Origin of the sequence: Sphingobium limneticum (assembly GCF_008710165.1) — a bacterium.
Classification (GTDB): domain Bacteria; phylum Pseudomonadota; class Alphaproteobacteria; order Sphingomonadales; family Sphingomonadaceae; genus Sphingobium; species Sphingobium limneticum.
This window is the reverse complement of record NZ_VYQA01000001.1, coordinates 288,357-346,027: the sequence shown is the minus strand read 5'-3', so window position 1 is coordinate 346,027 and position 57,671 is coordinate 288,357. Positions and strand designations below refer to the sequence as shown.

Sequence of the window (57,671 nt, the reverse complement as noted above, 5' to 3'; positions counted from 1 at the left end):
TATCCAGGCCGGGCGTCTGCTCGCCGACCCGGCAACCGGCCGCGTCGATCGCGACAAGACGATCGTGGTGGAAGGCGGCAAGGTCGTCGAGATACGCGATGGCTTCGTCGGTGAGGGCCGAGTGATCGATCTGCGCGACGGCTTCGTCCTGCCCGGCTTCATCGACAGCCATGTGCATATCACCTCTCAATCCGGTCCCGACAGCCGGCTGGACGGCGTCACCAAATCGACCACGGCGCAGGCGTTCGACGGCATCGTCTACGCTAAACGCACCGTGCGGGCCGGCTTCACCACCGTCGCCGATCTCGGCTCCGATCCCGAAGCGATCAACGCGCTGCGCGACGCGATCGCGCAGAAGAAGGTGGTCGGCCCGCGCATCCTGGCCGCCGGTATCGTCGCGGCGCATGGCGGGCATGGCGACGTCCATGGCTATCGACAGGAAATACTCGACCTGTTTCGCCCGACGACTCTCTGTTCAGGCGCCGACGATTGCGCCCGCGCGGTGCGGCAGGCGGTGCAGCAGGGCGCGGACGTCATCAAGACCGCCTCGACCGGCGGCGTCATGTCGGACACGGCTGCCGGCCTTGGCCAGCAGATGAGCGACGCCGAACTTCTCTCCATCGTCGAAACGGCGCACCGGCTGGGGCGCAAGGTCGCGGCCCATGCCCATGGGACGGACGGGGTCAACGCCGCCCTGCGCGCCGGCGTGGATTCGGTCGAACATGGTACCTATCTCGACGCTGAATCCATCCGCCTGTTCAAGGCTAAGGGCAGCTATCTGGTCCCGACCCTGCTGGCCGGCGACACGGTGACGCGGCAGGCGGAAACCGCCGAATGGATGCCCGCAACCGTGCGGGCCAAGGCGCGGATCGTCGGCCCGCTGATGATCGACGCGGTGCGCCGCGCGCGTGCCGCCGGCATCAACATGGCGTTCGGTACCGACTCCGGCGTTTCCGCCCATGGCGACAATGCCCGCGAATTCGCGCTGATGGTACAGGCCGGCCTGCCGCCGATCGACGCGATCCGCGCCGCCACGGTCTGGGCCGCCACCCATGTCGGGCTGGACAAGGAGGTCGGCTCGATCGTCCCCGGCAAGGCGGCGGATATCGTGGCGGTGAAGGCCGATCCGCTGACCGATATCCGCGCGCTCGAAACCATGGCTTTCGTCATGAAGGAAGGGAATGTCGTCCGCGCCGTGGGCGACTGACCCTCTCCTGATCCTTTGCTGACCGACCTGCCCGGACCGGCTTCGCATGGCGATGCCGGACGGTGCTTTTCATGCCCGAAATATGGAGTCTCTCATGCCGCGTCTCACGCTAGACGTTACGGTCGAAACGCTTCGGCTGGCCGAAACCTTCCGCATATCCGGCCGGGCGATCGATAGCGCGGACGTGATCGTCGTCACGTTGGACGATGGCACGCATCGCGGCCGGGGGGAGGCCGCCGGCGTCTATTATATGGGTGACGATATCCCGCATATGCTGGCGATGCTCGACCTCACTCGCCCGGCGATCGAAGCACATCCGACGCGTACGGAATTGCGCGCTATCCTGCCGGCCGGCGGCGCGCGCAATGCGGTCGATGCGGCGCTATGGGATATTGAGGCGCAGCGTTCGGGCAAGCCCGTCTGGCAGTTGGCGAGCCTTGAGGAACCCAGTCCGCTTCGCACCACCTTTACCATCGGTGCCGACGATCCAAAGCGCATGGCCGCCAAGGCGACGGCCCATGCGCAGGCCCGATCGATCAAGATCAAGCTGACCGGCGACCTCGACCTCGATGTCGCACGCGTCACGGCGATCCGCGCCGCGCGGCCCGATATGTGGCTCGGCGTGGACGCCAATCAGGGTTTCGCGATCAACGAGTTGGACAGTCTATTGGCGGCGATGGTGGACGCGAAAGTGTCCCTGATCGAACAGCCCTTGCCACGCGGTCAGGAGGCGGCGCTGGAGGGGCTGGACTCGCCCATCCCTTTGGCGGCCGACGAAAGCGCCCTGACGCTGGACGATGTTGCGGGACTGGTCGGTCGGTTCGACGTCTTCAACATCAAGCTCGATAAATGCGGCGGCCTGACTGAAGGGCTGATGATCGCCGACGCCGCGCGGCAGGCCGGCCTTGGCGTGATGGTCGGCTGCATGGTGGGCAGCAGTCTGGCGATGGCACCGGCTTTCCTGCTGGGACAGGTCTGTGATCTGGTCGATCTCGACGCGCCGCTGTTCCTGGCGCGGGACCATGTGCCTGCCGTCGCCTATAATGGCGGGCTGCTCCATTGCGATAGGGCCGTCTGGGGCGGCTGATCCGTCAGATTTGGCGTGAAAGGGCAGCGCCTTTGGGCGGCTGCCCTTTTTTATGTCTCAATCGGTCGAATATGCATAAGATATTTAGTATACGGTATTTGACTTTTAAATATTTCCGTCGCAGCATCCCGCCTGCAAAAAAGTCAGGGAGACAATCAATGCGGCAATACCGTGTGAAATTATGCTGTGCGGTGGCGGCCGCCGCGCTGCTGCCGGGGGCGGCAATGGCGCAGGCGCCTCAGGCAAGCGAAGCGTCCGGTGCGACGGACATCGTCGTGACGGGGACGCGCATCAAACGCCCCGATCTGGAAAGCAACAGCCCGCAGACCGTCGTGAGTTCCGAAGAATTCCGATATCAGGGCGCAACGACCGTGGAAGGCGTGCTGAACCGCCTGCCCCAATTCACCGCCGACGCGAACGAAAATGTGTCCAACGGATCCGACGGCACATCCAATATCAACCTGCGCAACCTGGGTTCCAACCGCGTACTGGTGCTGGTCAACGGCCAGCGCATGCTGCCGCAACAGGCGATCGATCTCAATTTCGTGCCCAGCAGCCTAGTCGAGCGAGTCGATATTTTGAGCGGCGGCGCATCGGCGGTCTATGGTTCGGACGCGCTGTCGGGTGTCGTCAATTTCGTGCTCAAGGATAATCTGGACGGCATCCGTATCGACGCCCAGACCGGTTTCTACCAGCATGACAATAATAATAGCGCCGTGCGCAGCCTGCTCGACGACAAGGGATATCAGAAGGCCAAGGGCTCCGTCCTGGACGGCGGCAAGCAGGATATCACCATATCGGCGGGCAAGAATTTCGCCGACGGCCGGGGCAACATCACGGCCTATGCCGGCTATCGCCATTATAACCCGGTGCGCCAGTCGACCCGCGACGTGTCTTCCTGCGCCCTGCAACAGGCCGATGATGCCGGCACCGCGCTCTTCTGCGGCGGATCGAGCAATACCCCCTATGGCACCTTCGTACCTTTGGAAGGCGCCTTTCAGGGACAGACGCTGACCAATAACAAGAATGGCACGCAGACTTTCGTGCCTTATGACAACAGCTACGCCTATAATTATGCGCCCGACAATTATTTCCAGCGATCGGAAGAACGCATTACGGCGGGTGCTTTCGCCAAGTTCGAACTGAGCAAGGCGGCCGAAGTCTATGGCAGCTTCATGTTCATGCGCGACCATACCTTCTCGCAGGTCGCGCCTTCGGCCATCTTCCTTGGCTCGCCTTTCGCCATTACGTGCAACAACCCGCTCGCCAGCGCGAGCCAATTGAACACTCTGTGCGGCAGCAAGGCGGGCACGGGCCAGACCGCCGACGCGCTCGTGGGCTATCGCATGTCGATCGCCCCGCGGCGCGACGACCTCAAACATACCGATTATCGCTACACCGCCGGCGTGCGCGGCGATCTGGGCAGCGGTTTCAGCTATGACGTGAACTATCTCTATTCGCTGGTCCGCTTCAAGGAACGCTATCTCAACAATGTCGACGCGATCAAGGCGCAGCGCGCGCTGGATGTCGTGACCGTCAACGGTACGCCGACCTGTCGTTCGGTGGTCGATGGCACCGATCCCAACTGCGTCCCCGTCAATGTCTTTGCAGCGGGCGGCGTGACCGCCGAGCAGGGCGCCTATCTCTTCACCCCCAGCAACACCTCGTCACGCAATGCGCAACAGGTCTTTTCCGGTACGCTGAGCGGCGACCTGGGCCAGATGGGCATTACCAGCCCCTGGGCCAGCCGCGGTGTGGGCATTGCACTGGGCGCCGAACATCGGCGCGAGACGCTGAACTATTTCGCCGATGAGATCGCGCAGCAGGGCGGCGCCACCAATGCGGACGGCATCATCAGCGTGACCGAAGGCTATGGCGAAATCGAAATTCCGTTGATTTCGGACATGCCCTTCATCCGTTCGCTGACGATCAATGGCGGCTTGCGCTATTCGTCCTACAGCAACGAACAGAAATCGACCGGCTTCCAGTCGAAGTTCAATGTCTGGACGTACAAGGGCGAACTCAGCTGGCAACCGGTCGATGACCTGCGCCTGCGCGCCAGTTACAATCATGCCATTCGCGCGCCCAATATCGGCGAACTCTTCGCGTCGCAATCGGTCGGTAATGTCGCGGGGCAGGATCCCTGTTCGGGGGCCAATCCGGTCGCGTCACGGGAAACCTGCGCCCTTACCGGCGTCACCGCCGCCCAATATGGCAATATCATCGAATGCCCGGCGGACACCTGCTCGGCGCTGGGTGGCGGCAACCGTAATTTGCGGCCCGAAACCGCCGATACCATCACGGCAGGCTTCGTCCTGACGCCGCGATCGCTCCGCAACTTCTCGCTGTCGGTCGATTATTACAAGATCAAGGTGAAGGACTATATCGGCGCGCTCGATGCGTCGCTCATCATCAGTCAGTGCGCGGAAACGGGCGATGCCTATTATTGCGGCCTCTTCAACCGCGATCCGCGTTCGGGCGCGATCTTCGGCCAGAATGGCTATATCGTCTCGACCACGCTCAACACCGGCTATCTCAAGACGTCGGGCATCGACATTACGGCTGACTATACTTTTGGCATCGGCAAGATGGGCCGGTTCAACGTCAACATGGTCGGTACCTGGCTGGACAAGCAGGTGGCGCAACCGCTGCCGGGCCTGGGCAGCTACGACTGCAAGGGCCTGTTCGGCTATACCTGCGGTCAGCCCTCTCCAGAATGGCGCCATGTCGCCCGCTTCACCTGGATGGCGCCGAGCGACACCGTCCTCTCGCTGTCCTGGCGCCATATCGGCGGCACCAAGCTGTCGAGCCTGTCGGATAATGCGGCGCTCAGCGGCACGCCGAGCGTGATCAACCGCAAAATCGACGATTATAATTATTTCGATCTTTCGCTGACCCAGTCGATCGGCAAGCAACTGACGCTGCGGGCGGGCATGAACAACATGTTCGACAAGGATCCGCCGGCGATCGCCGCTGGCATCCTGTCGTCGTTCGGCAACGGCAACACCTATCCGGGTGTCTATGACTCGCTGGGCCGCAACATCTTCATCGGTGCGACGGTGAATTTCTAGAAAGGTCCGCCGGCCGGGGTTTCGCCCCGGCCGGCACATATGAAAAGGCCCGCCTGCATCATCGTGCAGGCGGGCCTTTTCATGAGCGGCGTATGAGGGTCAGCGCACCGGAGCGATGGTGAAGCTGTAAGTCAGAGAGCGTAGCGGGATGCGGAAGTTCATATGCGCGCGTCCGTCCAGATTCCATCCGGTGTCGCCGCCCACCCCTGCCTGCGCCGCATCGATCAGCAGCGTGCCGTGGGCGTGCGGGCGGATGTCCGCGCTATGCGCCTGCCCCGGCGGCTTCATCGCCAGGTCCGCATAAGGGAAGGCCAGCGCATTGACCGACAACGGCTGCGCCCCGGTGATGCGCAGACCCGCGCCGGCACCGGTCAGCGCGATCCAGCGGACGTCGCTCTTGTTTCCCGATTCCTGCGGTCGCGCATAGTCGTGATACTGGTCCGCGACATCGCCGCTCCACCGTGCGATCAGCGCGCCGGTCTTGCGGTCCGCATAGCTTTCCTGCGGGCCGCGACCATACCATTGCACCTTGTCCAGCGCCGATGGGGTGTCGAACGCCAGTCCCACGCGCAACGGGTCGGGCAGCGTGTCGCGGATCGGATCGAAGCGCATCGTCACGCCCACCCGGCCGTCGGCGGACATGGTCCATCGCGTTTCGACCTTCACCGATCCCACGCCCATATCATGCCGGACGATGATCGCGTTGCCCGAACGCTCCACCGTTTCGACCCGGCGATGGTCGGAAAAATATTGCCACATGGCGTGGCTTTTGGGGATGCCTGCGCCGATATCATTGTCGGTCGGCGCGCGCCAGAAATTGGGCGCTCCCCCGCTCAGCAGCACTGCGCCTGCGCGCGCATAGCGTCGCAGCAGCCCGGTCGTGCGGTCAATCTCCAGCACGATATCGCCGGCGGTCAGGCGCAACATGTCGCCCGCCTCGACCGGTGCCACATCGCCGGCAGGCGGCGCAGGCAGGGCGGGGGCAGCAAGGGCGAACTGTTCCCAGCCTACGACATGTCCCGCTGGCAGCATCGGCACGGCGCCCGCCTTTGCCCGCGCGCGCAGGACCAACATGCGCTCCGCCGTCGCATTTTTGGACGCCGGCAGGGTGAGGGGGAGTGGCGCGCTGGCACCCGGTGCGACCGACGGCATGGGCAGGCTGCCGTGCGCGGCCGCGACGCCATCCTCCATCACCGTCCAGTCCAGCGTAAAGCGTGACAGGTCGATATGGTCGTGCCGGTTGACGATATGATAGCCATCGCCTTCATGCAGGAAGGCGATCGGCGCCTGCACCTTGGCCAGTTCATAATATTCCGGGTCGGGCGTCCGGTCGGATTGGATCACCCCGTCGCCGACCGGGCTATCGTCGCCATGGACGCCGGGTGCCTTGGGATCGGGATCATAATCCAGTCCTTGACCCCAATAGGGGCGCCCATCCTTGTCATGCAGCAGCATCGTCTGGTCGACCCAGTCCCAGACGAAACCGCCCTGCAACTTGGGATGCGCCCGCATCGCCTGCCAATAGCCTTCCAGATCGCCCAGGCTATTGCCCATGGCATGGGCATATTCGCACAGGATCAGCGGCTTTTTGAACGCCGGATCGCGCGCATAGTCGATCATCTTGGGCACGTCGTCATACATGGGCGCGAAGATATCGACATAAGCGTTCACCGGATGACGCCAGTTGCTCATGCTCCAGCCCAGGAAACTGACGAGGCGCGTCGGATCTTGTGCCTTCACCCATTTCGCCGCCGCTTCGAAACTGTCGCCGATCCCCGTTTCATTGCCCAGCGACCAGAAGATGACGGACGGATGATTGCGGTCGCGCTGCACCATGCGCTGCACCCGGTCCAGATGCGCCGCGCGCCATTTGGGATCGTTGCCCAACAGCGCCGACGGGTCGTTGTTGCGCTCCTGCGACAAGCTCAGATAGCCATGGCTCTCGATATTGGCCTCATCCATGATGTAGAGGCCATATTCGTCGGCCAGATCATACCATCGCGGGTCGTTGGGATAATGGGACGTCCGCACCGCGTTGATGTTCGCGGCCTTCATCAACTCTATGTCCTTGCGCATCGTCGCTTCGGACAGGATGCGGAAGGTCTTTGGATCATGTTCGTGCCGGTTGACGCCGCGGATCATGATCCGCTTGCCATTTACCCGTACTTCGCCATCGGCGATCTCGACCGTGCGGAAACCGATCCGCCGGCTCGTCGCTTCGACCAGCCGGCCCTTTTCGTCCAGCAGTTCGACCAGCAGCGTGTAGAGGTTGGGCGTCTCCGCCGTCCAGGTCTTCACGCCCGGCACGCCGGCCTCTATCCTGACCGCGCCACTGCCCGTCGCCTCCCGCACCAGCAGGCTTTTAGCGCCGTCCATCAACGTTGCGCGCACGCGCATGGCGCCCGGTGCGCCGCCGGTCGCGACCGTCAGGCCCAGCCGTCCGTCGCGATAATCATGCTCCAACTCGGCATCGACGGTCAGGTCGCTAATATGGGTAGGGGGCGCGGCATAGAGGCTGATGCTGCGCTCTATGCCGTTGACCCGCCAGAAATCCTGATCCTCCAGATAGCTGCCGTCGGCAAAGCGATAGAGTTCGATCGCCACGACGTTGCGACCCGCCTTGGCATATCGGCTGATATCGAATTCGGCGGGCAGCTTGCTATCTTCGCTATAGCCGACCCGCTCGCCATTGACCCAGAGATAATAGGCAGCCCCTGCGGCGCCCACGGTCAGCAGCAAGCGGCGCCCGGCAAAATGGGCCGGGATCATCACGTCGCGCCGGTAGGATCCGACCTCGTTCAGGCTGTGGTCGATCTTCGGCTGGTCGCGCGGGAAGGGATAGCCGCTGCCGACGAAAACCGGACGGCCATGGCCTTCCGCCTGCCAGATGCCCGGTACCTTGATCGTGCCCCAGGCGCTCGTATCGAAATCGGGGCGGTAGAAATCGACCGGCCGGCTTTCGGGATTGGGCGAGAAATGGAACTGCCATGCCCCGTCGAGCGAGAGATGATAGCGCGACCGCGCGACGTCACCAGATAGCGCAGCGGCGCGCGTTTCGAACCCGTCGAACGTCGCGTGCATCGGTTCGGCGCCCTGCCGGATAACCTCCGGCTGCTCCCATTCGGGCGGACTGGTCTGCGCCAGGGCGGGGGAGAGAAGAAGTCCGGCGATCAGCGCGCCTGTCGCGCTGGAGTGCATCCATGTCCGCATCATTCTCTCCCCCTTTGCCTGTTACCGGCCCTTCACCACGACCATCACCGCGCCATGCGCCGGCACGCTGTAGCTGCCGGGCAAAGCAGCCGTCGTCGCGCCCGACCATTGATCCTCGACCTGCGCGATTCCGGAAAGCCCGGCATCTGCCGGCGTCAGCGCCATCGTGGCGCCTTGCGTACCGCGGTTGAACAGCGCCAGCGCCACTCGCCCGTCAGCAAGCGGCTTGGCCCATATTTCCAGAGCGCCCTGCTTGCGCACGGCCTTCCCCTGTACGCCGCGCGCATCCTGGTCGATCGCGATGATGCGGCGGTTGGTCAGCATCGCCAGCGTCGCCGCATCCGTCTCACGCAGATCATGCCCCATCATCAGCGGCGCGGCGGACATGGCCCACAGCGTCATATGGGTGCGATATTCGTCCGCACTCATCCCGCCATTGCCGATTTCCAGCATGTCTGGGTCGTTCCAGCCATGCGGGCCGGCATGGGCGGCGTCGCCATTCTTGTCGAAACCGATCTTGGCCATCGTCTCATAATCGTCGGTGATGTCGCCGGTCGTGCGCCACAATTGTCCACCGACATCGCGGCCCCAACTGCCGACGTCGAAGCGGCCATATTCGCACAGGGAAAAGATCATCTCTCGCCCGGTCGCCTGCAAGGCTGCACCCATTTCATGATAGCTGCGCTTGACCGTATCGGCGTCGGCATAGAACCATTCGCCCGAACACAGATCATATTTCAGATAGTCGAAACCCCAGTCGGCAAAGCTTTTCGCATCCTGCGCGACATGGCCATAGCTGCCTTCATAGCCGGCGCAGGTGCGCGGCCCTTGCGAGCTGTAGATGCCGATCTTCAGCCCCTTGGCATGGACATAATCGGTCAGCGCCTTCATGTCCGGAAACTTCTCATTGGGTTGCAACACGCCATTGGCGTCACGTTTGCCCTGCCAGCCATCGTCGATATTGATGTAGGTATAGCCCGCATCGCGCAGCCCGCTCGATACCATCGCGTCCGCCATGGCGCGCACCGTCTTGTCGTCGATATGTTCGGCGAACTTGTTCCAACTGCTCCAGCCCATGGGCGGCGTGGCGGCCAGCTTGCTGGGGATGGCCTGACCAAGCGGCGGCAGCGCGGCAAATTTGAAGGCGCGCACCTTGGCATCCTTGGCCGTGCCACGATAGCCGTCGATCGCGATCGCGCTTTCCCATATCTGCCCTTCCAGATGCGGCTTGCCGTCTTTCAGGCTGACGCTCCAGTTGCGGGTCGGATGATCGCGATCGTTGATGTTGCGCGCCTCGAACAGCAGCTTGCCGTCCTCGACCCGCGGGTTCATCATCTCGACCGGGCCGTACCATAGGGTGGTGACGCGGCCCTCTATCTTCGCGTCCTTGCTCTTGACCTCCATCATGGTGACGCCCGGCGTGGGCGGGGCCTTGTCGAACAGCCATATGCCATCAAACGGGGTTTTGGCGGAAGCGGGACTGGCGATGCAAAGGGTGGCGGTGGCAAGGGCAGTGGCAGCAAAAAGGGCGCGCGTCATCGCGATCTCCTCGTTGGATCAATGAAAAACGACAATGGAAAAGAGGATGTGGCCGTCAGGCGGCAGCCGCATCCTGTCGAGCGCCGCTCCGGCTGCGGCTGTAGAGATAATAGAAGAGCAGACCGATGACATTCCACGCGCCGAAGCGGATCAGCGTGGATTCTGGCAGGCTGAACAGCAGATAGGCGCAGCCCAGGATCGTCAGCGTGCCGACGACATAGGGTTGCGGGCAACGGAACAGGCGCGGCAGTTCGGGCGACCGGCGGCGCAGGATCATCAGGCAGGCGCCCACCGCCATGAAGGCGATCAGCGTGCCGGCATTGGCCAGTTCGGCAATCTCGTCCAGGCGGAATATGCCGGCGACCAATGCGATCGACACGCCGGTAATCAGCGTGATGCGGGTCGGCGCGCCGGTGCGCGGGCTGATCTTCGCCAGGCTGCGCGGCAGAAGGCCGTCGCGGGCCATCACGAAGAAGACGCGGCTCTGGCCATACATCATCACCAGGATGACCGAAGGCAAAGCGATGACGGCGGCGAGCGCGATCAGATGTGCGGCGACCGGCTGACCCAGCTGGCGCAGCACCAGCGCCAGCGGTTCGGGCGAATTGGCCAGCTGCTGGAAGGGGAGGGCGCCTACGGCGGCAACCGCCACGCCCATATAGATGACGGTGCACACCAGCATCGACCCGATGATGCCGATGGTCAGGTCACGGCCCGGATTCTTCGCTTCCTCCGCCGACGTGGCGACCGCGTCGAAACCGTAGAAGGCGAAGAAGACGATCGCCGCCGCCGCCATCACGCCGCGCTTCTCGCCGCCGATTTCCGTGCTGGCAAAGCCATAGGGCATGAAGGGTTCGAGGTTGGTGGAATGGAAGGCGGGCAGGGCCATGGCGACGAAGATAGACAGCGCCACCAGTTTGATGATGACCAGGATGATGTTGAGCGTCGCGCTTTCACGGGTGCCGGCGATCAGCATCCCCATTACCGCCAGCGCCACCATCACGGCGGGCAGGTTGATGATGCCGCCGCCATGCGGTCCCACCAGCAGCATCGCGGGTAGATGGATGCCCGCCGATTGCAGCCAGCCGACCAGATAGCCGGACCAGCCGACCGCCACGGTCGAACAGGCCAGCGAATATTCCAGGATCAGGCTCCAGCCCACGACCCAGGCGATCGTTTCGCCCATCGCGGCATAGCTGAACGTATAGGCGCTGCCCGCCGCCGGGATCAGGGTCGCCATTTCGGCATAGGCGAGCGCCGCGCAGGCGCAGACCGCGCCGGCGATGGCGAAGGCCAGGATGACGGCGGGGCCGGCACGTTCGGCACCCACGCCGGTCAGCGTATAGATGCCCGTGCCCACGATCGCGCCGACGCCCAGTGCGATCAGGTGCGGCCAGCTTAACGTCTTGGCCAGACTATGCCCGGACTCGCGCCTGGCGAGTGACTCGATGGATTTGCGTGGTCCGAGCATGAAGTCCCCTTTTATACGATCATTGCGTGTGACTGGCGGCGAATTGCCCGCGCAGGTCATCCAGTGTGCTGGAGATATGGCTGGTCAGCAGCGCCTGCACTTCGTCGGCATTGCCGGCGAGCCAGGCGTCAAGCAGCGCCTGATGCTCCAGATGGGCGCGGTCGCCACGGCCGGCCGGCGCCAGATGCGCCAACACATAGCGTTCCGCCAGAACCTCGAGCCGTTCGACCAGTTGCGTCGTCAACAGCCGCCCGCCCGGACGCACCAGCGCGACATGAAACTCCCGGTTTCGCACGGCAACGGCGTTCAGATCGTCGTTGGCGGCCGCGTCCAGCAGCTTGAAGGCATTGATCGCCGCCTGCTTGTCGTCATCGGTCGATCGCGTGCAGGAAAAGGCGGCGGCAACGGGTTCGGTCGCCAGGCGCAGCAGATAGATTTCCTCCGCCTGATCGGCCGACATGGGGCGCACGAACCAGCCGCGATTGGCCTGGCTGGTCAGCAATCCTTCATGCTCCAACCGCGCCAACGCTTCGCGCAGCGGGATCTTGCTGACACCGAGTTCGGCCGCAAGGGCATCCTGCCGCACCGGCTCGCGGTCGGGCAGCTTCCCTTCGATGATCCGTTCCCGGATCACTTCGAAAATACGTTCGGAAAGCGTGCGGACGACGATGGTCACCTGTCTGTCTCCATATAGGTCGCTGCGACGCAAGAAAATCGCGTCGCGACTAGACCGTATATGGTAGATAATTGCCTATTGCACTGCAAAAGCGCGCTTGTTGTCGGTCTGTCCAATAATGTCACAACTTCCCCATGCGACGCGGACTGAGCCGGCCAGATGTTGGAGGGATGACGAAATCGGGTCATGATCGGCTTGGGCCTTGTGCGCTATCTGCTCTGTCGATATACCGTATACGATATTGAAGAGGCGATGCAATGGAGTTTTTGTGGGGCGCATAGCGATAGTCGGCGGCGGCGCGGTGGGATTGTCCACGGGCCTGGCCCTGCTGGACGCCGGACAGTCGGTGCTGTTGGTCGATGACGATGTGGACGGGCAGGCTGCGTCCTGGGGCAATGCCGGTCATATTGCCGTGGAACAGGTCGAGCCGCTGGCCTCGCTCGCGCTGTTGCGCAGCGTCCCGCGCCGCCTGTTCTGGCGCGGTGGCGCGCTGGACTTTCCGTTGTCGGCCATCGGCGCCTGGTTGCCTTTCGGCCTGCGGCTGATGGCCGCGGCACAACCGGTGCGCTTTCGCCACGGGCGCGATGCGCTGCGCGGGCTGCTGGCCCAGGCGATGCCGGCCTGGGACGCGCTGGTGCATCGGATCGGCCAACCCGACCTGCTGCGGCAGGATGGGCATTATGTGCTGTGGCATAGCGCGCAATCCGCCAGGGCCGGGCGCGCCGGCTGGGCCGCCGCCGATACCGGCACGGCGCAGGTGCATGACGCCACTTTAGGGGAACTGGCGCAGCTCTCTCGTCTGACCAGTGAACCGATGGCGGGCGCGATCCGCTTTTCGGGCAGCGGCCAGATTGCGGACCTCTCTGCCCTTCGCCTCGCCCTGCGCGCCGCATTCGTTGCGCAGGGCGGCGAGGTCGTCGGGCGCAGTGCGACTTTGCAGCGCGTCGGCAACCGGATCGAAGTGCCGGGCATCGTAGCGGATAGCGTCATCCTCTGCGCCGGCGTCCGCTCCCGCCCGCTGATGGAGGCGTTGGGGCACAAGGTACCGATGATCGCGGAGCGCGGCTATCATATCCGCGCCGATGCGGCCGACTGGCCCGCCGACTTGCCGCCGGTCGTGTTCGAGGATCGCTCGATGATCGTCACCCGCTATCGCGACTGCGTGCAGGCAGCGAGCTTCGTCGAACTGGGTCGCGTCGATGCGCCCGCCGATCCGCGCAAATGGGATCGGCTGGAACGGCATGTGGCGGAACTGGGCCTGCCGATCCGTGGCCCTTTCACCCGCTGGATGGGGTGCCGCCCGACCCTGCCGGACTATCTGCCCGCCATCGGTCGTTCGGACCGGGCGAACAATCTCTTTTATGCCTTTGGGCATCAGCATCTGGGGCTTACACTGGCGCCCATCACGGCACAGATCATGGCGGGGCTGGTTACGGACAAGGCGTCAAAGCTGTCCAACTCGTTGTTCGACATTCGGCGTTTCGCATAAGGATATGATATGATTGGTGGATCAACCGCGCAGGTCGAACTGGATCGCTTGCACCCCTGGGCCGAGAGCGCGGCCCCCATCGCGGCCGACGAACGTCTGGCCCGCATCGCCAAGGCGCAGGCGCTGGCCGATGGCATCGGCGCGCAGGCGTTGCTGGTCAATGCCGGCGCATCGCTGCGCTATTTCTCGGCCGTGCCCTGGGGACAAAGCGAGCGGCTGGTGGCGATGTTGCTGTTGCCAGGCCGTGAACCGATCATCATCTGCCCCCATTTCGAGATCGGCACGCTGGAGGCGGACTTGGCCATCGCGGCCGACATCCGATCCTGGCAGGAGGATGAAGACCCGGTCGCACTGGTGGTCGATGCACTGGCGGAAGCTGGCGTGCGGACCGTGGCGGTCGACCCCGAATTGCCCTTCCATTTTGCCGAGCGGCTCCGTGCTGCGACGTCGGCCGTTCTGGTCGATGCGACGCCGATCATCAGCGGATGCCGCATGGTCAAGTCCGCCGCCGAACTGGCGCTGATGCAGCAGGCCAAGGCGATGACGCTTTCCGTCCATGCGGCCGCTGCGCGCATCCTGCGCCCGGGCATCCGCGCCAGCGAAGTGACGCGTTTTATCGACGAAGCGCACCGCCGGCAGGGCGCGAAGGGTTCCAGCTTCTGCATCGTCCAGTTCGGCGAGGCGACCGCCTATCCCCACGGCTTGCCCGGCGACCGCGCGCTGGAGGAGGGGCAGTTGGTGCTGATCGACACCGGCTGCACGATCCAGGGCTATCATTCCGACATCACCCGCACCTATGCGTTTGGCGCGGTGGACGATCAGGCGCGCGATATCTGGGCACTGGAAAAGGCAGCGCAGCAGGCGGCGTTCGACGCGGTCGTGCCCGGCGCACCGTGCGAAAGCGTGGACGCGGCGGCGCGCGCCGTGTTGGAGAAAGCAGGGCTTGGGCCGGACTATCGCCTGCCCGGCCTGCCGCACCGCACCGGTCATGGCATCGGCCTGTCGATCCATGAACCCGCCTATCTGGTGCGCGGCGACAAGACGCCGCTGGCGCCGGGCATGTGCTTTTCCAACGAGCCGATGATCGTCGTGCCGCAGCGTTTCGGCATAAGGCTGGAGGATCATTTCCATGTCACCGAAAGCGGTGCGCAGTGGTTCACCCAGCCGCAGGTGGCGATTGATCGGCCTTTTGCCGAATGATTATCGGGTGGTGGGGCGCAGCCATCGCTGCGCCCCGACATTGACCACCAGCACCGCCACGCCGATCGCCGCGGCGACCAGGCCGATCCGCAGATAGGCGTCCAGGATGATAGTGCGGTCGCCACCATTGGCGCCGCCGCCCATCGCCTCGATCACCGATGCGATCACGCCGGCGCTGAAATTGCCTGCTGCGGTCGCGAGGAACCATGTGCCCATCAGGAAGCTGAGCATATGGCGCGGGGCGAAGCGCGACATGGCGGAGAGGCCGACGGGGGAGAGGCACATTTCCCCGATCGCGTGGCAGAGGAAGAGCAGGAAGATGAAGGCCAGCGGCACCTTCTGGTCCGCCGGCACCCATTGCGCCAGCGCCATCAGCACGAAGCCGCCGCCGACCATGATGATGCCGAAGGCGAAGCTGCTGATCGGCGTAGGCATCCGGCCGGCCTTGGCAAGGCGCAACCACAGCGCGGCGAAGGGCAGGGCGATCAGGCAGACGAAGAAGGGCGGCAGTGCCTGGAATACGGATGCCGGCACTTCATGGCCCAAGATCATGCGGTTCACATGATGGTCGATGAAGAGGCTGAGTGACGAGCCGCTTTGTTCATACAGGCCCCAGAAAACCGGCTGGATCACGATCAGCGCCAGCGCGTAGAGCAGCTTGCGCCGTTCTTCGCCCACCAGTCGGGCGAGCGCGATCCAGACCAGCAGCAGGCCGACAAGTAAGCCGCCGACCGCCAGCAGCGTGCCGGTCAGCTTGGGCGATATCAGCAGCAGCCAACTAAGCAGGGTCAGTGGCAGCGTGAGGCCATAGATCAGCCATTCGCGCTTGATGCCAAGGATGGGTTGCGCCAGCGCGGCCGGATCGGGCGCTTCGCCGCCGCCCAGAAGATGGCGCTTCCCGCGCGCGAAGACGACGACGCCCGCGATCATGCCGATCGCTGCTGCGCCAAAGCCATAGCCCCACCCCTAAAGTCTCGCCCAGCAGGCCGCAGATGACCGGGCCGATCGCACCGCCCAGATTGATGCCCATGTAGAAGAGCGTGTAGGCGCTGTCCCGGCGCGGATCATGGGCGGCGTAGAGCTTGCCCACCAGCGCCGAAATATTGGCCTTGAGGAAGCCGGTGCCGACCACAATCAGCGACAGGCCGATCCAGAAGACCGCCTGTGCCGAGGCGCCCAGCGAATCCTCCAGCCCGAGGGTGATGTGGCCGCTGGCGATCACCAGCCCGCCGAACAGCACCGCCTTGCGCTGGCCCAGCCAGCGGTCGGCGAGATAACCGCCGATCATGGGGGAGAGGAAAACCAGCGCCAGATAGGAGCCGTAGAGCAGGCCCGATTGCTCACCCGAATAGAGGAAATGGCGCGTGAGGTAGAAGATCAGCAGCGCGCGCATGCCGTAGAAGGAAAAGCGTTCCCATAATTCGGTGAAGAAGAGGACGTAGAGGCCCTTGGGATGGCCCCAGAGCATTTCGGCTTCCGGCTGGGTGGTCGTCATGCGTCAGGGGATCCAGCGATAATCGGGTTTGGCGGTGACTTCGGGCACGGGGGCGGTCAGGTCCGCGCCACGTTTGGGGTCTTTGGCCGCGTCCTGATCGACGAAGCCGTAGGAGACGCCCTTGTCGAACTGGCCGCCGCGATGTTCGACATCGCCGATCGTTTGCGCGGCGCCGGACAGAATGATCCCTTTCTCATATTCGCCGATGCCCAGCATGGACGTCGCCGCGCGGGCATGGCCGCGCACTATGGTGTCGCCGCGCAGGACGGTGAGGCCAGCGATGACAGCGTCATCGCGTAGCTGCGCCTGTCCTGAAACGACGGCATGATCCTCGACCCGCGCCCGGTCGGCGACGGTGCCGGACAGGACGCGGGCATAGGGGCCGGCATAGGCGGTGGCGGCGACCTTTGCGTCCGGACCGACCCAGCCGCCGCCATTGGGATGCCGATGGCCGCCGGTTATGGGGGCGGGGGCATCGGGTCGGGCGCCGTCCAGTTCGACCATCCAGGGATAGCGGTAGATGGAATAATAGGGCTGGTCCCAGCGGATTTTCTGCATCTGGGACGGGGTGCCCATGACGACGAGATAGAGGCCCTTGTCATCGGGGCGGATGGCGATGGCCGTCTGCGCGCGGGCGCCGCGTTGGAGTGGGCTGTAGCGGCTCTTGCCGTCCGTGCCGACCGCGACCACGCCCCAGCGCCAGTCGGAGGCGGGCGGCGGGATGGTGTCGGGTTCGTCGGCGAGGCCGGGGAGCTTCGTCACAGCCGACGCCTGTTGCACGATGCCGCGAAAGGTGACGCTGACGCGGCTTTGTCCGGCGTCGGGGTTCAACTTGACGATATTATAGCCCCAGCGCTGTGGCGCCCACATTTCCGGCACGGCATAGCGGCGCTTGTCCGTGTCGATCGGGTCCAGCACGGTCGCGGCCAATATGTTCGGGCCGGTAGTCTGGTCGTAACCACCATAGCTTTTGCGATAGGCGGCGCCATTGGTATAGTCCCAGTTGGCGTTGTGCAGCGCCCAGTCGCCGAAGGCGTCGTTCAGTTGGTCCTGCGTCCAGCCCATGTTCGACCGGAGGACGGTGAAGGGATCGGCGGTCAGGCGGGCGGGGTCGTCCTTGCCCGGCGCATTGCGCCACAGGGCGTTGACGGCATCATAGCCGTGCCGGTCTTTCAGATATTCGAACCATTGCCAGTTGCAGTAGCGCGAGCGGGTGGAGCCATAATAGAGGTGCGGATATTGTTTGAGCAGCACCGAACAATGGGTGTTGTCGCGAAATTCGGGCAACTGAGTTGTCATCCAGTTGGCATGACTTTCGAACATCCAGCCGGTATAAGGCGAGTCCATCAGCCGGCCGGTCGCGGCCTGCAAGGCGTGGGTCAGTTCATGGGCGAGGCCGAACCGATCCTTCAGCGCGCCCGGCCCGATCCACATGCCCATATGGCCGAGTGAATCCGTGCCGCCGGTCAGGCCATAATCGACGCCGATATAGGCATTGACCTTCAGCTTGGCAGCGTCGCCGCAATGGGGCTGGGGAAAGCCCAAAGTATCGATGAAATAGGACCAGACATATTCCAGATGGGCGGCCGCCGCCTTGGCATCGGCGGGATCGACCGTGCCGGGCTTCCAGTGGAAGGCGACATGGGCGCTTTCCATCTGGAGCGGCAGCGCGCCGTTGATTGCGTCGCCCGGATCGGTCGCAGCGACGGCCCAATTGCTAGCGGCGCAAGTAGGATTGGCTGCGCTTAACTTCGCATGTTTGTCGCTGATCTTGGCATTGTGTTGCGCCGGGTTGATCCTATCGGAAAGTGCCGCGCCACAATTGGCATGTGCGAGTATAGCAGCGGGACCGCCGATAGGACAGCGATCCACAGCCGGCCGGGGCAGGGCAGTCAGCGCCGCGCCCCCCAACGTCAGACCTGCGGCCGAAGCGAGGAGGGCGGTGCGGCGCAGCAGCATCAGCGCGGCGTCAGCGTGACGCGGGTGGTGGTGGCGCTGAGCGGGATGGCATAGCCGCCGCGATCAGCCGTTGCGCCGCCCAACGCATAAGGCTTGCCGTCCTTGGTCGTCGTTTCGAACAGCAGGCGCGCCTTGCTCGTCGCCGCGTCGGCGGGGTCGAGCGTCAGCACGACCTGACCCGACATGCCGTCATAATCGGCGCTGGCGATACGGCCTGCTTCCAGCGTGATCCACAGGCCCGCCGGAGCAATGAACAGGCGGCGGCGCGCACCATCCTGCGGCACGATATGGACCTTGCCGGCATCATCCGTCACCTTGCCGCCGAAGCCGAGCCAACCCAGATCCTTGTCCTTCACCGCATAGGTGGCCGACGCGATCGCATGGCCGTAAAAGCCCATGCCATAATCGCCGCTGATCGCATCCCACTTCATCATGTCGGGCCAGCTGTGGAAGGCGGCGGATCCAAAGCCCTGCTGGTCGATATTGGTGATGCCGCCCATCATGCCGCCATAGGCGACGCGCAACAGGTGCAGGTCGTCCGGGTTCTGGCGATAGGCGTCGAACAAAGGTACGGCGTTGAGCGCAGACCCATAATGGTGAATTTGCCGCTCGATCCGCGACACCTTTCCGCCATAGAGGAAGTCCCAATAACGGCGGGCATTGCCGTTATAGCCCCAGCTGGGGATGGTCGGATCATAGCCAAGGATTACCTCCTTGGTTACATCGGCCTGCGGCTGATAGCCGAAATAGCGCATCCAGGCATAGACTTCGGGCTGGCCGGTCGAATCCCACGCCATTTCGCTGCCGAACGGATATTTGAGCGTGCGCCAATGATCGGCGCGGCCTTTCATCAGTTGCTCCATTTCGGTGGCTTGCGCGGTCAGGCCCTCGCGCTTCAGATCCTTGAGGATGTCGAGGAAAATGTCGCCTTCCATCTGACCGAACTGCGCGTAATAGGGTGCGTCGCGCATCATAGCGACGGACGTGCGATAGGCCCAGTCGAGATAGAAGCGCCAGTCATGCTGCTTCACCAGACCCTGATTGTCGCGCGCGAGGCGATAGAGCACCCAATGGCCGATCGCGACATGGGGGTAGTTGTAGGAGCGGCCGAGATCGTCCGAATCCTTTTTCGACCAAGCGGTCCAATTCTTCCAGTTGATCGCCGGGTCATAATAGTCCGGGAACTCCTTGGGGTCGTAATAGAAGAGGCTCTTCTTGACCGCGCCGGCCTGTGCCCCTTCCGCGACCTGGAGATGGCCGATCACCGTTTCGTTGACCAGTCGCTCCAGCTTGGCGACTTCCTCTGCGTTCGGATTGTCGAGCTGCTTGATCGCGGCGGCGACCCAGCTGCCCGCGCCGCCCTCGTCGCTCATCCCCGACACCCAGACGCGGCCGTCCTGCGTCAGGATCTTATTCTCTTCCCGGTCATAGGAGAGGATAGCGGGCGAGCGGTGGAAGGGATCGTCCTTGCCCTCGAACCACTGATTGGTGGTGGTGAAATGGCCGATATCGGCCATCACCTGCTCCAGCGGCTTGGTGATATAATAGCTGACGGTCTGAGCCTGCCCGTCGGCATAGGTGACGGTCAGGCGCGCCTGACCCCAGCCGGAAGCCTTCAAATCATAGCGCGCCGATCCGGCGCTGCTTTCGACCGGGGTGGCGGTCAGGGCGCCGACCGGGAAGCTCTCGATCTTTGCGACCGGGCTGGCGGATTTGAGGTAGAGGCTGGCCGACTGGTCGGTGGGCACGACATAGCCGGGTATGCCGACCGCGACCGGGCGCTTGTTGGCGACCAGCGTATCCTCGATCGCGCGGATCGAAGGCGCGGTGACGAAGCGCAGGCCGATGGTGCGGCTCTGGCCGGGCGCAAGTATGATGCTGGTCGCGTCATTCCATTGGGGGCCGGCCTTGGCCCATTCCTTGTTTACGAAGCCCTTGCTGGCGACGGTCCAGTCGTAAAAGCCTTCCGATACCTGCGTGCGCGGGCTGCGGTCGGTGAAGATATCGTCCTTGGGCGCGGCGCGGGCTTCGAGGACCGGGCGATAGGCCTCCAGCGGGGTGTTCTTCTCGGGCAGGACGAGCAGCGCCGGACCCTGACCATTGAGGCGCGTCACCTGTAAATAGCCGGCGTCGCGGCCGATATAGGGATCGACGAAGCTGGCCTGCGCATGCGCCTGATCCAGATCCCGGTCGAGAATGATATTGTCGAACACCATCGGCATGCCGAGCGCGCCGATTTCGACCGGAGCATTGCTGCTGTTGACCAAAGTGAAGCGCAGGGCCAGCACGCCATCGTCATTGACCCATTGGCGTTCGACACGCAGCGGGATGCCCGCGCCCATCGACGCGCTGATGTCGGCGGCGGCCAGCACATCGCCGCGGGCGACCAGCTTGACGATGGGCTTGCGGGCATGGGCGGAGGAATAATCCTGCCATGCGCCATCGCCGCTTTTCAGGCGGATGTGGATGTCGCCGATATGGACATAGCCGTCACCTGCCCGTTCCGCTTCGCGGGCCGCGGGGACATAGTCGAACGCGGCATCGCCGCTGGGCGAGAGATGCGCCAGCGTCTGCGTATCGGTGCGCAGCGCCAGGTCGAAAGTCGGCGTCTTGAACGCCGTCTTCGCGATGGGCGGGAAGATTTTCTTGGCGGGCTGGGCCTCGGCGAAGGCGGCCTGCGCCGGGATCATCGCGGGCACCGACGCCAGCAGCAGCGCGATCAGGGGAAGCTTTTTGATCATGGTCGTCCTCGTCATTTCGCGGTGGCGGTTCGGGCGGCCTGTGGCGCCGTCAATGCCGGGGGCGTTTCGCCCAGCAGGTTGAGCGTGAAATAGTCGCGCAGCTTCTTCCAGAAGAAGGGCTGGTAGACGCGATGGGTGGTATTGGGCAGCACGACAAGGTCGACGTCGCGCCCGGCGTCCATCAAGGCTTTGGCGAGGCGGAAGCTTTCCGTCACCGGCACATTGTCGTCGATGTCGCCATGGATCAGCAGCAGCTTGCCCATCAAATTGCCCGCGACGGACATATTGCTGTTGCGTTCCCATGTGGCTTCGTCCGGATTGCCCATCGACACTTCGGGCCACCATGTCTTGTCGAGCCGCAGGTCGTGATTGCCCGAGGAGGAGACGCCGACCGTGAAGAAAGTCGGGCGGCGCAGAACGAAGCGGGCGGTGTCGTATCCGCCGGCCGATCCGCCGAACACGCCGACGCGGGTGGCATCCATATAGGGATATTTGGCAGCCATCTGTCGAATGAGGGCGATATGATCGTCCAAGCCGACTTCGCCCAGATTCTGATAGGCTGGCAGGCGGAAGGCCTGCCCGCGGCGCGACGTGCCGGTGCCGTCGATCATCACCACGATCGCGCCGATCTGCGCCACGGCATTGCCGGACACGCGATGGGCGTCGTTCCAGGTGGCCGGGACGTCGGTCGTGGTCGGGCCGGTATAGACATTGTCGATGATGGGGTAGCTGCGCTTCGTATCGAAGTTCGCCGGGCGGAAGATCATGCCATAGATGGGCGTTTTACCGTCCGCTGCGAGGCCCTGAAACGGCTCGGGCGATATGTAGCCCGCTGCGCGCAGGCGCCTGTCATCGGCGGTGGCGAGGTCCATGACGATCTTGCCGGTCTGCCCGTCGCGCAGCACGGCGCGGGTAGGGCTGGTCGGGCTGGACATCTGATCGACGATCCATTGGCCGTCGTCGGACAGGGTCGCGTCATGATCGAGCGGTTCGGGCGTCAGTTCGGTCGGATCGCCGCCGCTCATCGACACGCGATAGAGGGCGCGCCAATAGGGATTGCGCGTCTTCTCGCGGCCCACGCCGGTGACGATCAACGAGGATTTGTCCCCGGCGACATGATCGACCGACAGGACTTCCCATTCGCCCCGCGTCAGCGATTTTCCACCATCGGGCGCGTCGGGGGTGACGAGATAGAGCTGCGCCCAGCCGGACCGTTCGGAGATGGAGAGTTCTCCGCCCAAGTCCGGCGCGGGCATGATCATGCTGGATGTGACGGTGACGAGCGGCTTGACCGCCTCATGCGCGACGATGCGCGCGGCGCCGGTATCCGGATCGGCCTGATAGACGGCCTGCTGCTTATAGCCGCGTTCGGTCCACAGGATGCGCGGCTTGCCCTTGATCCAGCCCATGTCGGGCGGCGAGGGATAGAGGATGGATTCGGACGGGATCGCCAGCGGCACGATCTTCGCCTTGCCCGCCTTCATCGCCTGTTCGATGTCGATGACGAAGCGGGTCGCCTGCGGCAGTTTCTCCGCGCCGGCGAGCGGATAGACATAAGAAAAGCTGCGCGGATAAAATTCGCCCGGCGGGTTTTGCTGGGTGATGGACAGCTTCTTTACGTCGCGCGTGTCGAGCCGCCAGCTCAGCAAGTAACGGCCGTCGGGCGACCATGCGCCGGACACGGGCATGTCGGGTTCTTCGGTGCCGGCGCGCAAGATATCGGCCAATTGCGGGATGGAGCGGCCATAGGGCTGCTCGCGCGTACCGTCGGTGGTGAGGGCGACTTCCTTGCCGCTCTTGATGTCGATCGCGATCAGGTTGAAATTGCGCGCAACGATGCGGAAGCGCCCATCGGGGGAGGGGAGGGAAAGGTCCTGGGTCTTCTCCTCCATGATCCGCTCCGCCTTGCCGGCGGCGTCCAACGTCCATCGCCCGTCCAGTGCGGCAAAGCGCAGGGTTTTGGTCGCCGGGTCGTAATCGACTTCGGCGATTTTGGCGGCGTCGATATCGACCGGCTTGCCCGTCGCGGCGTTCAGCGAAGTAAGCAGCGTTGCGGTCGTCGCCACCTGCGTCTTGGCCAAGGTGGCGAGGTCGACATAGATATAGCTTTGCGCCAGCCGGTTGCCGGTGCGGTAGAGCAGACCCTTCGGCCCATCGACGAAGTGCGGGGCGGCATCGGCATTGTCGATCAGGTCGCCTAGGCTCTGGCCGTTGAACTTGTCCGACAGAGCGTAGCGCGCCGCGATGTCGGGCAAGGCCGCCGCCGCCGTGACAGGACGCGCCATGGCGGGCAGGCCGACGCCGATGGCGCAGACCCCCATGGCGCTGGAGAGAGCCAGCAGGCTGATGCTTTTCGATACAGGGAAACGGACCATGCCCACGACTGCGCGCTGCCTATCATTTCAGGAAAGAGGCCGCAGTCATGACCGTAACGAAGCATGGCGTCAATAAGATTATACGATATAAGATCGGTCTTTTCCCCACAACCTTATCCGTGTAGCGTGGGAAGATAGCGATAGGATTGGATGATCGGCATGAATGACGGGCGGTATGTTCAGGACGGCGCGATCCCTGTGCCGCCCGTCACGTCGATCGTTACCGGTCGGCTGCACCATATGGTGGCGCACCGGCTGGCGACGCAGATCGTGAGCGGCGCGCTGCCGGTCGGCCATGTCTTTGCGGCCGAAGTGGATCATGCCGAAAATTTGGGCATATCCCGATCAGTACTACGAGAGGCGTTCCGTATATTGACCGCCAAGGGGCTGGTCAGCAGCCGGCCCAAGGCGGGCACGAAAGTCAACGAGCGACGCCAATGGAGCATGCTGGACCCCGATGTCCTTGCCTGGCAGATCCAGTCGGAGCCAAGCGAGCAATTTCTGCGCGATTTGTTCGAACTGCGCATGATGGTGGAGCCGCAAGCGGCGGAGATGGCGGCGAACCGGCGCAGCGATGGTCAATTGATCGACATGGCCAATGCGCTCGACGCGATGGAGCGTTATACGCTGGCGACCGAGAAGGGGCGGGCAGCCGATCAGCGCTTCCACGGATTGCTGATGGAGGCGGCGCAGAACGAGCTGCTCTTCTCCCTGTCCAGTTCGATCATGTCGGCTATCGCCTGGACCACGGCGACCAAGCAACGGGTGCAGGAGGCGCCGCGCGATCCCATGCCGGAACATCGCGCGCTCTACAAAGAAATCGCCGCGCAGAATCCGCGCCAGGCCCAAAAGGCCATGCGCACTCTGATCGAACTGGCCTTGGCGGACATGCACGTCGCGTTGCGACGCTAAGGCATGACCGAACAAGTCGGACAATAGGGATTGACAGCATGACCCTTCGCTCTATCGTATAGTATACGATATTCGGTAGGAGTGTTTTGCAATGAAAGCCAATCGTCGCGAGTGGCTGGCAGGGGTCGCTGCCCTTGCCGTCTGCGCCGTCCCGTTCAAGGGGCTGGCCGCGATCGCGCCCCGTATTCCGTTGCGGGCCAAGCCGCTGCCGCTGACGGATGTGCGGCTGCGCCCGTCCGACTATGCGACCGCGGTGGAAGTGAACATCGCTTATCTCCTCTCGCTCAGCCCCGACCGTTTCCTGCATAATTTCCGCAAATATGCGGGGCTGGAGCCCAAGGCGCCGATCTATGGCGGCTGGGAATCCGACACCATCGCCGGCCATACGCTGGGCCATTATATCACCGCGCTGGTGCTGGGCTGGCAGCAGACGGGCAATGCCGAATGTCGCCGCCGCGCCGACTATATCGTCGATGAGCTCGCATTGTGTCAGGCGCAACGCAAGGACGGCTATATCGGCGCGCTGGGTCGCAAGACCAAGGACGGCCAGATCGTCGATGGCGAGCAGATTTTCCCCGAAGTGATGAAGGGTCAGATCAAGTCTGGCGGCTTCGACCTCAATGGCAGCTGGTCGCCGCTCTATACCGTGCACAAATATTTTGCCGGCCTGCTCGACGTCCATGGCGCCTGGGGCAATGCGAAGGCGCTGACGGTCGTGACAGGCCTGGCCGGCTATTTCGAGACGGTGTTCGCGGCGCTCAACGATGCGCAGATGCAGGAATTGCTGGGCTGCGAATATGGCGGGCTCAACGACAGCTATGCCGAGCTTTATGCCCGAACCGGCGATGCACGCTGGCTGGCGGTGGCGGAGCGTATCTATGACAAAAGGGTTCTGGATCCGCTGGTGGCGCAGGAGGACAAGCTGTCCAACTTCCACGCCAATACGCAGGTGCCCAAGCTGATCGGCCTCGCGCGCATCCACGAACTGACCGGCAAGGACGATCCGGGCCGGGCCGCGCGCTTCTTCTTCGACCGGGTGACGCAGCATCATAGCTATGTCATCGGCGGCAATGCCGATCGCGAATATTTCTTTGAACCCGATACGGTCGCGCTGCACCTGACCGAGTCCACCTGCGAACATTGCAACAGCTATAATATGCTGAAGCTGACACGGCATCTGTACGGCTGGCAACCGGATGGCGCTCTGTTCGACTATTATGAGCGCGCGCACCTCAACCATGTGATGTCCGCGCAGAATCCGGCCAATGCCGGCTTCACCTATATGACGCCGATGATGAGCGGCGCGCCGCGCGGCTATTCGCAGCCCGATGAGGACGCCTTCTGGTGCTGCGTCGGGTCCGGCATGGAAAGCCATGCGAAACATGGCGATTCCATCTATTGGGAGGGTGACGACACGCTGTTCGTCAATCTCTATATCCCGTCCGAAGCGCAGTGGAAGGCGAAGGGCGTGGGCCTGACGCTGGATACCGAATATCCGTTCAAGCCGGATATCAAGCTGACGATCGACGCGGTGAAGCAGGGGGCGTTTTCTCTCGCCCTGCGCATTCCTGGCTGGGCCAATGGCCGTTTCGGGCTGAGCGTCAATGGCGCGCCGGTGTCGGTGACGCCAGCCAATGGCTATGCGGTCGTCACGCGTCGCTGGAAGAAGGGCGATGTGGTGGCATTGAGCCTGCCGCTGGACCTGCGGCTGGAATCCGCGCCGGGCGCGCCAGACGTCGTGGCGGTGGTGCGCGGGCCGATGGTGATGGCGGCCGACCTTGGCCCGTCGGAAATGGACTGGACCGGCGTGGAACCGGCTATGGTCGGCGAAGATCCGCTGGCGGCGTTCGCACCGATCGTCTCGGATCGTCCGCGCTATCGCACGCAGAATATCATCCGCCCGGCGAACCTGGCCTTCGTGCCTTTCTACAGCCAGTATGAACGGCGCAGCGCGGTCTATTTCAAGCGCTTCTCCGAAAGCGCGTGGAAGACCGAAGAGGCGGCTTTCCTGGCCGAACAGGCGCGGCAGAAGGATCTGGCCGCCCGGTCGATCGACATCATGCATCTGGGCGAAATGCAGCCAGAGCGCGATCATGCGCTGACGTCGGAATTGAGCTATCCCGCCTCCTATCGCGGACGCAACGGGCGCGATGCGCGATCGGGCGGCTATTTCGAATTCAACATGAAGGTGAAGCCCGGCCCGCTGCTGTTGCAGGCGACCTATTGGGGTGGCGAACGCAAGCGCAGCTTCGACATCATGGTCGACAATGTGAAGCTGGCGACCCAGAGCCTGGACAATGACAAGCCGGGCAAGTTCCTGGACGTCGATTATCCGATCCCCGAGGCGCTGACCAAGGGCAAGACCAGCGTGAAGGTCCGCTTCGTTCCGCATGACCGCAGCTCGGCCGGGCCGGTGTTCGGCGTGCGCCTGTTCACCGCCAAGCCGGCGACGGCTGCATGAGTGGCATGGTGGCGATGACCCTTGCGGAGGCTGATGCGCTGGCCCGCACGGTGCTGGAGAGCCGTGGCCTCGCACCCGATCATGCGGCGGCCGTCGCCCGGACGATGGTGGCGGGCGAGCGGGACGGTTGCGCCTCGCATGGCCTGTACCGCTTGCTGGTCGCGGCCAATTCGATCGAGCGGGGCGTGGTCGTGCCCGATGCCGTGCCGGTGGTGAGCGAGCCGGCCGCCGCGCTGGTCCGCGTCGATGGCAAGGGTGGTTTTGCCCAATTGCCGTTCGAGCGCGGCCTGCCATTGCTGATCGAGAAGGCGCGCAAGTTCGGCATTGCCGCCTTGGCGCTCAATAATGTCGTGCATTTCGCTGCGCTCTGGCCGGAGGTCGAAGCGCTGACCGATGCGGGGCTGGTGGGTCTGGCCTTCACGCCCAGCCATTCGTGGGTCGCGCCGGAAGGCGGAACCAAGCCGGTGTTCGGCACCAACCCGATCGCGTTCGGCTGGCCGCGGCCGGGCGGGCATCCCTTCGTGTTCGACTTCGCCACCAGCGCGGTGGCGCGGGGCGAGATCGAACTGCATCGTCGCGCGGGCAAGACCATCCCGCCCGAATGGGGCTATGATGCCGAGGGGCATCCCTCGATCGATCCCAAGGCAGTGCTCGACGGCGCGATGCGGACGTTCGGCGGGCATAAGGGGTCTGCGCTGGCGGCGATGGTCGAACTGATCGCCGGGCCGCTGATCGGCGACATGACCAGCGCGGAGTCGATGGCGGCTGATGAGGGCCGTATGGGATCGCCGATCGGCGGCGAACTGGTGATCGCGATCGATCCGGCCGGCTTCCTGGGCGCCAGCGTCGAGGATCATCTGGGCCGGGCCGAAGAGATGTTCGGTGCGATCACCGGGCAGGGCGCGCGTCTGCCCGGATCGCGGCGCTATGTCGCGCGGGCGAAATCGGATGCGGACGGCGTGCGCATCCCGGCGCAACTCCACCAAGATATATTGGCATTGCTGGAAGGGGAAATGGCGTGACGATCTTTGGCGGCCGGACCTGGTTGCTCGCAGGCGCGGCGTTCATCAGCCTGGCGACGCCCATGGCGCAGGCACAAGCAGGCGCCCAGTCCGCCGATCAGGCGTTCGAGGCGATCTATACGGCCGAATATGACTGGCGCCAGAAACAGTCCGGTCCCAGCGAGGATGGTCCCAAGGATCAGGCGCTGGCCCTGCCCGACGTCGGCCCCAAGGCGCAGGCCGCCCGGCTGGCACGTTGGGAGCAGGTCGAAAAGCAGCTGGCGGCGATCAAGGTCGATCAGCTGACCCCTGAGCAACGGATCAACTTCGCGGTCTATAAGGGGCAGATCGACGCGATGCTCGCCGAGCAACGTTATCGCGACTATGAGAAGCCGTTGAACGCCGACACCAGCTTCTGGGGCGATCTGGCCGGATGGGCACGGGAACCGTTGCGCGACGAGGCGGGCGCAAGGCGCTATATCGCGATGCTGCGCGACATTCCGCGCTATTATGACCAGCAGATCGCGAATATGCGGGCCGGCCTGAAGCGTGGCTTCACCCCGGCGCAGATCACGCTGCAAGGGCGCGATATCGGCGTCGAGCAGGTTGCCAAGGCGAAGAGCGTGGAGGAGAATCCCTTCTACGCGCCATTCAAGACATTGCCCGCGACCATCCCCGCCGATGTGCAGGCCAAGTTGAAGGCCGAAGCGCAGGCGGCGATTACGCAGGCCGCCGTGCCGGCGCATCAGACGTTGCTGACCTTCCTGCGGCAGGACTATATTCCCGGCGCGCGCAAGGATCTGGCGGCCTATACACTGCCCGACGGCAAGGCCTATTATCAGTCCAAGATCCGCGAATTCGTGACCCTCGACAAAAGTCCGGCGCAGATTCACCAGATCGGCCTCAATGAAATGACGCGCATCCGGGGCCAGATGGGCGAGGTCATGCGGCAGGTCGACTTCAAGGGCGACCTGCCCGCCTTCCTGACCTTCCTGCGCACCGATCCGCAATTCTATGCCAAGACGCCGCAAAAATTGCTCAACCGCGCGGCGTGGATCGCCAAGACGTTCGACGGCAAGGCATCGCAATATTTCGGCCGCATGCCGCGCATGCGTTTCGCGATCAAGCCGGTGCCGGACGATATCGCGCCCTTCTACACCGGCGGGCGCGGCGGGCCGGGCATCTATCTGGTCAACACCTATGACCTGCCATCGCGCCCCTTCTACTCGCAGGTCGCGCTGACCCTGCATGAAAGCGCACCGGGCCATGCGATGCAGATGCCGCTGGCGGCGGAGAATAAGGCGCTGCCCGCCTTCCGCCGCGACACCTATCTGTCCGCCTATGGCGAGGGCTGGGCGCTCTATTGCGAGGCGCTGGGCGAGGATATGGGCATGTATGAAACGCCCTATGATCGCTTCGGCATGCTGAGCTATCAGGCATGGCGCGCGTCGCGGCTGGTGGTGGATACCGGCATCCATGCGATGGGCTGGACCCGCAAACAGGCGCAGGACTATCTGCACGACAATACCGCGCTGTCTGAGCATGAGATCGAGACGGAGGTGGACCGCTACATCGCCTGGCCGGGACAGGCATTGTCCTATTATATGGGCGAGCTGGCATTCGTCGATGCGCGCAGGAAGGCCGAGAAGGCATTGGGCGCGAAGTTCAATATCCGCGCCTTCCATGATGCGGTGTTGGCGCTGGGCGCGGTGCCGCTGCCGGTCATCGACCAGCGTGTCGATCAGTTGATCGCCGATGGCGGCAAGGGGCCCTATCCCGATGAAGAATAAGCTGTTTGCCGGCATCGCGCTGGTCATGGCCGTCACACCGGCTGGTGCGCAGGAAGCGCGTCAGATCAGCGTGCCGGGCAATCCCATATTGGCCGATGGCGATTATTATTCGGCCGACCCGGCGCCCTTCGTGGCGGACGGGGCGCTGTGGATCGTCGCGGGCCGGGATCAGGCGGCGCCGGACGTCAACGACTTCGTCATGGGGCAATGGCAACTGCTGAAGACGAACGATCCGAAATCGGGCAAATGGACCCATTATCCCGACATCATCCGGCCGGAAAACGTCTTCGCCTGGGCGGAGGAAGCCCGCGCCTATGCCGGGCAGATCATCCAGGGGCCGGACAAGCGCTATTATTTCTACGCCCCGGTGCTGGAAAAGAATAGCGATGCCAAGGATCGCTTCGCCATCGGCGTGGCGGTGGCGGATAGCCCGACCGGGCCGTGGCGCGATGCCCATCCGTCGGGGCCGATCCTGTCGCAACATGTGCCGGTCGCCAAGGATATCCAGAATATCGATCCCACCGTGCTGATCGACGATGACGGGCGGGTGTATCTCTATTGGGGCACGTTCGGCCAGTTGCGCGGCATCGAGCTGGAACGCGACATGGTGACGCTGAAAGGCGGGGGCCAAGCGATCGAGGGGCTGACCGGCTTTTTCGAGGCGCCCTGGATCATGAAGCGCAAGGGCGTTTATTACATGCTCTATGCGGGAAACAAGGCGGGGCCGACATCGGACTGTACCCCGGCCGTCTATCATGCCTGCATCGCCTATGGGACCGCGACTGCGCCCATGGGGCCGTGGACCTATCGCGGCGTGGCGCTGAAGCCGGTGTCCTCCACCACGTCCCATCCGGGCGCGGTGGAGTTTAAAGGGCAATGGTATCTGGTCTATCACACCGCCGACGCGAAGGATGGCGGCCATTTCCGCCGCAGCGTCGCGATCGACAAGATGGAATGGGACGATAGCGTGACGCCGGCGCGCATCAGGACGGTGGTGCCGACACGGCGACCCCAGCCGCCTTTGCCGCCGACCCGCAATATCGCACGGGCGGCGTCCGCCACGGCCTCCAACGAACCGCTGCCGGTGCAATATTGGATCAAGGCGCTGAACGACGGCGTCACCAAGGCCGCGCCGTTGCCGCCCGACCTGTGGGGCAGTTGGTCGCCGAACAATCCTGCGACCCAGTGGATCGAATATCGCTGGGACAAGGATGTGACGATCGACGGATCGCGCCTCTGGTTCTGGAACGACCAGCCGGCCGGATCGGGCGTCGGCGTCGCGCCGCCGGCGGCCTGGCATCTGGAATATTGGCATCAGGGATGGAAGCCGGTGCCCGGTGCCGGCACCTATGGCACGCAACCAGGCGGGTTTCAGGCCGTCCGCTTTCCACCGGTTCGCACCCGTTGCCTACGCGCGGTGCTGAATGCCTCCGGCGACGACAAGGGCCATGCGGGCCTCGCCGTGCAGGAATGGGAGGTATTGGCACCCAAGGCCGCGCGGCCGGTCGTGCGCGATCGGGCAGCGAAACCGGCGCCGGGTTGCGGCTGACGCGACAGCGAGTTGGACAGTTGTACAGAATGAAGGGGCGCGGGCGATCCGCGCCCTTTTCTTTTATTTCAATGACTTGATTGCCCTTTTTGCGGCCTTTCCAGCTTTGTTGCCGAAAAGTTGCAATGCGCTTGACTCCGACAAAATAATGTAGTTGGTATACGATATAAAGTCAGGCAGTCCGCCGGGGAATAAGGGGAAAGTGGATGAAGTCGCGTACGGTTCTCAACATGTCGGCGGCTTTGTCCGCATTGACTTTCGCGTCGCTATCGGTCGCGGCCATGGCGCAAGTCGCGCCGCAATCCCCGGACGAAGCGGCAGCCGCCAAGTCGGACATCATCGTCACCGGCGTGCGGGGCAGTGTGGAGGCGGCCGCCACCAAGAAGAAGAACAGCAAGCAGATCGTCGATTCCATCGTCGCCGAAGACGCCGGTAAATTGCCGGACAATAACGTTCCCGAAGCGCTTTCGCGCGTGACCGGCGTTCAGATCAATCGCGAACGCGGTCAGGGGCAGAACGTCACCATCCGCGGCCTCAGCCAGGTGCAGACCACCGTCAACGGCAATAACGTCAATCTGGGCACCGACCGGTCGATCAGCCTGGCGGATATTCCGGCCGAACTGCTGAAGTCTGTCGACGTATACAAGACCCGCACTGCCGATCAGGTCGAAGGTGGCATCGCGGGCACGGTGAACGTCGAACTGCGCCGCCCGCTGGACCTGAAAAAGGGTCTGACGGTCGCGGGCAGCCTGCGCGGCGCCTATGACGAATTTGCCGAGAAGGTCAGTCCCTATGCCAGCTTGCTGCTGGGCGACCGGTTCGAAACCGGCATGGGCGAAATGGGCTTTCTGCTCAACGGCAGCTGGACCAAGACCTATTATCAGGAAAATTACGTCGAGAGCGAGTCGCCGGACACCGTCTGCTGCGAAGGCGACGCGAACAGCCCGCTGAACAATCTGCCGGCCCAGTATCGTAACGCCGTCATTCCCTACCGTACCCAATATGGCACGGAAAGCGGCTATGTGACGCGCCCGTCGCTGAGCGGCGTGTTCCAGTGGAAGCCGTCCGACGCGCTCGAATTCATCCTGGAAGGCAGCTATATCGGATCGAAGGAGCGCCGCTCGATCGACAAGATGTGGACGCTCAATCGTGAGTTCGGCACCCAGTTCAGCGGTATCGAGCTGATGCCCGATGGGCAGACGATCAAGAAGCTGACCATCTCCAATCCGAACGGTGTGCCGGCCTATATCGAAGGCACCTACAACACGCTGAAGCGCGACCTCTACACCACCAATTTCGAAACCAACTGGCGCCCGACCGACCGCGCGCTCCTGCATTTCAGCACGCAATATAGCTGGTCGAAGGACAGCTATTATTATGTGCAGCAGATCCTGCGGCCTTATAATCTCCAGTCGGCCACGATCGATTTCGTGTCGAACAATTATTCCAAGCCGATCCCGTCGATCACCTTCAATGGCGGCGACATGACCGACCCCAGCCAATATGGCGTCAACCGCTTCCAGGATAATGCTGGCGTTTCCAAGAACAAGGAAATCGCCAGTCAGCTGGACCTGACGCTGGAACTGAGCGACAAGAGCCTGCTGCGTTCGCTCCAGACCGGTATTCGCTATAACCGGCGTGATGTGGATCGCTACTATGGCTATCGTGACGGTTTCCCCCGCGTGAATGGCAGGGATGCGCCGCTGACCAGCTTCCCCGGTGGCGATCAGGTATCGCTGATCGGGCCGGATCTGGCGGGATCGCCGCAATGGTATCGCATTCCCGGCAAGGCGCTGCTCGACAGCATCGACGCGGTGCGCGCCTATATTCAGGCGACCGATCCGGGCAATGCGGTCCGCTTCTCCAGCGAACTGCCGCCCAGCGATCAGGGGCAGACGTTCACGTCGAAGGAAAACACCTTCGCGGCCTATGCCCAGCTCAACTATGGCTTCGACGTCGGCTTCCCCATCGACGGCGTGGTCGGCCTGCGTGCGGTCAACACCTGGGGCAGCTCGACAAGCTTCCAATATCGGATCGGGCCGGCGGCACAGAGCTCTCCGCTGATCATCGAGGAAAGTTCGGGCCGCGGCAATTTCATGGATTATCTGCCCAGCGTCACCGCGACGCTGCATTTCGATCCCAAGACGCAGTTGCGCCTGTCCTACACCACCAACGTCTCGCGCCCCAGCTTCTATGACCTGCGGCCCTTCTTCTTCGTCGATCCCAATGCGGCCAGCCCGCGCGTCGACGCCGGCAACCCGGATCTGAAGGCGCAGCGCGAATGGTCGGTCGATGCCAGCCTGGAACATTATTTCGGTCGTGCCGGCTCGGCATCGGTCGCGGGCTATTATAAGAAGGCGAGCAACTGGACCTATTATAGCAACGAGATCGTCGGCGATCTGGCGGAATATGGTCTGCCCGGCCGCAGCGGTTCGGTGGCGCAGCTGCGCAATGCGGGCGACGGCGAATTTTACGGCGTGGAAGCACAGGTCCAGAGCTTCTTCGACTTCCTGCCGGGCGTATGGAAGAATTTCGGCGCCAGCCTGAACGTGACCCGCGTTCTCCAGGCGCGTGTCGAATATCCTTATCCTGAGGATTTCCCGGGTGCGTTCGATTCGGTTGACACGTCGAAATGGACCGCCAACGCCGCGCTCTATTACGACACGCCCAAGTTCAGCACGCGCGTCGCCTTCAACTATCGGTCGCCCTACCGCCTGTTCGTGTGGACCGACAATCCCGCCTATAGCTGGTATAATGGCGCGACCCATCGTCTGGACGCGGCGGTCAACTATACGCCCGTCAAGTTCATGACGCTGTCGATCGAAGGCACCAACCTGACCGGCAACGATCCCTATCGTTATTTCGGCAAGCAGAACCTGCTGCCGCTGGGCGTCCGCACCATGGCGCGGACGGTGCAGGGCAGCGTGCGCTTCCGCTTCTGATCGTGAAACCGATCGACGCAAAAGCATAGGGGAGGGGGCTGCGGCAGCGATGTCGCAGCCCCTTTTCGTTCGATGGGAAGGAGGTGATCGTGGCGAAAGGCTATGGATTGTGGGCGGCGGCAGGTGCGATCCTGCTCCATACGCCGTTGGGGGCGAAGGCACCGGAGCGGCGCTGCGTCCTGCAAAGCCGGGTGGCGGCGCCCGTGGTGCGCGATGATCGGCGACTCTATTTCCGGGGACAACCGGACCGCCGGCAATCCTATATCGCTGTCTTCAAGGGCGGCGATTGTTCCGGCCTGACACCCTTTGCCACGGCCGTCGTGGAAACGACCGGTGCGGGTTATTGCGAGGGCGACAAGGTGCGTGCCGTCATCCTGCCCAGTGCCATATCCGGCCCGATCTGCGTGATCGATCACCTCATGCCCTTCGCCGGCGACGTGGACGATCCGGTGCCCGATGAGAGCGGTAACAATTGATTGCCGCACTGCAAAAAAGCCATTGCAGCCTCTAATTTAATATCGTATACGATATTTATACCAGCAAAAAAGGCAGGAAGAACATTATGGCAATTGGTTGGAAGGGCGTGTTTCCGGCGGTCACCACGCAGCTGCGTGAAGATCTGTCGATCGACCTCGCCGACACGCAGCGCGTCGTCGACGATCTGGTCAAGGACGGCGTCACCGGCGTGATTGCGTTGGGGACTGTGGGCGAAAACAATTCGCTGGACTATGATGAGAAGGTCAGCGTTCTGTCCGCGATCGTCGAAGTCGTGGACGGTCGCGTGCCGGTCATCACGGGCGTGTCGGAGTTCGACACCCGCCGCGCCGTCCGCTACGCGCAGGCCGCCGAAAAGGCTGGTGCCGACGGTCTGATGCTGCTGCCCCCGATGGTCTATGTTCCCAAGGCACATGAACTGGTCAATCATTTCAAGGGCGTTGCCGACCAGACCGGCCTGCCGATCATGCTTTACAACAACCCGCCGGCCTACCGCACCGTCATCGACCAGGAGGTTCTGACCGCCCTGATCGACGTCGAGAATATCGTCGCGGTCAAGGAATCGGCGCCCGATACCCGTCGCTTCACCGACTTCCGCAACGCGTTCGGCGATCGCTACACGCTGTTCGCCGGTCTGGACGACGTTGCGCTGGAGGGCCTGTATCTGGGCGCGCAGGGCTGGGTGTCGGGCCTGACCAACGCCTTCCCCAAGGAATCGGTGGAACTGGTCCGCGCCTTCGAACGGGGCGACCATGGCAAGGCGATGGAAATCTATCGCTGGTTCATGCCGCTGCTGCACCTGGATGCCGAACATGACCTGGTCCAGTCGATCAAGCTGGCCGAAGAAGTGATGGGCCGCGGGTCGGAGCGCGTGCTGCCGCCGCGCTATGTGTTGCAGGGCGAACGCCGCGCCGAAGTGATCGCGATGGTCGAAAAGGCCGCCGCGACCCGTCCGGACCTGTCGGTCGCCGCTGCGGCCTGATAGGGAGCGGCGATGCGTCACACTTTCTTCTGCATCGATGGCCATACGGCCGGAAACCCCGTCCGCCTCGTCGCGGGCGGGGCGCCGCTGCTGCGCGGCGCCTCCATGTCGGAACGGCGGCAGGATTTCCTGAACCGCTTCGACTGGATCCGCACCGGCCTGTGCTTCGAGCCGCGCGGGCATGACATGATGTCGGGCGGCTTCCTCTATCCGCCGACCCTGCCGGATGCCGACATCGGCATTTTGTTCATCGAAACCAGCGGTTGCTTGCCGATGTGCGGCCATGGGACGATCGGCATCATCACCTTTGGCCTGGAACATGGTCTGATCGTGCCGACGACACCGGGACGGCTGAAGGTCGAAGTGCCGGCGGGCGTGATCGACATCGCCTATGAAACGGAGGGGCAGAAGGTGACCGCCGTGCGCATCACCAATGTCCCCGCCTATGTCGCGGCCAGGGGGATCGACGTCGATGTGGAGGGCATCGGCCCACTGAGCGTCGATGTGTCCTATGGCGGCAATTATTATGCGATCATCGAACCGCAGGGCGCTTATACCGGTCTGGACGATATGGGCGCGGCGCGCCTGATTGAACTCAGCGGTCGCATCCGTTCGGCGATCCGCGAGAAATATGAGCCGGTCCATCCGCTCGACCCGACCATCCGCGGGGTCAGCCATATCCTGTGGGCAGACAAGCCAAGAGGGGACGGGGCCGATGGCCGCAACGCCGTCTTCTACGGCGACAAGGCGATCGACCGCAGCCCGTGCGGTACCGGTACGTCCGCCCGTCTGGCGCATCTGGCAGCGTCCGGGCGGCTCAACGTCGGCGACCGCTTCGTCCATGAAAGCTATATCGGCAGCCGTTTCATCGGCCGGGTCGAGGAAGCTGTGGAGTTGGGCGGGGAAGCCGCGATCATCCCGTCGATCGAAGGATCGGCGATCGCGACCGGCTTCAACACCATCTGGATCGATCAGGCCGACAGTTTCTGGTCCGGCTTTCAGGTAAAATGATATCGCGGGCGGGGGCTTTACGGCTCCCGCCTCACCCCTTGCCGCGCCGGGGGCGCAGGCCATCGCGCATCGCGATGTTGCTGTTGATCCGGGTCACGCCGGGCAGGCGCGACAATATCTCGCCATGGATGCGTTCATAGGCGTCCACGCTGTCCACCTCCACCCGCAGCCAGTAATCGACCGATCCGGTCATCAGGAAACATTCCCGCACCTCCGGACATTGTCGTACGGCATGTTCGAAGCGGGACAGATAATCCTCGGTCTGGCGGTCCAGCGTCACCTGCACCAGCACATTGACGATCGCGCCTTCGTCCCGCCCGCCGGTGATGAGCGTATAGCCGCGAATATAGCCTTCCGTTTCCAGCTGACGAATGCGACGATGGCAGGCGGAGGGGGACAAGCCCACTTCCGCCGCGATATCCGCGTTGGAGCGGCGCGCATTGAGTTTCAGCAGGCGCAGAATCGCCCGATCGGCATTGTCCAGTGCACTGGCCATTTGTACGAATCCTTTCGAACGATCGGTCGAATATGGGATATTATTCGAAAAATTGCGTGCATTTTGCATGCCTATTCGAAGAAACGTCGGATAGCTTGACCGGTATCGGAAGGGGATGGCGATGGATTATGGGACTGCGGGCAGCCTGCGCATCGACCTGAGCGCGCTGGTGGCCAATTACCGGACGATCGCGGCGCAGGTCGCGCCGGCTGCGGTGGCGGGCGTGGTCAAGGCGGACGCCTATGGCCTTGGCGCGGTGCCTGTGTCGCACGCGTTGCTGGACGCAGGGTGCCGTCATTTCTTCGTCGCCCATCTGGGGGAGGCGAAGGCGCTCAAACCCCATTTGCCGGCCGACGCCACCCTCTATATCCTGAATGGCTTACGCCCCGGTGCCGAGGCGGAATGTGCCGCGATCGGCGCGGTGCCGGTGCTCAACGCGCTGGTGCAGCTGGACGCATGGGCCGCCACGGCACGCGCGTCGGGCGGCACGCTGCCGGGCGTGGTGCAGGTGGATAGCGGCATGTCGCGTCTCGGCCTGACGCCCGAGGAACTGGCTATCCTGCGAGCACAGCCCGAGCGGCTGGACGGGATTGATGTCCAACTGGTAATGACTCACCTCGCCTGTGCGGATGAGCCGTCCAGCCCGGTCAATGCCGACCAGCGTGCGCTGTTCGACCAGATTGCGGTGCAATTTCCCAGCGTGCCGCGTTCCATCGACAATTCGGGCGGGGCGATGGCGCCCGACGTACGGCATGGCGACATCGTGCGCGCCGGCATCGCGCTTTATGGCGGCGCGCCGCATGGGCCGCCCAATCCGATGGCGGCCGTGGTCGCGCTCGACGCTTATATCATGCAGTTGCGGCAGGTGCCGGCCGGCGCGGGCGTGGGCTATGGCCTGACCCATCATTGCGATCGACCGACGCAGGTTGCCACCATTTCGGTCGGCTATGCCGATGGCTGGCCACGCCATGTCAGCGGGCGCGGGAGCGCTTATATCGGCGGCCTCCGCGTCCCCGTCATCGGCCGGGTGTCGATGGATAGCATGGCGCTCGATGTCACGGACCTGCCCGCCGACCTGCTCTATCCCGGCGCGCCGGTCGAATTGCTCGGCCCGCACCAGAGGATCGACGATGTCGCCGCGCAGGCCGGCACGATCAGCTATGAAATATTGACCCGCCTCGGCAGCCGTTACGACCGGACCTATCTGCCCGCGATTCTGGAGAGCATCGAGCCATGAAGATCGTCATATTGGGTGGCGGCGTGATCGGCGTCACGTCGGCATGGTATCTGGCCGAGGCCGGGCATGAGGTGGTCGTAGTCGATCGCCAGACCGGCGTGGCGCAGGAAACCAGCTTCGCCAATGCCGGTGAGATTTCGCCGGGCTATGCCTCCCCCTGGGCCGCGCCGGGCATTCCCGCCAAGGCGCTGCGCTGGCTGTTCATGCAGCATGCGCCGCTGATCCTGCGCCCCAAGGTCGACATGGCGATGCTGCGCTGGCTGGTGGCGATGCTGGGCAATTGCAACGCGACCGACTATCGCATCAACAAGGGGCGGATGGTGCGGCTGGCCGAACATAGCCGCGACCGGCTGATCGCGCTGCGGGCGCAAACCGGCATAAGCTATGACGAGCGCAGCCAGGGGACGTTGCAGCTGTTCCGTGAGCAGAAGCAGATGGACGGCATCGCCAAGGATATCGAGGTGCTGCGCGCCGACAATGTGCCCTTCGAAGTGCTGGATCGCGCCGGATGCCTGGCCGCCGAACCGGGGCTGGCCGCCAGCGAAGCGTCGATCTTGGGCGGCCTGCGCCTGCCCAATGATGAGACGGGCGACTGTTTCAAATTCACCAACGCGCTGGCGGAGATGGCGAAGGCGCGCGGCGTGCAATTCCTGATGGGCCGCACCATTCGCGGCCTCGCGACGGAGGGTGGCCGCATCGCCCATGTCGACACGGCGGAAGGGCCGGTGAAAGGCGATGCCTATCTGGTCGCGATGGGCAGCTATTCGCCGCTGGTCGTGGCGCCGCTCGGCCTGCGCCTGCCGGTCTATCCGGTGAAGGGCTATTCGATCACCGTGCCGATCGTGCAGGAGCAAGGTGCGCCGGTGTCGACCCTGCTCGATGAAAGCTACAAGGTGGCGATCACCCGGCTGGGCGATCGCATCCGGGTCGGCGGCATGGCCGAATTGTCGGGCTATACCAACGACCTGCCGCAGGCGCGGCGCGATACGCTGGACCATAGTGTCGGCACGCTCTTCCCCGGTGCGGGCGACCTCAGCCGTGCGACATTCTGGAGCGGGCTGCGGCCGATGACGCCGGATTCCACCCCGGTGGTCGGCGCGACGAAGATCGACAATCTGTTCCTCAATACCGGCCATGGCACGCTGGGCTGGACCATGGCCTGCGGGTCGGGCCATGTCATCGCCGACATCATGAGCGGGCGCGCGCCGGCGATCGAGACGGCCGACCTTGCGCTGTCGCGCTATCGCAACTGATATTCAAGGAGACATCATGACCATCACCCGCATCGAAACCGGCCCGCGCATGAGCGAAATCGTCATTCATGGCGACACCGTCTATCTGGCCGGGCAGGTCGGCGAAGGCGACAGCGTCACCGCGCAGACGAAGAGCGCGCTGGAGGAAATCGAACGCCTGCTGGCCCTGGCCGGCAGCAACAAGGCGCATATCCTGCGCGCCACCATCTGGCTGGCGGACATGGCGGATTTCGAGGAGATGAACGCGGTGTGGGACGGCTGGATTGCCGACGTGCCCGCACCCACCCGCGCCACCGGCGAAGCGAAGCTGGCGACGCCGGATTACAAGGTGGAAATCATCATCATCGCGGCGGTCGCCTGATCCAATGCCGGGCGGCGCAGCAGATCGCCCCTGACGGCAGAAAAGGGTTCGCCCTTCCATCGTGACGCTTTAAGCCTTCATCATGGACAGCACCCCTTCCTATCGCCGGGTCGGCATCATCGGCTCCGGCCGCGTAGCGGCGGCCATGGCCATGGCCTTGCAAACCCATATCGCGGCGCCGCTGCTGGTCTGGGGGCGTGATCCGGCCCGGCGTGACGCACTGGTCGCGACGGTTCCAGGCAGCAGCGCTGCTCCGGATTGGGCGACGGTGGCGCAGCAGTGCGACCTGATCCTGATCGCCGTGTCGGACGATGCGATTGCCGGCGTCGTTACGGATCTTGCCGCCTGCCTGCCCGATGGCGTGACCCCCTTCATCCTGCATCTGAGCGGACGCAGTGGGGCGGCCTTGCTGCGCCCCTTGCAACAGCGTGGCGCACTGACGGCGGCGGTGCATCCGGCCATGACCTTCACCGGCAATCCCGCGCAGGAGGTCGCCCGCATGATGGGCGCAACTTTTGTCATCACCGCCGACGACGCCCCCGCCATCGCCGCGGCGCGGGCACTGGTCGCCTTGCTTGGCGGCGTGGCGGAGCAGGTCGGGGAGGGGCAGCGCGCCCTCTATCATGCGGCATTGTGCCATGCGGCCAATCATCTGGTCACGCTGATCGCCGGATCGCGCGAGGCGCTGACGGCGGCGGGGATCGGCGATCCGGCCGCGCTGCTGGGGCCGCTGGTTCGCGCCGCGCTGGACAACAGCCTGGATCGTGGCATGGCAGCGCTGTCCGGCCCCCTGCTGCGCGGGGACATGGACACGATCGGCCGGCATCTGGCCGCACTGTGCGCCGACCAGCCGCATCTTTTGCCAGCCTATCGCGCCATGGCGGGCGCGACGCTGGATGCGATGGAGAAACATGGCCAGTCCGTGTCTCCTTCGTTGCGAACCATGTTGGATTGACCGCACGGCTTGAACCACCTCTGCGCGCTGGCTAATGCGACGAAATCGCAATCCGGAGCCAGCCGATCAAGCCCATCGATCTCAATCTGCTGATGACGCTCAGCATGCTGCTGCAAACCCGCAGCGTCAGCCGGTCGGCTCAGCGGCTGGGGCTGAGCCAGCCGACGGTCAGCCGGGCGTTGGGGCAATTGCGGCAGTTGCTGGCCGACCCGCTGCTGGTACGATCAGGCGGGGGCATGACGCTGACTCAGCGGGGCGAGGCACTGGCCCAGCCGCTCGAAGCCTGGCTGGCGATGAGCAGTGCGTTGCTGGAACCGGTGAGTTTCGATCCGGCCGTGCTGGATCGGAATTTCCGCGTGGCCGCGACCGATTATGGCGTCTTGTCGGTGGTATCGCCCGCGTTGCCCGCGATCGGTGCGGCGGCGCCCAACTGCGGGATAGATGTTTCCGCCTTCTCCGACGACATGTTCAAGAAACTGGTGTCGGGTGAACTGGACCTCATCATCTACGGCTTCGAACCGGACCTGTCGCTGACCCATGCGCGCCATCTGTTCCGTGAAACCCAATCGTTGATCGTGCGGCGCGATCATCCGATCGCTGCGGGGGGATCGGACGCGCCGGTTTCGCTCGATACCTATCTTGGCTGGCCACATGTCGCGGTCACGATCGGCGATCCCGATGTCGATCATGTCCAGTCCTGCCTGGGCGATCGGGTGTCAGAGCGGCAGCTGGTGGCGCGTCTGCCCTATTTCTATGCCGCGCCCGACCTGATCGGCGCGACCGACGCGATCCTGACCATGCCGACCCGCGCGGCCGGGCGGTTTGCCTGCTCGCATGGCTTTGCCTGTCTCCCTTCGCCGACGGAGATTAAAGGCTTCGATTATTGGGTGCTCTGGCACGAGCGCAGCGCCCGCGATCCCGCGACCTTGTGGCTGATCGACCAGCTGGCCGCCGCCGTCTGACGATCATATCAGGCAAATACGCTATTCAAATTTGATATTTGGCATATCTTTGTCAATGCGACAGATGCGGCTGCGAAGCAATCGCATCTGAGAGTGCCGCCAAGGCGCCGGGGGACTTCCAAAAATCACGTCATCGCCGGGCTGCGCTTCTGTCGCAGTCTGATCCAAGGGGCGCGTCCGCGTCCATCCTGTCGTTCAACCCAAGGACTTTCCATGAAGGCCCAGACCCTTTTGCGCGCCAGCAGCGCACTTGCCGCCATCCTTGTTCCCGCCTGCGCCTTTGCGGCCGATGTCGCCGCCGACGGCGATCAGATCGTCGTAACTGCGGCCGGTCGCGAGCAGGAGGTGCGCGACGCGCCGGCCTCCATCACCGTCATCAACCGCGAGACGCTGGACCGCATGCCCTATCGCGAAGTCACCGACGCGCTGATGGAGGTTCCGGGCGTTACCGTCACGCCGGGTGAGGGCAACAGCCGCGACATCTCCATTCGCGGCATGGCGCCGCAATATACGCTGATCCTGGTCGATGGTAAGCGCCTGTCGTCTCGTGAATCCCGCACCAATGGCGGCAATATCAGCGAAGGCGGTCAGCTGCCCCCGCTCGAAGCGATCGAGCGGATCGAAATCGTGCGCGGTCCGATGTCTTCCCTCTACGGGTCGGATGCGATGGGCGGCGTCGTCAACATCATCACCCGGCGCATCGGTGGCGACTGGCGCGGCAGTGCGCGGGTCAATGGCACGATGCAGCTGGGCAGCGACTATGGCAATTTTGCGGACGGCAATTTCTATCTGTCCGGCCCGGTGACCAAGGGCGTCGGCATTCAGTTGCAGGGCGCGATCAACCGTCGCGAAGGCGACAAGGTGATCGGCGGCACACCGGAACGCCATGACGAAAGCCTGGCGGCCAAGCTGGGTTTCGCGCTCAACGACAATCATGAAATCCTGCTGGAGGCCGGCTATTATCGCCAGAAGGTCACGCAGATTTCCGGCGAGACGATCGAGGCGACCACGGCCGCGCCGGCCGGCACGGTCGATATTCAGGACCAGAAGCGCAAGGTCGCGTCGATCAGCCATAGCGGCAAATGGGGTTTCGCCTCGTCGGAATCCTATGTCCAATATGAAGACGCAAAGAATGTCACTTCGCAGAAGGAAGTGAAGAACACGGTCGCGCAGAGCCTGTGGGTCGTGCCGCTTCCCTCCAACACGCTGACCCTTGGCGGTTTCTACCGCTATGAGGATCTGACCGACCTGACCGGCAATCTCCTGGCCGGTTCAACCACCACCGGGACGACCCGGACCAGCTGGGCCTTGTTCGCCGAAAACGAACTGAAGCTGCTTGATGGGCTGGCGCTGACCGGCGGCATCCGCATGGACAATGACGAGCAATATGGCGTCCATTGGACCCCGCGCGTCTATGCGGTGTGGAACATCAATCCGGCGCTGACGCTCAAGGGCGGCTATTCGCAGGGTTTCCGCGCGCCCAGCCTGCGCCAGACCATCCCCGACTGGGGCCAGTCCAGCCGCGGCGGCACCATCTATGGCAACCCGGATTTGGAAGCGGAAACCAGCCGTACGATCGAGGCGGCGTTGCTCTTCTCGCGCGGGCGCTTCAACGCCAGCCTGACCGCCTATGACACGCGCTTCAACGACAAGATCACCCGCGTCACCTGCGCAGTGGCGAACGCCTGGTGCACGGGTGAGCCAGTCAGTTCGATCGGCCGCCCGCCCACGACCTATGTGAATGTGGACAAGGCCAAGGTGCGCGGCATCGAATTGTCGGTCGATTTCCCGCTGACCAACACGCTGCGCGTCAACGCCAGCGGCACATTGACCGATTCCGAGCAGTTGACCGGCACGGCGGCGGGCGCTGCGCTGAACGACACGCCCAAGCAACAGGCCAACGCCTCGCTGAACTGGAAGCCTGACGATCGCCTGTCCGCCTATGCCCGCGCCGTCTATCGCGGCAAGGAAGCCGTGACGGAGGCGCAGATCAGCGGCACCAACATCTTCGCCGCCAGCTATACGGTGGTGGATATAGGCGCATCCTACAAGATCACGCCGGCCTTCACTTTCCATGGCGGCGTGCAGAATCTGTTCGACAAGCGACTGGATTATGATGCGTCCGGCTATGTGATCGATCCGGCCCGCATCTGGATGGGGGTCGGGGTCCGCTTCTGATCCATGAAGGTGCCGCGCGTCCTTTGGGCGGGCGGCACCTTGTCATTCCCGTGCATCCTCTCTTGTATGGCGCGGCGCTGGCAAGCTATGCCAGTTCCAAACAGAGAAGGATGGATGCGTGGCCAGATCGCCGACGAATATACTGAACAAGGCGAGTGGACGGGCCGGCGAGGCGGAGGAAACCCGCCTGAACATATTGGACGTCGCGACGCTGGAATTTGCCGACAAGGGGTTGAGCGGCGCGCGCATCGACGAGATCGCCGAACGGACCGATGCGTCCAAGCGCATGATCTATTATTATTTCGGCAGCAAGGAAGGCCTGTACCGCGCGGTGCTGGAGCGCGCTTATACGGCGGTGCGCGAAATCGATGCTGACAATACACGCAGCGACTTGGACCCGGACGCCGCGCTGCGCGATGTGGTCGGCGCTACGTTCGACTATCACCACCAGCATCCCGAATTCGTGCGGCTGGTGATGAACGAGAATATCCTGCGCGGCGCGCATATCGGCGAAATTCCCGGCATTCGCGAACGCAACCGCAAGGTGGTGGAGCAGCTGCGCAACATATTGGCGCGCGGTGTCGCCAGCGGCCATTTCCGCGAAGGGATCGACCCGCTGGAACTGCATATGACGATCAGCGCACTCTGCTTTTACAATGTCTCCAACCGCTACACCGTCTCCTACGGCTTCGAACGCGATGTGACCGCGCCCAAGATATTGGCGCGGCGTCGGGGCAATGTGGTCGATATCGTCGAAAGCTGGTGCCGCGCCTGAAACACAAGTGGCAGCGCGACTTCTGGCCTGAATATGCCAAAGCTGTCCAATAATCGGCGTCATGCTGAATTATTTCAGCATCCATTTCTCCCCATAAGCGAACGATGCATGGATGCATGGATGCATGGATGCACGATGGATGCTGAAATAATTTAGCATGACGTTGGATAGGGGGCGAGCTTAGTTGTCTTCGGCCCCGGCCACTTCTCACGCATTATCCTGCACATCATCATCATCGCGCTTGCCTTGCGCATCGTCGATGATATCAATGTACGAAATAGTTAGCACAAGAATCGCGAACGGGAGAGGATTATGCGCAAGCGTATCACGCTATCTTTGGGTCTGGCCCTGCTGACCGCCGCCATGCCGGCCCAGGCTCAGCCGCCGTCCCCCGCGACATCGCCAGAACCCGCGTTGGGCGATCCGATGCCCGACCGTATCCTGACGCTGGCCAATGGCGTCACGGTCAATAGTGACATCGCCTATTCGACCATCCCGGGCTATCGGCCCATCATCCTCGACCTCTATCGCCCCGCGCAGCAGGCCAAGCCGCTGCCGCTGGTCATCTACATCCATGGCGGCGGCTGGGCGAACGGCCATACCCGTCAGTCCGGCGCATTCAGCGATTTTCCCGCCGTGCTGGCCGACCTGTCGGCGCGGGGCTATGTCGTCGCCTCGCTCGAATATCGGCTGTCGAAGGAAGCGCCTTTCCCCTCCGCGATCGACGATGTGCGCACCGCCATCCGCTACCTGCGCGCCAATGCCGCACGCTTCGGGCTGGATGGTCGCCATGTCGCGGTTTGGGGCGGCTCGGCTGGCGGGCAACTCGCGGCGCTGGCCGCCCTGCAATGCGGCAGCGCGCCGACTGGCGAGGACAAGAGCAATCCGGGGCAGAGCGATTGCGTGCAGGCGGGTGTCGGCTGGTACGGCGTCTATGATTTCGCGACCATGCCGCAGGCGATCGCCGGCGCGGAGAACGCCTATCTCGACTGCGTGAAGCCCGATTGTCCGGCCGACCGCATCAAGGCCGCCAGCCCTGCCGCCCATGTCGATGCCAAGGATCCGCCGATGCTGCTGATCCACGGCACCGACGATAAGGTCGTGCCCGCCGACCAGTCGCGCCAATTGGCAGCCGCGCTGAAGGCCGCCCGCGTCCCCGTCACGCTGGAGATCATTCCCGGCGTCGGCCATAGCTGGATCGGTGCCGATGCCGCCGCGACCCGCGCGGCGTCCCTGCGCGCGCTGGACCTGACCTTCCGCTTCTTCGACACGCAGCTCAAGGGCCAGAAATAATGCGCCGGCTGCTGCTGGCACCCGGTTTAATTCTGGGCTTGCTCCTCTCATCGGTCGCGCCGGCGCAGATCGTCGCGCAATCGACCGGCGATCCAGTTCGAACCGATGCGGGCCTGATCGATGGCAAGACCTTGGCATCGGGCGTGCGGGCCTGGCTGGGCGTGCCCTTCGCCGCGCCGCCGGTGCGCGACCTGCGCTGGCGCGATCCGCAGCCCCATGCGCGCTGGGACGGCGTCTGGCATGCGGATCGCCCTGCGCCCGAATGTATCCAGCCGCTGCGCGCCCGCAACCTCAACCATTATTTCGGCGAGGAGGCGACCAGTGAGGATTGTCTCTATCTCAATATCTGGGCGCCGCCCGGCCCTGCGCCGGCTGGCGGCTATCCGGTCGTCACCTGGATCTATGGCGGCGGCTTCAACATCGGATCGGCCTCCATGGCCAATTATGCGGGCGAAGCGCTGGCGGCCAAGGGGGTCGTCTATGTCGCCATCGCCTATCGTGTGGGGCCGTTGGGCTTCCTCGCTCACCCTGAACTCAGCGCCGAAAATGGTGGCAAGTCGGGCAATTACGGCCTGAAGGATCAGGTAGCGGCGCTCCGCTGGATCAAAGCGAATATCGCCGGCTTCGGCGGCAATCCGGCCAATGTCACGATCGCGGGCCAATCGGCCGGGTCGATGTCCGTCTCGCTGCTTCAGGCCAGCCCCGCGACCAAGGGCCTGTTCCAGCGCGCCGTCGGCATGAGCGGTGGCGCCTTTGGGGACATCGGTACACCCGCGCCGCTGAAGGAAGCGGAAGCCGAAGGCATCGCCGTGCAAGCGGCGTTGGGCGTCCAGTCGATCGAACAGATGCGCGACATGCCTGCCGACAAGCTGATCGCGCTCGCCGCGCCGGTCCGCCGCCGCCCGATCGTGATCGACGGGGAGGTCGTGGCGCAAACCCCGGCCGCTGCCTTCGCCGCCGGGCGCCAGAATGACGTGCCGTTGCTGCTGGGCTTTACCCGCGACGAAAGCTTCCGCTCGCTAGGCCCCATCGCATCGGTCGCCGATTATGCAGCGGCCGTGCGCCGGGCCTTCCCGGACAAGGCGGACGCGATCCTGCAACGCTACCCCGCTCGCACGACGCAGGAGGCGCAGCGGCAAGCCCGCGATATCGAGCGCGATTCCACCCTCAATGCGCAGATGGCGCAATGGGCGCTGGCGCAGGCCGCCACCGGCAAGGCACCGGTCCACGCCTATTTCTTTACCCGCGTTCACCCTTATAGCCCCGCTGTGCGCTTCGCCGATCATGATCCCGCGACGGTGGGCGCCTATCATAGCGCCGACATTCCCTATTGGCTGGGGACGCTGGGCAGTCTCAACCTGTTCCGCACGACCCGCGACTGGACGCCGGTGGATCAGGCGCTGTCGGCCGAGATGATGGATCATCTGGTGGCCTTCGCCCGCACCGGCGAACCGGTTGCGAACTGGCCCGCCTTCACGCCGCGCAAGCCCATGCTGCTGCAATTGGGCGAGACGCGCAGCATGATCCCATGGCCGCATTTCGCCGACTGGTCGCTGTTCGGCGATGCGCCGCCACCTGCCGAGCGGCCCAAGGTTCGGGATTGATGCAATGACCAGCAGACGGGACATTTTGACCGGCATCGGCGGCGCGATGGCCTTGTGGGCGGTGCCGGGCAGGGCAGCTACCACCGAAGCGCCCGGCCTCGACTTCGTCTATGAGGCGACCGTGATGCTGGAACCGACCGAAGAAATCGGGCCGACCCCCATCGGTACTCGCCGCCGCGTGCCGATCACCGGTGGCACTTTTGCCGGTCCCCGCATCCGGGGCACGGTGGTCGCGGGCGGCGCGGACTGGCAGTTGCAGCGCGCCGACAATTGGACCGTGATTGAGGCCGACTATATGATGCGCGCCGACGACGGCACGCCGATCCATGTCCGCAATGTCGGCCTGACCAACAGCCGGGTGCCCGGCGCGTCGCGCCGCTATCTGCGCACCGTGCCCAGTTTCGAGGCGCCGATCGGCCCGCATGACTGGCTCAATCAGGCGATCTTCATTGGCACCATCGGCCCGCCGCCCGAAGACGCGCCCAAGCCCGCCGTGCGCATCCGGGTCTATCGCGTTACATGAGGCGGCTTTCCATCTTGACCGGTGCGGCCATTCTGGCGCTGACCGGCTGCGCGACCCCATTGTCCATACAGCGACCCGCCGACGCCTGCGCCCCGACCGCGCAGTTCGACTTCGTTTGCGGCGCGAACAAGCCCGAAGACCTGGCCCATATTCCCGATACACCCTGGATCGTCGCCAGCGGCTTTGCGACCGGGGCCGGGCTGAAACTGGTGGATAGCCGCACCCGACAGGCCCGCTTCTGGTTCACCGCCGTCGCCGATCAGGTCGCACCAGACCCCGCCTATCCCGATTGCGTCAAGCCGCCCGATCCCGCGCTCTTCACCGCGCGGGGCCTCAGCCTGCGGATGACCGGACCGGGGCAGGGCAGGTTGCTGGTCGTCAATCATGGTGGGCGCGAAGCGATTGAGGTCTTCGCCATCGACGCGCGCGATAGCGCCGCGCCGCCGACACTGCGCTGGCAGGGTTGCCTCGCCATGCCCGACGGCCATGTCGCCAACGCCGTCGCCTCCTATGGCGACGGTACGGTGCTCGCCACGGTGCTGACGCGTCCGGGCACCAGCATCACCGACTTCGTGGTCGGCCGTACGACGGGCGGCGTCTATCAGCGCGGCCCGCAGGATCGCGCCTTCCGGCTGCTGCCCGGCACCGAATTGCCCGGCAATAACGGGCTGGAAACGGCGCGCGACGATAGTGGCTTCTACGTGATCGCCTTCGGCCTGCGGGAAGTCGTCGCCTATGGGCGGCACAACACGCGCCAGCCATTATGGCGCGCGCTGGCGCCCGAATTCATGCCCGACAACATCCATTGGGACGGCGAACGGCTGCTGCTGGCCGGCATGGTGCGCGACGAACCGGCCTGCGGCGGTGTGCGCAAGATCGTCAACGGCGTGGCCGACGGCATGCTTTGTCATCGCGGCTATGCCGTGGCGCAACTCGACCCGGAAAATCGGCACTTCTCCCTGATCGCCTATGGCCCGCCCGATCCGGCCTTCAATGGCGTATCGGCGGCCGTGCTGCTGGGTGAGGATCTCTGGCTCGGTTCCTATCAGGCCGACCGGATCGCCGTCCGCCGCCTGCCCAAAAATGGTATGAACTAGTTAGTACATTTTGCTTGCGCACGGCCTCTGTTGCGCGTAGATGTGATTCTGCAAGATCGGGAAACATATTCCGGCATTCGGGGAGGATCGGGCCAGTCATGGGCCAGCGTGATATCTACATCTTGAACGGCCCCAATCTCGACCATCTGGGTGTGCGCGAACCGCATATCTACGGGTTCGAGACGCTCGCCGATGTCGAAGCGGCCTGCCGGCGCGAGGCCGAGGGCTGGGACGTCAATCTGATCTTTCGCCAGACCAATGCCGAGCATGAAATGGTCGGCTGGTTGCATGAGGCGCGCGTCGGTGCGATGGGCATCGTCCTTAATCCCGCCGCATTCTCCTATGCCGGCTATGCCATGCTGGACGCGCTCAAAATGTGCGATTGCCCGATCGTGGAGGTTCATATTTCCAATATCCATCGCCGGGACGAGGAATGGCGTACCCGTTCAATCGTGACGCGCACCGCCACGGCCATCGTGTCGGGCATGGGGACGGACGGCTATGCGCTGGCCGTGCGCCATCTGCTGTATCTCGGCCAGCGGCGGAACGCGGCATGAGGGCGCCTGTGAACCCCGGCGGCCTGATGCGTCCCACCCGCGCGCGCATCGGCGTGCTGGCGCTCATCAGCGTCGCTACCTTGCTCAACTATATGGATCGCGCCGTCATGGGCGTGGCCGCGCCGTCACTCACGGCGGAACTCAAGATTTCGCCGGAAATGATGGGTTTCATCTTCTCGGCTTTCTCCTGGACCTATGCCGCGTCGCAGATTCCAGGCGGACTGCTGCTGGACCGGCTGGGCACGCGCATCACCTATGCCGGATCGCTGATCCTCTGGTCCTTCTTCACTTTGCTCCACGGCATAGCCGGTAATGTGGCGATGTTGTTCGGCTTCCGCCTTGCGCTGGGCATGGCGGAGGCACCTTGCTACCCGTGCAACAGCCGCATTCTCAGCAGTTGGTTCCCGCAGGATGAACGTGCGCGCGCCAATTCCGTCTATGCCGTGGGGCAATATGCGGGCCTCGCCTTCTTCGCGCCGGTTCTGTTCTGGGTGGTGGGCAGCTTCGGCTGGCGCGCCCTGTTCCTGATCGCCGGTGCGCTGGGCATGGCGTTCGGCCTGCTGATGTACGCCCGCTATCGCGATCCGGGTGAAAGCAGCCGCGTCAACGCCGCCGAGCTCGCCCATATTCAGGCAGGCGGCGGCCTGACGATCGCCAAGACGGACGAGAAGATCCCCTTTTCCTGGGCCAATGTGCGCAAGCTGATGAGCAAGCGCCAGATTTTGGGCGCCTCGATCGGCCAGTTTTGCGGTAATTCGACGCTGGTTTTCTTCCTGACCTGGTTCCCCACCTATCTGGCGACCGAGCGGGGCATGGACTGGCTGAAATCCGGCACCTTCGCGGTGCTGCCCTATATCGCCGCGTCGGCCGGCGTGCTGCTGGGCGGGCAGGTTTCCGACATGCTGATCCGCCGCACCGGCTCGGCCAATATCGGGCGCAAGCTGCCGATCGTTGCTGGGCTGCTGCTGGCCTCCACCATCGTCGCCGCCAATTTCGTGCAGAGCAACACGCTGGTCATCGCCATCATGTCCATCGCCTTTTTCGGGCAGGGCATGGTCAATCTGGGCTGGACGCTGATTTCCGATGTCGCTCCGCGCCAATATATCGGCCTGACTGGCGGCGTCTTCAACCTCTGCGCCAATCTGGCCGGCATCGTGACGCCGATCGTGGTCGGCGTGATCGTGGGCCAGACCGGCTCCTTCTACGGCGCGCTGGCTTTCATCGGCGTACTCGCGCTGGTTGGGGCCGCTGCCTATGTCTTCATCGTGGGGGATGTACGCCGGGTGGAAATGGACTGACCGACAGACGGTTCAGAATATAGCCCTAAGGGACAATAGAGCCTCGGGTCGCATCAAATTATGTACGAACTAGTTAGTAATAAAAAATGGGAGGATGGAATGAAAACAGGTTTCACCATGCAGCTTCGCCTCGGCGGATCGCTGGCCGCGCTGGCGCTGGGCGCCTTTGCCTCGCCGCTCTGGGCGCAGGATCAGGCAGCGCCTGCTGAAAAGGCCGCCGGCGCACTGGCCCCGCAGGCCACTGACGCAGCAGCGCAGCAGACCGCCGACATCGTCGTCACCGGATCGCTGATCGCCCGCCCGAACAATGTCGCGGTCAGCCCGATCGTCACCGTCTCTGACGAGCTCGTCCAGCAAAGCGGGCAGATCACGCTGGAAGATTCGCTCAACCAGCTGCCGGGCTTCACCCCATCGGGCAATGCCGGCACCGGCGGCCAGGGGGCCGGCGGCCGCGCCACGCTCAATCTGCGCGGCCTGGGTTCCAACCGCAACCTCGTCCTGCTCGACGGCCGCCGCCTGCCGCTGTCGGATATCAACGGCAATGTCGACATCAACATCCTGCCGGAATCGATCATCGGTTCGGTGGATGTCATCACCGGCGGCGCGTCGGCCATTTACGGGTCGGACGCCATGTCGGGCGTCGTCAATTTCAAGACCGACAAATATTTCGACGGTGTCCGCGTCGATATCCAGAACGGCAACAGCTTCCGCGGCGACTATGGCAAGTTCAACGGTTCGCTCGCGCTGGGGACGAAATTCGCCGACGATCGCGGCCGGTTGATGCTGGCGCTCAGCTATGGCCAGCGCGACCCGCTCTCCGGTTCGCAGCGCGGCTTCTTCTCCGACAAGGTGCCATCCTCCTTCATCGGCACCGGCACCTTCGTTCCCAACGCGCTCAACCTGCCGAGCCAGGCCGCGCTCAATGGCGTCTTTGGCCGATATGGCGTCACCACGCCGATCAACCGGACCTTGAACCTGGGCTTCAACAATGATGGCTCGCTCTTCGTTCAGACCGGCGCGGTCAATTATAAGGGGCCACGCGACGGCGCCTATGCCGTGGTCGGCGGCAATGTCCGCATGCCGGTCGGCCCGCAGCTTCAGATTCTCAACGCCTTCGAACGCAAGTCGGCCTTCGCCAAGGGCGAGTTCGACCTGACGGAATCGCTGACCGCCTACGGCCAGTTCCTCTATGTCGACTCCACCGTCACCACTGAAGCGGGCGGCAGCCTGACGCAGTTCGCGCCCTTCACCACCATTCCGGTCACCAACCCCTTCATCCCCAATGATCTGCGCACGCTGCTGGCGTCGCGCAGCAATCCGAACGCGCCGTTTCGCTGGAGCGCCCGCTATGTCGGCATCGGCGACAAGGGCTGGGAAGAAAATTATCGGGTCCAGCAATATCTGGGCGGCCTGAAGGGCACGATCGCGGGATCGTGGAAGTTCGACGGCTTCGTCGCCTATGACGAGACGGTCCATAACCAGTCGATGTTCAATGCCGTGCTGAAATCGCGCGTCCAGAACCTGCTCAATGCGGCCGATGGCGGTGCGTCGCTGTGCGCGGGCGGCTATAATCCCTTCGGCATCACCAACGCGACCAGCCTGTCGCGCGCATGCCAGCAATATATGACCGCCACCGTCAACAGCCGCGAACGGTTGACCCAGACGCAGGTCCAGGGCCAGGTCAACGGCCCGCTGTTCGACCTGCCGGCCGGTCCGGTCCAGTTGGCGCTGCTCGCCGGTTATCGCAAAAATACCTATAAATATGATCCCAGTGCGGATCTGGTGTCCAACAATGTCGAATCCGTCGTCGGCTCCAATCCGGCGCAGGGCGACATCAGCGTCAAGGAATTCGCCGCTCAGATCGACGTGCCGTTGCTGTCGGACAAGCCCTTTTTCCGCGAACTGGGCGTGGGCGCGGCCTTCCGCTATTCTGACTATAATACGACCGGCAGCGTGAAGAGCTACGAATTCGACGCGCGCTGGCAGCCTGTCGACGCGTTGCTGATCCGCGGCAGCTTCCAGCGCGCGGTGCGGGCGCCCAATATCGGTGAGCTCTTCTCGCCCGTCACCGGATCGCAGCTGGCGATCGGTACGCCGCCTGCCGCGATCGGCGATCCGTGCGATGTCCGCTCCTCGGCCCGGACCGGTGCGAACGGCGCGCAGGTGCGTGGCCTCTGCCTGGCGCAGGGCATCCCGGCCGCCGCGATCGACGCCTATCAGTTCGCCACCACCGCCACTGGCGGCAATATTCAGGGCAACAGTGCGCTGACACCTGAAAAGGCCAACACCTTCAATGTCGGATTCGTATTCAATCCGAAAATCTCGTCGCCCTGGCTGTCGGGCTTCTCCTTCTCGGTCGACTATTACAACATCAAGATCAGCAACGTCATTTCGACCATCAATGGTCTGACGGCGCTCGCCAAATGCTATAATCTGGATGGATCGAACAGCAGCTATTCCAACAGCAACGAATTCTGTCGCCTTGTCGAACGCGATCCGACCGGTCAGCTGGTCGCCATCGCCCAGCCTTATCTGAACCTAGGGGCGCTCGACACCGATGGCGTCGATGTGCAGGTGAACTGGTCGCTCAAACTGTCCGACGCCGGCATCGGCGATGGATCGGGCAAAATCTATGCTTCGTCCGCTATCGGCTGGCTGAACCACTACAAGGTCCAGACGCTGCCCGGTTCCGCGTCGCAGGATTTCGTCGGCACCAGCACGCCGGGCCGCCCGCTGCCCAAGTGGAAGGCGCTGACGACCGCCGGTTACAGCTCCGACACGTTCGGCATCGGTTTGCGCTGGCGCTATCAGGGCAAGCTGCGCGACATCAGCGCGATCACCACGCCTGCGGCGGAACAGGTCGGGGTGAAGCCCTATAATCTGTTCGATGTCTTCTCCACGCTGGACATCAACGACAATATGCAGCTGCGCGGTGGCATCACCAACCTGTTCGACAAGGGCATTCCCTTCGTCGCCAGCTCGCAGAACGGCACCGATGCCGGCACCTACGACATGGTGGGCCGCTCCTTCTATGTCGGCGCGAAGCTCAAATTCTGATCTCTCCGCCTGCCTCGCCGCCCGGTCATTCGGGCGGCGGGGATATTTTCTCCCAATCGGATGATCCCACATTGACCCAGACCCGCTCCGTCCCCGCCCGCTATCTGACCGGCTTGATCGGGCGGGATATCCAGGCGTCGCTCACGCCGCGTCTTCAGGAAAGCGAAGCGGATGCGCAAGGCGTGCGCCTGATCTATCGCCTGTTCGATTTCGCGGCCGACGGCATGGATGGCAAGGATCTGCCCCGTCTGCTCGACGCGCTGCAACTGGCCGGTTTCGCCGGCGTCAACGTCACCCACCCCTATAAACAGGCGGTCATCGCCCATCTGGACGATCTTTCGCCCCAGGCGGCGCAGATCGGATCGGTCAACACCGTCGTCTTCCGCGATGGCCGGCGTATCGGCTATAATACGGACGTCACCGGCTTTGCCGAAAATCTCCGCTCCGGCCTGCCGCATGGCACCGACACGACGCGGGTGGTCCAGATGGGCGCCGGCGGGGCAGGGGCGGCGACCGCTCATGCGCTGATGGATCTGGGCGTGGCGGAACTGACCCTGTTCGATTCCGACATAGACCGCGCCACCGCTCTTGCCGCGGCACTCTGTGCCGCCCACGGCGCCGGCCGCGCGATCGTGGGGCAGGATCTGAGCATGGCGATCGGCCGCGCCGACGGCATCGTCAACGCGACCCCCATGGGCATGGCGGTGCATCCGGGATCCGCAATCCCGCGCGACCTGCTCGAACCGCGCCTTTGGGTCACGGACATCGTCTATTTCCCGCTGGAAACCCAGCTGCTGCGCGAAGCGCGAGAGGCCGGCTGCACGACGCTCGACGGCAGCGGCATGACCATTTTCCAGGCAGTCGGCGCGTTCCAGCATTTCACCGGCCTCACCGCCGATCCCGCCCGCATGCGCGTGAATTTCCACGCCGCGCTTGCGGGCTGACGACAGAAGGAGAGGCAAGCCATGACCCTGCAATTCGGCATCGCCACCGTATCCTTGAGCGGCACGCTGGAGGAGAAACTGCGCGCCGCCGCCGCTGCCGGTTTCGACGGGGTGGAGATTTTCGAGAATGACCTGATCGCCTCGCCACTCCGCCCTCGCGAAGTGCGGGCGATGCTGGACGATCTCGGCCTTTCCTGCATGCTCTATCAGCCGTTCCGCGATTTCGAGGGGATGCCGGGCGCCATGCGTCAGCGTGCCTTCGACCGGGCGGCGGCCAAGTTCGACCTGATGGGTGAACTCGGCGCGCGTCACATTCTGGTCTGTTCCAACTGCTCGCCCCATGCGCTGGGCGAGCGCAACCGCATCGTCGCCGACTTTCAGCAACTGGGCGAACTGGCCGCCACCCACGACATCATCGTGGGCTATGAGGCACTGGCCTGGGGCCGCCATGTCTTCGATCATCGCGATGCCTGGTCCATCGTGGAGCAGGTCGATCATCCCAATGTCGGCATCATCCTCGACAGTTTCCATTCCCTCTCGCGCGGTATCCCCAGCGACAGCATCCGCGCTATTCCCGGCGACAAGATCGCCTTTGTCCAACTAGCCGACGCACCGAAACTGGATATGGACCTGCTCTATTGGAGCCGCCATTTCCGCAATTTTCCGGGGCAGGGCGGTCTTGCCGTCGAAGCCTATGTGGCAGAGATATTGGCGACCGGTTATTCAGGTCCGCTCTCGCTCGAAATCTTCAACGATCGTTTTCGCGGCTGGTCCGCAGATCTGATCGCGGCCGACGGACTACGCTCGCTCCGCCATGTCGAGGATGCGGCGCTGCGTTTGCTCGACCGGCCGGCCGCCGCACCCACACCGCCGGCCCATGTTCGGCCCGAATTCGTCGAATTTACGGTAGGCGACGAAGATGTTCCCGCGCTGGAGCGCATGTTCGGCTCGCTCGGCTTCGTCCGCACCGGCATTCATCCGACCAAGGCGGTCAGCCGCTGGCAGGCGGGATCGGTCAATCTGGTCGTCAATGCGCAAGCAGAGGGCTTCGGCCATGATTTCCGCGTCGCCCATGGCCCGTCCATCTGTGCCGTGGGACTGGTTGTGCCCGATCGCGATGCGGTCGCGGCGCGCGCGGCCCATCTAGGCATCCGCACGGTGGACGATGGTGACGCGCCCGGCAATCTCGCCTTCCCTGCATTACGCGGCATCGGCGGCAGTCTGGTCTATCTGATCGGGGCGGACGACGTCGACGCCATGTGGGACAGTGAATTCACGCCCACCGGCGCCGTCGTCGACGACGCGCCGCTATCCATCGACCATCTCGCCGCGGTCGTGCGGATCGAAGAATATCTGTCCTGGCAACTCTATTGGCGCTCGCTGTTCGGCTTGCAGCAAAGTTTCCAGGCCGATGTGATCGATCCGTCGGGACTGGTGCTAAGCCAGCCGCTGCAATCGGCGGACGGGGCGCTGCGCGTCACGCTCAACGCGTCCGAAGCGCTCGGCACTCTGTCGTCGCGCTTCGTCGAACATAATGTCGGTGGCGGCTATCAGCATATTGCGCTCGCTACGCCGGACTTGTTGGCGCGGACGGCAAGCATGGCGCAGGGCGGCGCCGAAATCCTGCCGATCCCGGCCAATTATCATGATGACATCGCGGCCCGCTTCGGGCTTGACGATCGGCGGCGCGATGCATTGGCGCAGGCGAACATCTTCTATGATGCAGACGGTAACGGCGGCGACTATCTCCAACTCTATAGCCGCGCCTTCCACAAACGCTTCTTCTTCGAATTTGTCGAGCGCCACGATTATGAAGGCTATGGCGCGCCCAATGCCAGCATCCGCCTGGCATCGCAGGAACGCTATAAATATGCGGCGGTCGATCCGGACTGATCGCGCGCGACCGGCCTGACAGACGCCGCACCCTCACGGGATGCGGCGCCTCTTGTCGTCAGGAGGCGGCGTCGGTCGCCTCGGCCTTGATGCCCAGCTTCTTGCGCGGTGCCTTAGGCGCGGCTGGCGCCTTGGTGGCGGCGCTTTTCGCCTTGGCCGGCTCTGCGGCGGCAGGTGCGGCCTTCGCCGCTACTTCGGCCTTGGGCTTTGCCGCTGCCTTCGCGGCAGGGGCAGCCTTCTTGGCGGCAGGCTTGGGCGCCGGCGTTTCGGCTACCACCGGCACGCTTGCCGGTGCCGCAGCGGCAGGCTTGGCACTGGCCTTCTTCTTGGGGGCAGGGGCGGCCTTGGTGGCGGCGCTTTTCGCCTTGGCCGGCGGGGTTGCAGGCTTGGCCTCGGCGGCAGGTGCGGCGGCGGCCGCAGCGGCGACCCGCGCCTGCGTACCGCGCTGGCCCAGGCCCAGCTTCTGCGCCACGGCGCGGCGCTGGTCCGAATAGGCCTGCGCCACCATCGGATAGCTTTCGGGCA

The 57,671-nt window shown here is 63.9% G+C and carries 40 protein-coding genes and 1 pseudogene (2 of these 41 cut by a window edge); 30 read left to right on the top strand and 11 right to left on the bottom strand.

The annotated features are described in order from the left end of the window. The 3 genes from F4U95_RS01270 to F4U95_RS01260 form a co-directional block, all read left to right on the top strand. On the top strand, positions 1 to 1,207 hold the 3' portion of the coding sequence (locus F4U95_RS01270; RefSeq protein WP_120253185.1) for a metal-dependent hydrolase family protein. 89 nt of this gene lie to the left of the window's left edge; only the last 1,207 of its 1,296 coding nucleotides appear in the window; its start codon lies beyond the left edge, outside the window; the stop codon is at positions 1,205 to 1,207. A 94-nt stretch (positions 1,208 to 1,301) separates the two neighbouring features. Beyond that, complete coding sequence (locus F4U95_RS01265; protein WP_120253184.1) at positions 1,302 to 2,294, top strand: dipeptide epimerase; 993 nt, start codon at positions 1,302 to 1,304, stop codon at positions 2,292 to 2,294. 158 nt (positions 2,295 to 2,452) lie between these two features. Beyond that, the gene (locus tag F4U95_RS01260; protein WP_120253183.1) at positions 2,453 to 5,365 is read left to right on the top strand and encodes a TonB-dependent receptor domain-containing protein; all 2,913 of its coding nucleotides are present in this window, start codon (positions 2,453 to 2,455) and stop codon (positions 5,363 to 5,365) included. 99 nt (positions 5,366 to 5,464) lie between these two features. Here F4U95_RS01260 and F4U95_RS01255 read toward each other — a convergent pair whose 3' ends face one another. The 4 genes from F4U95_RS01255 to F4U95_RS01240 are packed head-to-tail and all read right to left on the bottom strand — an operon-like array spanning position 5,465 to position 12,261. After that, positions 5,465 to 8,578, bottom strand: coding sequence for a glycoside hydrolase family 2 TIM barrel-domain containing protein (locus tag F4U95_RS01255; protein ID WP_246171459.1), 3,114 nt, complete (start codon positions 8,576 to 8,578; stop codon positions 5,465 to 5,467). Between the two features lie 18 nt (positions 8,579 to 8,596). Further along, entirely contained in the window at positions 8,597 to 10,114 is a 1,518-nt protein-coding gene (locus F4U95_RS01250; protein ID WP_120253182.1) for a glycoside hydrolase family 27 protein, read from the bottom strand. Positions 10,115 to 10,169: 55 nt separating this feature from the next. Then, positions 10,170 to 11,585: an amino acid permease gene (locus F4U95_RS01245; RefSeq protein WP_120253181.1), complete on the bottom strand. Its 1,416-nt coding sequence runs from the start codon at positions 11,583 to 11,585 to the stop codon at positions 10,170 to 10,172. A gap of 19 nt (positions 11,586 to 11,604) precedes the next feature. Further along, positions 11,605 to 12,261 (bottom strand): GntR family transcriptional regulator, encoded by a 657-nt coding sequence (locus F4U95_RS01240; RefSeq protein WP_120253180.1) that lies wholly within the window; start codon positions 12,259 to 12,261, stop codon positions 11,605 to 11,607. 268 nt (positions 12,262 to 12,529) lie between these two features. Between F4U95_RS01240 and F4U95_RS01235 the strand changes: the two genes are divergently transcribed. Continuing rightward, on the top strand, positions 12,530 to 13,750 hold the full coding sequence (locus F4U95_RS01235; protein WP_120253179.1) for an NAD(P)/FAD-dependent oxidoreductase: 1,221 nt from the start codon (positions 12,530 to 12,532) through the stop codon (positions 13,748 to 13,750). Between the two features lie 9 nt (positions 13,751 to 13,759). Next, on the top strand, positions 13,760 to 14,950 hold the full coding sequence (locus F4U95_RS01230) for a M24 family metallopeptidase (protein ID WP_120253178.1): 1,191 nt from the start codon (positions 13,760 to 13,762) through the stop codon (positions 14,948 to 14,950). Here F4U95_RS01230 and F4U95_RS25330 read toward each other — a convergent pair whose 3' ends face one another. From F4U95_RS25330 to F4U95_RS01210, 5 genes and pseudogenes are all read right to left on the bottom strand, one after another. Then, positions 14,951 to 15,880: an oligopeptide:H+ symporter gene (locus F4U95_RS25330; RefSeq protein WP_269462546.1), complete on the bottom strand. Its 930-nt coding sequence runs from the start codon at positions 15,878 to 15,880 to the stop codon at positions 14,951 to 14,953. It lies immediately after the preceding gene. Positions 15,881 to 15,953: 73 nt separating this feature from the next. Next, a pseudogene (locus tag F4U95_RS25325) lies at positions 15,954 to 16,418 on the bottom strand (oligopeptide:H+ symporter); the annotation flags it as partial. 30 nt (positions 16,419 to 16,448) lie between these two features. After that, positions 16,449 to 18,404, bottom strand: a complete 1,956-nt coding sequence (locus tag F4U95_RS01220; protein ID WP_150424395.1) for an Svx/AvrXca family virulence/avirulence protein — start codon at positions 18,402 to 18,404, stop codon at positions 16,449 to 16,451. Then, a complete protein-coding gene (locus tag F4U95_RS01215; RefSeq protein WP_150424394.1) occupies positions 18,404 to 21,145 on the bottom strand; it encodes a DUF5695 domain-containing protein in 2,742 nt (913 codons plus the stop codon). Before F4U95_RS01215 ends, F4U95_RS01220 begins: the two co-directional genes overlap by 1 nt. An 11-nt stretch (positions 21,146 to 21,156) precedes the next feature. Next, positions 21,157 to 23,520 (bottom strand): S9 family peptidase, encoded by a 2,364-nt coding sequence (locus F4U95_RS01210; protein WP_120253175.1) that lies wholly within the window; start codon positions 23,518 to 23,520, stop codon positions 21,157 to 21,159. A 159-nt stretch (positions 23,521 to 23,679) separates the two neighbouring features. Between F4U95_RS01210 and F4U95_RS01205 the strand changes: the two genes are divergently transcribed. The 9 genes from F4U95_RS01205 (at position 23,680) to F4U95_RS01165 (ending at position 36,663) form a co-directional block, all read left to right on the top strand. Next, a complete protein-coding gene (locus F4U95_RS01205) occupies positions 23,680 to 24,432 on the top strand; it encodes a FadR/GntR family transcriptional regulator (protein WP_120253587.1) in 753 nt (250 codons plus the stop codon). Between the two features lie 91 nt (positions 24,433 to 24,523). Next, positions 24,524 to 26,893: a glycoside hydrolase family 127 protein gene (locus F4U95_RS01200; protein ID WP_120253174.1), complete on the top strand. Its 2,370-nt coding sequence runs from the start codon at positions 24,524 to 24,526 to the stop codon at positions 26,891 to 26,893. Further along, positions 26,890 to 27,915 (top strand): Ldh family oxidoreductase, encoded by a 1,026-nt coding sequence (locus F4U95_RS01195; protein WP_120253173.1) that lies wholly within the window; start codon positions 26,890 to 26,892, stop codon positions 27,913 to 27,915. The genes F4U95_RS01200 and F4U95_RS01195 overlap by 4 nt, the downstream gene beginning before the upstream one ends. A 62-nt stretch (positions 27,916 to 27,977) precedes the next feature. Beyond that, entirely contained in the window at positions 27,978 to 29,684 is a 1,707-nt protein-coding gene (locus F4U95_RS01190; RefSeq protein WP_120253586.1) for a DUF885 domain-containing protein, read from the top strand. Then, the gene (locus tag F4U95_RS01185) at positions 29,674 to 31,233 is read left to right on the top strand and encodes a family 43 glycosylhydrolase (protein ID WP_120253172.1); all 1,560 of its coding nucleotides are present in this window, start codon (positions 29,674 to 29,676) and stop codon (positions 31,231 to 31,233) included. The genes F4U95_RS01190 and F4U95_RS01185 overlap by 11 nt, the downstream gene beginning before the upstream one ends. Positions 31,234 to 31,439: 206 nt before the next feature. After that, positions 31,440 to 34,175: a TonB-dependent receptor gene (locus F4U95_RS01180; protein WP_120253171.1), complete on the top strand. Its 2,736-nt coding sequence runs from the start codon at positions 31,440 to 31,442 to the stop codon at positions 34,173 to 34,175. An 89-nt stretch (positions 34,176 to 34,264) separates the two neighbouring features. After that, positions 34,265 to 34,651 carry a hypothetical protein gene (locus F4U95_RS01175; RefSeq protein ID WP_145986305.1) on the top strand — a complete coding sequence of 129 codons (387 nt, stop codon included), beginning with the start codon at positions 34,265 to 34,267 and terminating at the stop codon, positions 34,649 to 34,651. 86 nt (positions 34,652 to 34,737) lie between these two features. Further along, the gene (locus tag F4U95_RS01170; protein ID WP_120253169.1) at positions 34,738 to 35,652 is read left to right on the top strand and encodes a dihydrodipicolinate synthase family protein; all 915 of its coding nucleotides are present in this window, start codon (positions 34,738 to 34,740) and stop codon (positions 35,650 to 35,652) included. A 12-nt stretch (positions 35,653 to 35,664) separates the two neighbouring features. After that, complete coding sequence (locus F4U95_RS01165; protein WP_120253168.1) at positions 35,665 to 36,663, top strand: 4-hydroxyproline epimerase; 999 nt, start codon at positions 35,665 to 35,667, stop codon at positions 36,661 to 36,663. A 31-nt stretch (positions 36,664 to 36,694) separates the two neighbouring features. Here the strand turns inward: F4U95_RS01165 and F4U95_RS01160 are convergent, their stop codons facing one another. Then, positions 36,695 to 37,159: an Lrp/AsnC family transcriptional regulator gene (locus tag F4U95_RS01160; RefSeq protein WP_120253585.1), complete on the bottom strand. Its 465-nt coding sequence runs from the start codon at positions 37,157 to 37,159 to the stop codon at positions 36,695 to 36,697. A 115-nt stretch (positions 37,160 to 37,274) separates the two neighbouring features. Here F4U95_RS01160 and alr point away from each other — a divergent pair, with 115 nt between their 5' ends. The 16 genes from alr to F4U95_RS01080 all read left to right on the top strand — a co-directional run bounded on the left by alr (position 37,275) and on the right by F4U95_RS01080 (position 57,146). Next, complete coding sequence (gene alr, locus F4U95_RS01155; RefSeq protein ID WP_120253167.1) at positions 37,275 to 38,396, top strand: alanine racemase; 1,122 nt, start codon at positions 37,275 to 37,277, stop codon at positions 38,394 to 38,396. Beyond that, on the top strand, positions 38,393 to 39,649 hold the full coding sequence (locus F4U95_RS01150) for a D-amino acid dehydrogenase (RefSeq protein WP_120253166.1): 1,257 nt from the start codon (positions 38,393 to 38,395) through the stop codon (positions 39,647 to 39,649). Before alr ends, F4U95_RS01150 begins: the two co-directional genes overlap by 4 nt. A gap of 16 nt (positions 39,650 to 39,665) precedes the next feature. Beyond that, complete coding sequence (locus tag F4U95_RS01145) at positions 39,666 to 40,010, top strand: RidA family protein (protein ID WP_120253165.1); 345 nt, start codon at positions 39,666 to 39,668, stop codon at positions 40,008 to 40,010. Between the two features lie 82 nt (positions 40,011 to 40,092). Next, positions 40,093 to 40,965 (top strand): Rossmann-like and DUF2520 domain-containing protein, encoded by an 873-nt coding sequence (locus tag F4U95_RS01140; protein ID WP_120253164.1) that lies wholly within the window; start codon positions 40,093 to 40,095, stop codon positions 40,963 to 40,965. A 92-nt stretch (positions 40,966 to 41,057) separates the two neighbouring features. After that, on the top strand, positions 41,058 to 41,927 hold the full coding sequence (locus F4U95_RS01135; RefSeq protein ID WP_120253163.1) for a LysR family transcriptional regulator: 870 nt from the start codon (positions 41,058 to 41,060) through the stop codon (positions 41,925 to 41,927). Positions 41,928 to 42,140: 213 nt separating this feature from the next. Further along, positions 42,141 to 44,105, top strand: coding sequence for a TonB-dependent receptor domain-containing protein (locus F4U95_RS01130; RefSeq protein ID WP_120253162.1), 1,965 nt, complete (start codon positions 42,141 to 42,143; stop codon positions 44,103 to 44,105). Between the two features lie 118 nt (positions 44,106 to 44,223). Beyond that, positions 44,224 to 44,880 (top strand): TetR/AcrR family transcriptional regulator, encoded by a 657-nt coding sequence (locus tag F4U95_RS01125; protein WP_170267459.1) that lies wholly within the window; start codon positions 44,224 to 44,226, stop codon positions 44,878 to 44,880. Between the two features lie 312 nt (positions 44,881 to 45,192). Beyond that, a complete protein-coding gene (locus F4U95_RS01120; RefSeq protein WP_120253161.1) occupies positions 45,193 to 46,173 on the top strand; it encodes an alpha/beta hydrolase in 981 nt (326 codons plus the stop codon). Continuing rightward, positions 46,173 to 47,777 carry a carboxylesterase/lipase family protein gene (locus F4U95_RS01115; RefSeq protein WP_120253160.1) on the top strand — a complete coding sequence of 535 codons (1,605 nt, stop codon included), beginning with the start codon at positions 46,173 to 46,175 and terminating at the stop codon, positions 47,775 to 47,777. Before F4U95_RS01120 ends, F4U95_RS01115 begins: the two co-directional genes overlap by 1 nt. A 4-nt stretch (positions 47,778 to 47,781) precedes the next feature. After that, positions 47,782 to 48,300, top strand: coding sequence for a DUF3237 family protein (locus F4U95_RS01110; protein ID WP_232016293.1), 519 nt, complete (start codon positions 47,782 to 47,784; stop codon positions 48,298 to 48,300). Next, a complete protein-coding gene (locus F4U95_RS01105; protein WP_120253159.1) occupies positions 48,297 to 49,397 on the top strand; it encodes a hypothetical protein in 1,101 nt (366 codons plus the stop codon). The genes F4U95_RS01110 and F4U95_RS01105 overlap by 4 nt, the downstream gene beginning before the upstream one ends. 98 nt (positions 49,398 to 49,495) lie before the next feature. Continuing rightward, the gene (locus F4U95_RS01100) at positions 49,496 to 49,954 is read left to right on the top strand and encodes a type II 3-dehydroquinate dehydratase (RefSeq protein WP_120253158.1); all 459 of its coding nucleotides are present in this window, start codon (positions 49,496 to 49,498) and stop codon (positions 49,952 to 49,954) included. After that, entirely contained in the window at positions 49,951 to 51,252 is a 1,302-nt protein-coding gene (locus tag F4U95_RS01095) for an MFS transporter (RefSeq protein ID WP_120253157.1), read from the top strand. The genes F4U95_RS01100 and F4U95_RS01095 overlap by 4 nt, the downstream gene beginning before the upstream one ends. Positions 51,253 to 51,351: 99 nt before the next feature. Beyond that, positions 51,352 to 54,309: a TonB-dependent receptor domain-containing protein gene (locus tag F4U95_RS01090; protein ID WP_232016291.1), complete on the top strand. Its 2,958-nt coding sequence runs from the start codon at positions 51,352 to 51,354 to the stop codon at positions 54,307 to 54,309. Positions 54,310 to 54,380: 71 nt separating this feature from the next. Then, on the top strand, positions 54,381 to 55,253 hold the full coding sequence (locus F4U95_RS01085) for a shikimate dehydrogenase (protein ID WP_120253156.1): 873 nt from the start codon (positions 54,381 to 54,383) through the stop codon (positions 55,251 to 55,253). A 21-nt stretch (positions 55,254 to 55,274) separates the two neighbouring features. Beyond that, positions 55,275 to 57,146: a bifunctional sugar phosphate isomerase/epimerase/4-hydroxyphenylpyruvate dioxygenase family protein gene (locus tag F4U95_RS01080; RefSeq protein ID WP_232016289.1), complete on the top strand. Its 1,872-nt coding sequence runs from the start codon at positions 55,275 to 55,277 to the stop codon at positions 57,144 to 57,146. Positions 57,147 to 57,204: 58 nt separating this feature from the next. Here the strand turns inward: F4U95_RS01080 and F4U95_RS01075 are convergent, their stop codons facing one another. After that, on the bottom strand, positions 57,205 to 57,671 hold the 3' portion of the coding sequence (locus F4U95_RS01075) for a Ros/MucR family transcriptional regulator (protein ID WP_120253155.1). The gene runs 310 nt beyond the window's last position; only the last 467 of its 777 coding nucleotides appear in the window; the start codon falls outside the window, past its right edge; its stop codon occupies positions 57,205 to 57,207.

Coding starts and splice junctions, on each gene's coding strand:
- F4U95_RS01200 (WP_120253174.1), top strand. CDS start 24,524: ATGAAAGCCAATCGTCGCGAGTGGCTGGCAGGGGTCGCTGCCCTTGCC.
- F4U95_RS01245 (WP_120253181.1), bottom strand. CDS start 11,585: ATGCTCGGACCACGCAAATCCATCGAGTCACTCGCCAGGCGCGAGTCC.
- F4U95_RS25330 (WP_269462546.1), bottom strand. CDS start 15,880: ATGATCGCGGGCGTCGTCGTCTTCGCGCGCGGGAAGCGCCATCTTCTG.
- F4U95_RS01190 (WP_120253586.1), top strand. CDS start 27,978: ATGGCGCAGGCACAAGCAGGCGCCCAGTCCGCCGATCAGGCGTTCGAG.
- F4U95_RS01110 (WP_232016293.1), top strand. CDS start 47,782: ATGACCAGCAGACGGGACATTTTGACCGGCATCGGCGGCGCGATGGCC.
- F4U95_RS01165 (WP_120253168.1), top strand. CDS start 35,665: ATGCGTCACACTTTCTTCTGCATCGATGGCCATACGGCCGGAAACCCC.
- F4U95_RS01170 (WP_120253169.1), top strand. CDS start 34,738: ATGGCAATTGGTTGGAAGGGCGTGTTTCCGGCGGTCACCACGCAGCTG.
- F4U95_RS01260 (WP_120253183.1), top strand. CDS start 2,453: ATGCGGCAATACCGTGTGAAATTATGCTGTGCGGTGGCGGCCGCCGCG.
- F4U95_RS01220 (WP_150424395.1), bottom strand. CDS start 18,404: ATGCTGCTGCGCCGCACCGCCCTCCTCGCTTCGGCCGCAGGTCTGACG.
- F4U95_RS01265 (WP_120253184.1), top strand. CDS start 1,302: ATGCCGCGTCTCACGCTAGACGTTACGGTCGAAACGCTTCGGCTGGCC.
- alr (WP_120253167.1), top strand. CDS start 37,275: ATGGCGATGGATTATGGGACTGCGGGCAGCCTGCGCATCGACCTGAGC.
- F4U95_RS01205 (WP_120253587.1), top strand. CDS start 23,680: ATGAATGACGGGCGGTATGTTCAGGACGGCGCGATCCCTGTGCCGCCC.
- F4U95_RS01210 (WP_120253175.1), bottom strand. CDS start 23,520: ATGGTCCGTTTCCCTGTATCGAAAAGCATCAGCCTGCTGGCTCTCTCC.
- F4U95_RS01130 (WP_120253162.1), top strand. CDS start 42,141: ATGAAGGCCCAGACCCTTTTGCGCGCCAGCAGCGCACTTGCCGCCATC.
- F4U95_RS01120 (WP_120253161.1), top strand. CDS start 45,193: ATGCGCAAGCGTATCACGCTATCTTTGGGTCTGGCCCTGCTGACCGCC.
- F4U95_RS01150 (WP_120253166.1), top strand. CDS start 38,393: ATGAAGATCGTCATATTGGGTGGCGGCGTGATCGGCGTCACGTCGGCA.
- F4U95_RS01140 (WP_120253164.1), top strand. CDS start 40,093: ATGGACAGCACCCCTTCCTATCGCCGGGTCGGCATCATCGGCTCCGGC.
- F4U95_RS01115 (WP_120253160.1), top strand. CDS start 46,173: ATGCGCCGGCTGCTGCTGGCACCCGGTTTAATTCTGGGCTTGCTCCTC.
- F4U95_RS01080 (WP_232016289.1), top strand. CDS start 55,275: ATGACCCTGCAATTCGGCATCGCCACCGTATCCTTGAGCGGCACGCTG.
- F4U95_RS01160 (WP_120253585.1), bottom strand. CDS start 37,159: ATGGCCAGTGCACTGGACAATGCCGATCGGGCGATTCTGCGCCTGCTG.
- F4U95_RS01215 (WP_150424394.1), bottom strand. CDS start 21,145: ATGATCAAAAAGCTTCCCCTGATCGCGCTGCTGCTGGCGTCGGTGCCC.
- F4U95_RS01135 (WP_120253163.1), top strand. CDS start 41,058: ATGACGCTCAGCATGCTGCTGCAAACCCGCAGCGTCAGCCGGTCGGCT.
- F4U95_RS01095 (WP_120253157.1), top strand. CDS start 49,951: ATGAGGGCGCCTGTGAACCCCGGCGGCCTGATGCGTCCCACCCGCGCG.
- F4U95_RS01145 (WP_120253165.1), top strand. CDS start 39,666: ATGACCATCACCCGCATCGAAACCGGCCCGCGCATGAGCGAAATCGTC.
- F4U95_RS01180 (WP_120253171.1), top strand. CDS start 31,440: ATGAAGTCGCGTACGGTTCTCAACATGTCGGCGGCTTTGTCCGCATTG.
- F4U95_RS01250 (WP_120253182.1), bottom strand. CDS start 10,114: ATGACGCGCGCCCTTTTTGCTGCCACTGCCCTTGCCACCGCCACCCTT.
- F4U95_RS01185 (WP_120253172.1), top strand. CDS start 29,674: ATGAAGAATAAGCTGTTTGCCGGCATCGCGCTGGTCATGGCCGTCACA.
- F4U95_RS01195 (WP_120253173.1), top strand. CDS start 26,890: ATGAGTGGCATGGTGGCGATGACCCTTGCGGAGGCTGATGCGCTGGCC.
- F4U95_RS01105 (WP_120253159.1), top strand. CDS start 48,297: ATGAGGCGGCTTTCCATCTTGACCGGTGCGGCCATTCTGGCGCTGACC.
- F4U95_RS01100 (WP_120253158.1), top strand. CDS start 49,496: ATGGGCCAGCGTGATATCTACATCTTGAACGGCCCCAATCTCGACCAT.
- F4U95_RS01090 (WP_232016291.1), top strand. CDS start 51,352: ATGAAAACAGGTTTCACCATGCAGCTTCGCCTCGGCGGATCGCTGGCC.
- F4U95_RS01230 (WP_120253178.1), top strand. CDS start 13,760: ATGATTGGTGGATCAACCGCGCAGGTCGAACTGGATCGCTTGCACCCC.
- F4U95_RS01255 (WP_246171459.1), bottom strand. CDS start 8,578: ATGATGCGGACATGGATGCACTCCAGCGCGACAGGCGCGCTGATCGCC.